General features: G+C 71.0%; 50 protein-coding genes and 4 pseudogenes (2 of these 54 only partly in view). 23 read left to right on the top strand and 31 right to left on the bottom strand.

Annotated features, from left to right (window positions below; all coding sequences use genetic code 11):
* Positions 1–187, bottom strand: the 5' portion of a protein-coding gene (locus O1G22_RS02735; protein WP_270079787.1) for a hypothetical protein. The gene continues 656 nt to the left of window position 1, outside the view; the window shows 187 of its 843 coding nt (coding positions 1–187); its start codon is at positions 185–187; the stop codon falls past the left edge of the window.
* A 242-nt stretch (positions 188–429) separates the two neighbouring features.
* On the opposite strand from O1G22_RS02735, the gene O1G22_RS02730 reads away from it, so the two are divergent.
* Genes O1G22_RS02730 through O1G22_RS02720 form a run of 3 tightly spaced genes read left to right on the top strand, consistent with a single transcriptional unit; the run spans position 430 to position 3,262 of the window.
* Positions 430–1,137 (top strand): CBS domain-containing protein, encoded by a 708-nt coding sequence (locus O1G22_RS02730; RefSeq protein ID WP_270079786.1) that lies wholly within the window; start codon positions 430–432, stop codon positions 1,135–1,137.
* Between the two features lie 32 nt (positions 1,138–1,169).
* Complete coding sequence (locus O1G22_RS02725) at positions 1,170–1,811, top strand: phosphoribosyltransferase (protein WP_270086303.1); 642 nt, start codon at positions 1,170–1,172, stop codon at positions 1,809–1,811.
* Positions 1,812–1,849: 38 nt separating this feature from the next.
* Positions 1,850–3,262 carry an RtcB family protein gene (locus O1G22_RS02720; protein WP_270079785.1) on the top strand — a complete coding sequence of 471 codons (1,413 nt, stop codon included), beginning with the start codon at positions 1,850–1,852 and terminating at the stop codon, positions 3,260–3,262.
* Between the two features lie 30 nt (positions 3,263–3,292).
* On the opposite strand, the gene O1G22_RS02715 is transcribed toward O1G22_RS02720, so the two are convergent.
* From O1G22_RS02715 to O1G22_RS02690, 6 genes and pseudogenes are all read right to left on the bottom strand, one after another.
* Complete coding sequence (locus O1G22_RS02715; RefSeq protein ID WP_270079784.1) at positions 3,293–3,751, bottom strand: archease; 459 nt, start codon at positions 3,749–3,751, stop codon at positions 3,293–3,295.
* Positions 3,752–3,907: 156 nt separating this feature from the next.
* Entirely contained in the window at positions 3,908–4,693 is a 786-nt protein-coding gene (gene nagB / locus O1G22_RS02710) for a glucosamine-6-phosphate deaminase (RefSeq protein ID WP_270081731.1), read from the bottom strand.
* A gap of 111 nt (positions 4,694–4,804) precedes the next feature.
* A pseudogene (locus tag O1G22_RS02705) lies at positions 4,805–5,586 on the bottom strand (family 4 glycosyl hydrolase); the annotation flags it as partial.
* Positions 5,583–6,368 carry a DeoR/GlpR family DNA-binding transcription regulator gene (locus O1G22_RS02700; protein ID WP_270079783.1) on the bottom strand — a complete coding sequence of 262 codons (786 nt, stop codon included), beginning with the start codon at positions 6,366–6,368 and terminating at the stop codon, positions 5,583–5,585. The pseudogene O1G22_RS02705 and the gene O1G22_RS02700, both read right to left, overlap by 4 nt.
* 359 nt (positions 6,369–6,727) lie before the next feature.
* Positions 6,728–7,648, bottom strand: coding sequence for an RNA polymerase sigma-70 factor (locus O1G22_RS02695; protein ID WP_270079782.1), 921 nt, complete (start codon positions 7,646–7,648; stop codon positions 6,728–6,730).
* On the bottom strand, positions 7,645–8,850 hold the full coding sequence (locus tag O1G22_RS02690; protein WP_270079781.1) for an NAD(P)/FAD-dependent oxidoreductase: 1,206 nt from the start codon (positions 8,848–8,850) through the stop codon (positions 7,645–7,647). Before O1G22_RS02690 ends, O1G22_RS02695 begins: the two co-directional genes overlap by 4 nt.
* Before the next feature lie 231 nt (positions 8,851–9,081).
* Between O1G22_RS02690 and O1G22_RS02685 the strand changes: the two genes are divergently transcribed.
* A complete protein-coding gene (locus O1G22_RS02685; protein ID WP_270079780.1) occupies positions 9,082–10,539 on the top strand; it encodes an aldehyde dehydrogenase family protein in 1,458 nt (485 codons plus the stop codon).
* Between the two features lie 25 nt (positions 10,540–10,564).
* Positions 10,565–11,680, top strand: coding sequence for an NAD(P)-dependent alcohol dehydrogenase (locus O1G22_RS02680; RefSeq protein ID WP_270079779.1), 1,116 nt, complete (start codon positions 10,565–10,567; stop codon positions 11,678–11,680).
* Between the two features lie 125 nt (positions 11,681–11,805).
* Here O1G22_RS02680 and O1G22_RS02675 read toward each other — a convergent pair whose 3' ends face one another.
* From O1G22_RS02675 to O1G22_RS02655, 5 genes are read right to left on the bottom strand one after another with little or no spacing between them, the layout of a single operon-like run.
* Positions 11,806–13,545 carry an RICIN domain-containing protein gene (locus O1G22_RS02675; protein WP_270079778.1) on the bottom strand — a complete coding sequence of 580 codons (1,740 nt, stop codon included), beginning with the start codon at positions 13,543–13,545 and terminating at the stop codon, positions 11,806–11,808.
* Between the two features lie 40 nt (positions 13,546–13,585).
* On the bottom strand, positions 13,586–14,395 hold the full coding sequence (locus tag O1G22_RS02670) for a carbohydrate ABC transporter permease (protein ID WP_270079777.1): 810 nt from the start codon (positions 14,393–14,395) through the stop codon (positions 13,586–13,588).
* Positions 14,392–15,363 (bottom strand): carbohydrate ABC transporter permease, encoded by a 972-nt coding sequence (locus O1G22_RS02665; protein ID WP_270079776.1) that lies wholly within the window; start codon positions 15,361–15,363, stop codon positions 14,392–14,394. The genes O1G22_RS02670 and O1G22_RS02665 overlap by 4 nt, the downstream gene beginning before the upstream one ends.
* Before the next feature lie 9 nt (positions 15,364–15,372).
* Complete coding sequence (locus O1G22_RS02660) at positions 15,373–16,617, bottom strand: sugar ABC transporter substrate-binding protein (protein WP_270079775.1); 1,245 nt, start codon at positions 16,615–16,617, stop codon at positions 15,373–15,375.
* A gap of 34 nt (positions 16,618–16,651) precedes the next feature.
* A complete protein-coding gene (locus O1G22_RS02655) occupies positions 16,652–18,604 on the bottom strand; it encodes a glycoside hydrolase family 127 protein (protein ID WP_270079774.1) in 1,953 nt (650 codons plus the stop codon).
* Positions 18,605–18,803: 199 nt separating this feature from the next.
* Here O1G22_RS02655 and O1G22_RS02650 point away from each other — a divergent pair, with 199 nt between their 5' ends.
* Complete coding sequence (locus tag O1G22_RS02650; protein ID WP_270079773.1) at positions 18,804–19,844, top strand: LacI family DNA-binding transcriptional regulator; 1,041 nt, start codon at positions 18,804–18,806, stop codon at positions 19,842–19,844.
* Between the two features lie 84 nt (positions 19,845–19,928).
* Here the strand turns inward: O1G22_RS02650 and O1G22_RS02645 are convergent, their stop codons facing one another.
* From O1G22_RS02645 to O1G22_RS02635, 3 genes are all read right to left on the bottom strand, one after another.
* Positions 19,929–21,242, bottom strand: a complete 1,314-nt coding sequence (locus O1G22_RS02645; RefSeq protein WP_270079772.1) for an MFS transporter — start codon at positions 21,240–21,242, stop codon at positions 19,929–19,931.
* A 71-nt stretch (positions 21,243–21,313) separates the two neighbouring features.
* The gene (locus tag O1G22_RS02640) at positions 21,314–22,222 is read right to left on the bottom strand and encodes an enoyl-CoA hydratase/isomerase family protein (protein WP_270079771.1); all 909 of its coding nucleotides are present in this window, start codon (positions 22,220–22,222) and stop codon (positions 21,314–21,316) included.
* Positions 22,223–22,343: 121 nt separating this feature from the next.
* The gene (locus O1G22_RS02635; RefSeq protein WP_270079770.1) at positions 22,344–23,585 is read right to left on the bottom strand and encodes a CaiB/BaiF CoA transferase family protein; all 1,242 of its coding nucleotides are present in this window, start codon (positions 23,583–23,585) and stop codon (positions 22,344–22,346) included.
* A 186-nt stretch (positions 23,586–23,771) separates the two neighbouring features.
* On the opposite strand from O1G22_RS02635, the gene O1G22_RS02630 reads away from it, so the two are divergent.
* A complete protein-coding gene (locus tag O1G22_RS02630; RefSeq protein ID WP_270079769.1) occupies positions 23,772–24,479 on the top strand; it encodes a FadR/GntR family transcriptional regulator in 708 nt (235 codons plus the stop codon).
* A 21-nt stretch (positions 24,480–24,500) separates the two neighbouring features.
* On the opposite strand, the gene O1G22_RS02625 is transcribed toward O1G22_RS02630, so the two are convergent.
* Entirely contained in the window at positions 24,501–25,025 is a 525-nt protein-coding gene (locus O1G22_RS02625; protein ID WP_270079768.1) for a P-loop nucleotide/nucleoside kinase family protein, read from the bottom strand.
* 76 nt (positions 25,026–25,101) lie between these two features.
* Here O1G22_RS02625 and O1G22_RS02620 point away from each other — a divergent pair.
* From O1G22_RS02620 to O1G22_RS02605, 4 genes and pseudogenes are all read left to right on the top strand, one after another.
* Positions 25,102–25,507: pseudogene (locus O1G22_RS02620) on the top strand (nitroreductase family protein); the annotation flags it as partial.
* Positions 25,508–25,903: 396 nt separating this feature from the next.
* Positions 25,904–26,461 (top strand): nitroreductase family protein, encoded by a 558-nt coding sequence (locus tag O1G22_RS02615; protein ID WP_270079767.1) that lies wholly within the window; start codon positions 25,904–25,906, stop codon positions 26,459–26,461.
* 131 nt (positions 26,462–26,592) lie between these two features.
* Positions 26,593–27,660, top strand: a complete 1,068-nt coding sequence (locus O1G22_RS02610) for a PI-PLC domain-containing protein (protein WP_270079766.1) — start codon at positions 26,593–26,595, stop codon at positions 27,658–27,660.
* On the top strand, positions 27,653–30,316 hold the full coding sequence (locus O1G22_RS02605; RefSeq protein WP_270079765.1) for a lectin: 2,664 nt from the start codon (positions 27,653–27,655) through the stop codon (positions 30,314–30,316). The genes O1G22_RS02610 and O1G22_RS02605 overlap by 8 nt, the downstream gene beginning before the upstream one ends.
* Before the next feature lie 9 nt (positions 30,317–30,325).
* Here O1G22_RS02605 and O1G22_RS02600 read toward each other — a convergent pair whose 3' ends face one another.
* The gene (locus O1G22_RS02600) at positions 30,326–31,849 is read right to left on the bottom strand and encodes an MFS transporter (RefSeq protein WP_270079764.1); all 1,524 of its coding nucleotides are present in this window, start codon (positions 31,847–31,849) and stop codon (positions 30,326–30,328) included.
* A 276-nt stretch (positions 31,850–32,125) separates the two neighbouring features.
* Between O1G22_RS02600 and O1G22_RS02595 the strand changes: the two genes are divergently transcribed.
* The gene (locus tag O1G22_RS02595; protein ID WP_270079763.1) at positions 32,126–32,620 is read left to right on the top strand and encodes a MarR family winged helix-turn-helix transcriptional regulator; all 495 of its coding nucleotides are present in this window, start codon (positions 32,126–32,128) and stop codon (positions 32,618–32,620) included.
* 91 nt (positions 32,621–32,711) lie between these two features.
* Here O1G22_RS02595 and O1G22_RS02590 read toward each other — a convergent pair whose 3' ends face one another.
* Positions 32,712–34,139: a M14 family zinc carboxypeptidase gene (locus O1G22_RS02590; RefSeq protein WP_270079762.1), complete on the bottom strand. Its 1,428-nt coding sequence runs from the start codon at positions 34,137–34,139 to the stop codon at positions 32,712–32,714.
* 186 nt (positions 34,140–34,325) lie between these two features.
* On the opposite strand from O1G22_RS02590, the gene O1G22_RS02585 reads away from it, so the two are divergent.
* Complete coding sequence (locus O1G22_RS02585; RefSeq protein WP_270079761.1) at positions 34,326–35,480, top strand: permease; 1,155 nt, start codon at positions 34,326–34,328, stop codon at positions 35,478–35,480.
* Here O1G22_RS02585 and O1G22_RS02580 read toward each other — a convergent pair.
* The 4 genes and pseudogenes from O1G22_RS02580 to O1G22_RS02555 form a co-directional block, all read right to left on the bottom strand.
* Positions 35,477–35,734, bottom strand: a pseudogene (locus O1G22_RS02580) (YceI family protein); the annotation flags it as partial. The gene O1G22_RS02585 and the pseudogene O1G22_RS02580 overlap by 4 nt on opposite strands.
* 109 nt (positions 35,735–35,843) lie before the next feature.
* On the bottom strand, positions 35,844–36,008 hold the full coding sequence (locus O1G22_RS02575; RefSeq protein WP_270079760.1) for an aromatic-ring hydroxylase C-terminal domain-containing protein: 165 nt from the start codon (positions 36,006–36,008) through the stop codon (positions 35,844–35,846).
* 94 nt (positions 36,009–36,102) lie between these two features.
* Positions 36,103–36,787: pseudogene (locus O1G22_RS44730) on the bottom strand (FAD-dependent monooxygenase); the annotation flags it as partial.
* Between the two features lie 878 nt (positions 36,788–37,665).
* Complete coding sequence (locus tag O1G22_RS02555; protein WP_270079758.1) at positions 37,666–38,436, bottom strand: maleylpyruvate isomerase N-terminal domain-containing protein; 771 nt, start codon at positions 38,434–38,436, stop codon at positions 37,666–37,668.
* Between the two features lie 191 nt (positions 38,437–38,627).
* Between O1G22_RS02555 and O1G22_RS02550 the strand changes: the two genes are divergently transcribed.
* From O1G22_RS02550 to O1G22_RS02535, 4 genes are all read left to right on the top strand, one after another.
* A complete protein-coding gene (locus tag O1G22_RS02550; RefSeq protein WP_270079757.1) occupies positions 38,628–39,494 on the top strand; it encodes a polysaccharide deacetylase family protein in 867 nt (288 codons plus the stop codon).
* A gap of 120 nt (positions 39,495–39,614) precedes the next feature.
* Complete coding sequence (locus tag O1G22_RS02545; protein WP_270079756.1) at positions 39,615–40,034, top strand: YciI family protein; 420 nt, start codon at positions 39,615–39,617, stop codon at positions 40,032–40,034.
* Between the two features lie 5 nt (positions 40,035–40,039).
* Entirely contained in the window at positions 40,040–41,185 is a 1,146-nt protein-coding gene (locus O1G22_RS02540; protein ID WP_270086302.1) for an RNA polymerase sigma factor, read from the top strand.
* A gap of 345 nt (positions 41,186–41,530) precedes the next feature.
* The gene (locus O1G22_RS02535) at positions 41,531–42,415 is read left to right on the top strand and encodes a pirin family protein (protein ID WP_270079755.1); all 885 of its coding nucleotides are present in this window, start codon (positions 41,531–41,533) and stop codon (positions 42,413–42,415) included.
* A gap of 9 nt (positions 42,416–42,424) precedes the next feature.
* Here the strand turns inward: O1G22_RS02535 and O1G22_RS02530 are convergent, their stop codons facing one another.
* On the bottom strand, positions 42,425–42,646 hold the full coding sequence (locus O1G22_RS02530) for a hypothetical protein (protein ID WP_270079754.1): 222 nt from the start codon (positions 42,644–42,646) through the stop codon (positions 42,425–42,427).
* 248 nt (positions 42,647–42,894) lie between these two features.
* Between O1G22_RS02530 and O1G22_RS02525 the strand changes: the two genes are divergently transcribed.
* The 5 genes from O1G22_RS02525 to O1G22_RS02505 all read left to right on the top strand — a co-directional run bounded on the left by O1G22_RS02525 (position 42,895) and on the right by O1G22_RS02505 (position 47,403).
* The gene (locus O1G22_RS02525; protein ID WP_270079753.1) at positions 42,895–44,244 is read left to right on the top strand and encodes a hypothetical protein; all 1,350 of its coding nucleotides are present in this window, start codon (positions 42,895–42,897) and stop codon (positions 44,242–44,244) included.
* A 319-nt stretch (positions 44,245–44,563) separates the two neighbouring features.
* Complete coding sequence (locus O1G22_RS02520) at positions 44,564–45,310, top strand: phosphotransferase family protein (RefSeq protein ID WP_270079752.1); 747 nt, start codon at positions 44,564–44,566, stop codon at positions 45,308–45,310.
* 198 nt (positions 45,311–45,508) lie between these two features.
* A complete protein-coding gene (locus tag O1G22_RS02515; RefSeq protein WP_270086301.1) occupies positions 45,509–46,126 on the top strand; it encodes a DsbA family protein in 618 nt (205 codons plus the stop codon).
* 42 nt (positions 46,127–46,168) lie between these two features.
* Entirely contained in the window at positions 46,169–46,975 is an 807-nt protein-coding gene (locus tag O1G22_RS02510; RefSeq protein WP_270079751.1) for an MBL fold metallo-hydrolase, read from the top strand.
* A gap of 5 nt (positions 46,976–46,980) precedes the next feature.
* A complete protein-coding gene (locus O1G22_RS02505; protein WP_270079750.1) occupies positions 46,981–47,403 on the top strand; it encodes a nuclear transport factor 2 family protein in 423 nt (140 codons plus the stop codon).
* 113 nt (positions 47,404–47,516) lie between these two features.
* On the opposite strand, the gene O1G22_RS02500 is transcribed toward O1G22_RS02505, so the two are convergent.
* The 6 genes from O1G22_RS02500 to O1G22_RS02480 form a co-directional block, all read right to left on the bottom strand.
* Positions 47,517–48,293 carry a helix-turn-helix domain-containing protein gene (locus O1G22_RS02500; RefSeq protein WP_270079749.1) on the bottom strand — a complete coding sequence of 259 codons (777 nt, stop codon included), beginning with the start codon at positions 48,291–48,293 and terminating at the stop codon, positions 47,517–47,519.
* 104 nt (positions 48,294–48,397) lie between these two features.
* Positions 48,398–49,000 carry a TetR/AcrR family transcriptional regulator gene (locus tag O1G22_RS02495; RefSeq protein ID WP_270079748.1) on the bottom strand — a complete coding sequence of 201 codons (603 nt, stop codon included), beginning with the start codon at positions 48,998–49,000 and terminating at the stop codon, positions 48,398–48,400.
* A gap of 129 nt (positions 49,001–49,129) precedes the next feature.
* Positions 49,130–49,822, bottom strand: a complete 693-nt coding sequence (locus O1G22_RS02490; RefSeq protein WP_270079747.1) for an alpha/beta fold hydrolase — start codon at positions 49,820–49,822, stop codon at positions 49,130–49,132.
* Between the two features lie 110 nt (positions 49,823–49,932).
* Positions 49,933–50,193, bottom strand: a complete 261-nt coding sequence (locus O1G22_RS44725) for a helicase associated domain-containing protein (RefSeq protein WP_428986312.1) — start codon at positions 50,191–50,193, stop codon at positions 49,933–49,935.
* A gap of 426 nt (positions 50,194–50,619) precedes the next feature.
* Positions 50,620–50,928, bottom strand: a complete 309-nt coding sequence (locus O1G22_RS44720) for a DEAD/DEAH box helicase family protein (protein WP_428986311.1) — start codon at positions 50,926–50,928, stop codon at positions 50,620–50,622.
* A 437-nt stretch (positions 50,929–51,365) separates the two neighbouring features.
* On the bottom strand, positions 51,366–52,313 hold the full coding sequence (locus O1G22_RS02480; protein ID WP_270086300.1) for an alpha/beta fold hydrolase: 948 nt from the start codon (positions 52,311–52,313) through the stop codon (positions 51,366–51,368).
* 192 nt (positions 52,314–52,505) lie between these two features.
* Here O1G22_RS02480 and O1G22_RS02475 point away from each other — a divergent pair, with 192 nt between their 5' ends.
* Positions 52,506–53,795, top strand: coding sequence for a serine hydrolase domain-containing protein (locus O1G22_RS02475; RefSeq protein WP_270079746.1), 1,290 nt, complete (start codon positions 52,506–52,508; stop codon positions 53,793–53,795).
* 1,269 nt (positions 53,796–55,064) lie between these two features.
* On the opposite strand, the gene O1G22_RS02470 is transcribed toward O1G22_RS02475, so the two are convergent.
* Together O1G22_RS02470 and O1G22_RS02465 are read right to left on the bottom strand one after the other, a co-directional pair.
* Positions 55,065–56,045, bottom strand: a complete 981-nt coding sequence (locus O1G22_RS02470) for a phosphotransferase enzyme family protein (RefSeq protein ID WP_270079745.1) — start codon at positions 56,043–56,045, stop codon at positions 55,065–55,067.
* A gap of 169 nt (positions 56,046–56,214) precedes the next feature.
* Positions 56,215–56,387, bottom strand: the end of a protein-coding gene (locus O1G22_RS02465; RefSeq protein ID WP_270079744.1) for a response regulator transcription factor. It continues 496 nt past the right edge of the window; only the last 173 of its 669 coding nucleotides appear in the window; its start codon lies off the right edge, out of view; it ends in the stop codon at positions 56,215–56,217.

Below are 56,387 nucleotides of genomic sequence, written 5' to 3'. Positions count from 1 at the left end.
CGTCGTCGAACGCGGCCCGCTCGGCGGAGGCCTGCCGGAAGACCGGCTGGGCGTGGTGCGGGATCTCGTACTCCAAGGGGGCCAGCCGCCCGAAGTACATGCGCGGATCCGGCCGGTCGTAGATGTCGTCGAACCGGGACTTGCCGCCCGCCACGTCCTCCGTACCGCCGGAGCCGGACCCGGCCATGCCGTACTCCTCCCGGAACGCAGGTGTACTGCCACCAGTGTCGCCCCCTGCGCCCAGGCTGTCTGCCGCACCGCGCCGCCGGCCGCGTGTGCGGGACGAGGAACGTCCGGCCACCGTGATCATGCGCCGGCAGCGGCTCTCGATGACGGCGGACCACCGCGGCCGGGACGCCGGAGGGGCATGTCCGGTGTCGTGAGGTGTCGCGCGGGTACTCGGACGGGACACCGGAGGGAGGTGCCGTCATGTCCGTCCGGCTGTTCGACCGGCAGGAGGTGTTCCGGCTCGTGGAGCAGGACATGGCCCAGCTCGTCGAGGTGCTCCCGAGCGAGCCGTACGAGCAGGCCCACCTGCCGGGCGCGCTGCGTATCGGGCTGCGTGAGCTGGACACGCGGGCGCGTGACTGGCTCGATCCCGGGCGGCCGGTCGTCGTGTACTGCGCCGACGCCCTGTGCGATCTGAGTCCCCGCGCCGCCGCCCGGCTGCGGCAGCTCGGCTTTCGGCAGGTGTACGACTACGCGCCCGGCAAGGCCGACTGGCTGGCGGCCGGACTGCCGCGCGAGGGCTGGGCGGCGGACACCGCCTTCGCCGGAGATGTGGCCGACCACACCGCGCCCCTGTGCACCGTCGACCAGCCCCTCGACGACGCCGTGGACATGCTGGACGAGACCGGACACCGGTTCGCCGCGGTGGTCGACGCCGAACAGGTGGTCGTGGGCCTGCTGGACCGCGAGGACGCCGAGGCCGGTGGCGGCGGCGTGGTCGGGGACGTCCTGCGGCCGGGGCCGACGACCGTGCGGGCCGACGCGCCCCTCGGCCCGCTCCTGGCCCGGATGGTCCGGTCCGGCACCGAGGCGGTGCCCGTCACGGACCCGGAAGGACGGCTCATCGGGCTGCTGGAGCGCGAGCGCCTCGAACAAGCCGTCGTACGACCGCACACCACGGCCGGGTGAGCAACCCGGCGACGGCCTGGAAGGAGCAGGGCATGCGGTTCCGTGATCGTGTCCATGCCGGGCACGAGCTGGCCGAGCGGCTGCGCATCCGGCAGGAGGCGGGGGCGCTGACCCACCCGGTCGTGCTGGCCCTGCCACGCGGCGGGGTGACGGTGGCCCGCGAGGTGGCGCGGGCGCTGGAGGCACCGCTGGACGTGCTGGTCGCGCGCAAGATCGGCGCGCCGTTCCAGGAGGAGCTGGGCGTCGGGGCGCTCGCGGGGGACGATCCTCCGCTGTTCGACGAGCGAACCCTGGACCATCTCGGGCTGAGCGAGGCGGACCTGGACGAGGTGGTGGAGCGGGAGCGGGCGGAGCTGCGCCGCCGGGAGGAGCGCTACCGGCAGGGCCGTCCCGCGCCCGAGCTGCGGGACCGTACCGTGATCGTGGTGGACGACGGGGTGGCCACCGGAGCCACCGCGCGTGCGGCGCTGCGCTGGCTGCGCCGGCAGTCCCCGGAGCGGGTGGTGCTGGCGGCGCCGGTGTGCTCGCCGGAGGCGGCCGACCTGCTGCGCGGCGAGGCCGACGAGGTGATCTTCCTGCACCGGCCGGCCGTGTTCCTGGCCGTGGGGGAGTGGTACGACGCATTCGAGCAGCTGACGGACGACGACGTGCTCGCCGCGCTGCACGGGCAGTGACCCCGTGCGCGCCGGAGCGGGCCAGGGCGGAGACCGCGATGGAGTTGGTCGAGGAACGTTCCTTCCGCTATCGCATCGAGCCGCACGGCGGCATGCGGGTGCCCGGGATCGTGTTCGCCTCCCGGGAACTGCTCGCGGACGCGGAGCAGTCCCTGGAGCAGGTCGTGCACGTGGCCGCGCTGCCCGGCATCGTGGCCGCCTCCTACGCCATGCCGGACATCCACTGGGGGTACGGGTTCCCCATCGGCGGAGTCGCGGCGACCGACGTGGACGCCGGCGGAGTGGTCTCGCCGGGCGGTGTCGGCTTCGACATCTCGTGCGGGGTGCGGCTGCTGGCCGCCGACTGCGACGCCGACGCGTTCCGGCCGGTGCTGACCGCCGTGATGGACGGCCTGGACCGGGCGATCCCGCGCGGGGCCGGTCCAGGTGGAGTCTGGCGCCCGGACGGCCCCGGCGAGCTGGAGCGACTGCTGGCCGGGGGCTCCCGGTACGCCGTGGAACAGGGCCATGGCGAGGAACGCGACCTGCTGCGCTGCGAGGACGGCGGCGCGGTCGCCGACGCGGATGTGACACAGGTCGGACAGCGGGCCCGGGAACGCGGCCTCGGCCAGGTCGGCAGCCTCGGCTCCGCCAACCATTTCCTGGAGGTGCAGCAGGTCACCGAGGTGTACGACGGCCCGGCCGCGGACGCCTTCGGGATCGGGCCGGGTCAGATCTGCGTGATGATCCACTGCGGCTCCCGCGGACTCGGGCACCAGATCTGCACCGACCATGTGCGGTTCATGGACCAGGCCATGGCCCGCTACGGCATCACCGTGCCCGACCGGCAGCTCGCCTGTACGCCGGTGGACTCGCCCGAGGGGCGGGCGTACCTCGGGGCGATGGCCGCGGCCGCCAACTACGGCCGGGCGAACCGCCAGTTGCTGTCCGACGCGGCCCGCACCGTCTTCCGGCGCACCGCGAGCGCGCGGCTGTCCCTGGTGTACGACGTCTCCCACAACCTCGCCAAGATCGAGACCCATCCGGTGGACGGGGGGCGGCGGCGGTTGTGCGTGCACCGCAAGGGCGCCACCCGGGCCTTCCCGCCCGGACACCCCGAACTACCCGAAGACATCCGCGAGTTCGGGCAGCCGGTGCTGATCCCCGGCACGCTCGGCACGGCGTCGTACGTGCTGGCCGGTGTGCCCGCGGGCGACGCCTTCCACTCGACCTGCCACGGCGCGGGCCGCACCATGAGCCGGCACCAGGCCGCACGCACCGTCACCGGCAGTGAGCTCCGGGCGCGGCTGCGTGAGGCCGGGATCGCGGCGCGCCCGAAGTCCTGGCGCGGCCTGACGGAGGAGACCCCGGAGGCGTACAAGGACGTCGACGCCGTGGTCACCGCGAGCGAGGGAGCGGGACTGTGCCGGAAGGTCGCCCGGCTGGTGCCGCTGGGAGTGGTCAAGGGATGATGCCGGCCGTCCCCGGGTGTCCCTGTGCGGTCACACGTCCACGATCACCGCGCAGGTCCATCCGTACGCGTCCGGGCCGATGTGCAGGTCCTGCCAGGAGACACCCTTGGGTGCGGCCCCGACGACGGTGACATCGCCGAGGCCGGCGAGCGACAGCCGTGCCTCCACCGCGCCGTCGTCGGTGGCCTCCACTTCCACGTCGACCGGCACCCGGCCCGCGACCTCAAGCCGGTAGACGACCTCGTTCAGCAGCGCGACCAGCAGATCCTCGTCGCCGCCGGGAGCGAGTCGGACCCGTTCCACGGCGGTCGGGTGCACATCCGACACATCGGCGAAGGTCTCCACCAGGGCACGTACGGCCTCGGTGAGACAGTGCTCACGGGTCGTGCCCCAGGCGTGCAGGCGCGTGTCGGCGGTGTGCGGCAGCACACAGTGTCCGTCCTCGCCCTCGCGCCGGGCCCGCAGCTCGTCACCGATGTCACCGACCATGACCATCGCACCTCCGCACGACGTCCAGGGGCCACCCGGCCGTGTGCCCGAGCGGCGCCCTACGGCGACCGGGTGCCCGTCGGGGACCCCTCCAGGCCAGTATCCGCCCCGGCCCGCTCCGCCGCCGCCGCAGACGGCCCTGCCTGCCGGGGCACGTCAGATCCCCTGCCAGTCCGGTTTGTGGGTGTAGGTGTGGCGGAAGTAGTCGGCGAGCTTGAGCTTGGTGGCGGCGGCCTCGTCCACGACGACGGTGGCGTGCCGGTGCAGCTGGAGTGCGGAGGCCGGGCAGAGGGCCGCGAGGGGGCCCTCGACGGTGGCGGCGACCGCGTCGGCCTTGCCCTCGCCGGTGGCGAGCAGTACCAGGTGGCGGGCTTCCAGGATGGTGCCGATGCCCTGGGTGACGACGTGGTGGGGGACCTGTTCGATGTCGCCGTCGAAGAAGCGGGCGTTGTCGATGCGGGTCTGCTCGGTGAGGGTCTTGATCCGGGTGCGCGAGGTGAGTGAGGAGCACGGCTCGTTGAAGCCGATGTGCCCGTCGGTGCCGATGCCCAGCAGCTGGAGGTCCACCCCGCCGGCCTCGGCCAGGGCGCGGTCGTAGGCCTCGCACGCGGCCTGGATGTCCTGGGCGGTGCCGTCGGGGCCGAGGAAGGCGTCCAGGGTGATGCCGAGCGGCTGGAGCACCTCGCGGTGCAGCACCGAGCGGTAGGACTCGGGGTGCTCGGCGGGCAGCCCCACGTACTCGTCGAGCTGGGCGATCCGGGCCCGCGAGGTGTCCACGGCGCCGGCGCGCACCTTCGCGGCCAGTGCCTGGTAGACGGGCAGCGGGGTGGAGCCGGTGGCCACGCCGAGCAGGGCGTCGGGCTTGCGCCGCAGCAGCTGGGCCATGGCCTCGGCGATCAGCTCGCCGCCCGCCGCGGCGTCCGGAACGATGACAACTTCCACGCTGGGCCTGCCGTTCTGAAAAGGGTGGGAGGGGACATCCGCGGGTGGGGTCGGGCGGGGGTGCCGGGCGCCGTCGCCCCGTACCCCGTACGGCTGGCTCCGCCCGCCCGCGAACACGGCCGCGACCTCCGGGGTGCGCTGGATGTCCCCGTCCAGCAGCCGGCGGCCGACCGTGACCGAATCGACGAGGGATGGAGGGCGAACGCCTTGAGCGCATCGGCGCGGTCGCCGGTGACGGCCGCGCTGATCGTGAGCCGCTCGACCGCCTTGACCTGCTGCATCAGCCCGGCCTGATGCAGCTCGGTCTGGGTGATGGTGAGGGGGTGCACATCATTGGCATCGACGGTGACCGGGACGTCCACCACGGCGTCCTCGGGGCAGGCGGACACGGTCGTGCCGCTGCGCATGTCGAGGATCATCGCCGCGCGTTCGTTGCGGCTGATCGCGGCGATCATCCCGGCGGGGTCGGTGAAGGTGATGACGTACGCGCCGGGCGCGAGTCTGCGCACGCGGTGCGCGATGTCGAGCATCACGGGGATCGTGGGCAGGCCGTAGGCGAGACCGCCCGGCCCGGTCGTCTCCTGGCCGAGGACGTTCAGGTCGAGGGCGACCCGTTCGTCGCAGGTGCGGCCCGCGAGCGCGCCCACCCGGACGGCGGCGAACACGAAGTCGCTGCCTTCCAGGGCGTCGTCGAGGGTCGTGGTGACGGTCACGGTCGGGGCGTCGGGCCGGCCGTCGGCGAACCGGGCGAGCACCTCGGCCATCGCCTTGAGGCGGGCGGGATCGGTGTCGTACAGCCAGACGTCGAAGATGCGGGCGGTGCCCTGGGCGCTGAGCAGGGCCTGGCAGACGTAGGGGACGCGGAATCCGCCGCCGAGGACGGTCAACTTCATGTGACCATCACCTCTCCACCCGCTGCTCGGCAGAGCTGGAGTGTGTCGGGATCGGCACCGCTGGTGGTGATCAGGACGTCGATGTCCGACAGCGAGCACACGCGCAGCGAGCCGCTGCCCGGGAACTTGCTCTCGGCCGCGACCAGGACGACCCGTCCGGCCGTTTCGATCATGGCCTGCTTCAGGGGTGCCTCGACCGCCATGTTGTCCACCACGTGACCGCTCGGGCGGACCCCGGTGCAGCTGAGGAAGAGCAGGTCGGCGCTGACCTGACGCAGTGCATGTTCGGTCAGGGAGCCGACCAGGGACTGATAGTTGCGGCGCAGCACGCCGCCCAGCATCACCAGCCGTACGGCGTCGTCGTGACGGAGTTCGTCGAGTACGGCCAGGCTGCTGGTGATGACCGTGACGGGGCGCCCGCGCAGCCGCCGGGCGATCGCCCGGGGTGTGGTTCCGATGTCCAGGACGACCACGCTGTTGTCCTCGACGAGCTTCACGGCCTCCTCCGCCATGGCCTCCTTCAACGCCCGGTCGCGCATTGCGACGACGTCGAAGGGGGCCTCTTCCTCCGGCTCCTGCGCCGTGGCGTCCACGGTGGCGCGCGGGGCCAGCGCGGCACCGCCGTAGGTGCGCACGAGTTCGCCGTTGCGGTCCAGCTCGATCAGGTCCCGGCGGATGGTGGACTCGCTGACCTGGAGCCGCTCGGCGAGTTCGCGCACCGAGGCGACCCCCCTCGTGCGGAGGGATTCCACGATCTGCGCGTGGCGCTTGCGTGAAGTCACGCAGCGAACATAGCACCGGATGACTGACATCAGTCATCTTGGGCTGGGGAAATCTGGTCGTTACTGACCGACTCTCGTCATTGCTCGGAGGTGGTGCTCATAGTTGAGCACCTCACGTGCCGGCACCAGTCGGAGGCGATGTCCGTGGTCGATGTGCTCTTCGCCGGCGAAGTCTTCCGTGATCTCGTGTTCGCGGGCATCCCGCACCTGCCCACCCCCGGCAGCGGGGATTCATCGATGGCATCGATGTGCCTCCATCCGTTCCCCGGCCGCAGCCCACGGCCCGGGGAGATGATCGAGCCACGCCGCCCGCCCGGACGGACGGGCGGAACGTCCGTGAACCACCCGTAAGCCGGGCGTCACCGCGTCCCGATGTCGTACGTCGTGCCCTCGGTGACCGCCTGGAGTTTGTCCGGGTTGGCCACGTTGTGGATGGCGGTGATACGGCCGCCGGCGTCGAAGTCGAAGGTGACGGTGGCGATCACGCGGTCCGGCCCGCGGAAGACCATGCCCGGACCGCCGTTGATCTCCAGGAGGTCGGCCTTCATGTCGGCGGGCTCGACGCCCTGGTAGGTCACGGTGCCGATGGCCGCGAACCAGCCCGCCACCGTGGCTGCGCCCACCACGGGACGCAGGGCCTGGCGGACCTTGCCGCCGCCGTCGGTCCACAGGGTGACGTCGGGGGACAGCAGTTCCATCAGGGCGTTGACGTCCCCGCCGGTCGAGGCGGCGAGGAACCGCTCGGTGGCCGCGCGCTGCCGCGTCCGGTCCGCGGCGAAGCGCGGCCGCCGGGCCCGCACATGCTCCCGTGCGCGGTGCGCCGCCTGCCGCACCGCGGCCTCGGAACGCTCCACCGCCTCGGCGATCTCGGCGTGGCTGAAGTCGAAGACCTCCTTCAGCACGAACACCGCGCGCTCCAGCGGACTGAGCGTCTCCAGCACCACCAGCATGGCCATCGACACCGACTCGGCGTCCGTGACGACCTCGGAAGCGTCCCCGCCGGTCAGGATGGGCTCCGGCAGCCACGGCCCCACATAGGTCTCCCGTTTGTGCCGGGTGGACCGCAGCCGCTCCAGCGCCAGGTTCGAGACGATGCGCGTCAGATACGCCTTGGGGTCGGCCACCTGCGAGCGGTCGGCGGCCGACCACTTGATCCAGGCGTCCTGGACCGCGTCCTCGGCGTCGGCGGCGCTGCCGAGGACGCGGTAGGCCACGGAGAACAGCAGTCGCCGGTGCTCATGGAAGACCTGCTGGCCGGGCCGGGCGGACTGGCCGGTCACTTGGCCCTCCGGACCCGGGTGAAGCGGCCCCCGCGGGGCCAGAACGCGCCCGAGGCAGGCATCTTCTTCATACGGCCGTACGTCGGCCAAGGGGAAGCGGTCACCGTCTCCTTGTACCTGACCGCCATGGCGCCGGTCAGGCAGATCCGGCGAGGGCTGTCGTCGGGGTGTGTGAACTGCACCACGGCGTCGCCGCGTCCCAGGCTCACCGGCGTGTGGTAGTAGCCGAAGCGGAACGGCTTGGGCCGCCTGCCCCTGAGCACCCGGTCGATCGACAGCGCGGCGTGCACCCCGGTCGGCATGCCGCCCTGGCAGGTGCCGTGCATGACGCCGTAGCCCTGGCTGATCGCGGCCGCGTCGCCGATGGCGTACACCTCGGGGTGGGACACCGACCGCAGGCTCGCGTCGGTGACGATGCGCCCGCGCTCGTCGACGGTCAGCCCCGCGGCGGCCGCCAGCGGCGACACGCGCGTGCCGCTCGTCCACAGCACGGCATCGGCGGCGATGCTCTGCCCGTCCGCCAGTTCGACCGTGTCGGGCAGCACCTTCACCACCTCGGCCCCGGAGCGCACCTGGACGCCCAGCCGGTCGAGCGCGGCCCGCAGATACGCCTTGGCCCTGGTGTTCATCGTCGCGCCGGGCTCGGTCCGGCCCAGCAGCACGACGTTCAGCTCCGGGCGCCGCTCGGCGATCTCCGCGGCCGACTCGATGCCGGTCAGCCCGCTGCCGACGACCACCACCGTGCCGCTGTCGAGCCCGGCCAGACGGCCGGCGAGCAGTTCGGCGTCCGGTGCGCCGCTCAGGGTGTAGGCGTGCTCCTCGGCGCCCGGCACCGCCGGCGTGTCGGCGACCCCGCCCAGCCCGTACACCAGCGTGTCGTAGTGCAGCTCGCGGTCGTCGTCGATCCGCACGGTCCGCGCGTCCGCGTCCACCGCCGTCACCCAGCCGCGCACGAACCGCGCGCCCGTCCCCTCCAGCAGCTCCGGAATGCTCAGCTCGGCCAGTCGCTGCCCGGTCGCCGTCATGTGCAGCCGCATCCGCTCGGTGAACCGCTCCTGCGCGTTCACCACGGTCACCGCCATGCCCGGCCGCCGCTGCACGCGGGCCGCGAGCTGGACGGCGGCGGCCAGGCCGGCGTATCCCGCCCCCAGGATCACCACGCGGTGCGCGGCCGCCATGCCGGTCTCCTGCTGTGCGTACATCGTTGCGTCCTCCTCGGCTCGCTTGCTGACGCCCACCAGATGGGAGCAGAGGGGCCGGCTGTGACATGAGGTGGATGTGACGCGCGACACAGTCCGGACGGGGTCCGCGTACGGCGGTGTCTGTGTACCGACCACGCGTCCATTGACAGGAAACCTGTCTGTAATCAGACTGCGGATCAACAGGAATCCTGTTTGTTGAGACTTTAGCGATCAACGCTGGGGAGTGGGCCAATGACGACCACCTTCGACACCGACCCCGGACAGCTGTTCATCGGCGGCCACTGGCGCGAGGCCGCCGACGGCGCCCGTATGGAGGTCATCGACCCGTCCACCGGCCAGGTGATCACGACCGTCGCGGAGGCGGCCGCCGGTGACGTCGACGCCGCCGTACGCGCGGCCAGGAACGCCTTCGACTCCGGACCCTGGCCCCGGATGAGCGGCCGCGAACGCGGGCGCGTGCTGTACCGCGTCGCGGAACTGATCCGTGAGCACGCCGAGGAGATCGCGGCTCTGGAGAGCCGGGACGTCGGCAAGCCGATCTCCCTGTGCAGCGCGGTCGACGTCACGAACGCGGCCAACGACTACGAGTACTACGCCTTCCTCGCCCAGAGCCAGGACGGTGCCACCCGTGACACCCCGCTCCATGCCTTCGCCTACACCCGCCGCGAGCCGCTCGGCGTTGTCGCGGCCATCACGCCCTTCAACTTCCCGCTGATCCTCGCCGGTTCGAAGCTCGCCCCGGCCCTCGCGGCCGGCAACACCGTCGTGCACAAGCCCGCCGAGGAGACCCCGCTCAGCGCCCTGCGGATGGCCGCCCTGCTGACGGAGGCCGGCGTCCCCGACGGTGTCGTCAACGTCGTCACCGGCACGGGCCCGGTCGCCGGCGAGGCCCTGCTGCGCAACCCCGGGATCGACAAGGTCGCCTTCACCGGCTCCACCGCCGTCGGCCGGCATGTGGCGAGCGTGGCCGGTGAGGGACTCAAGACCGTCATGATGGAACTGGGCGGCAACGCCGCACACATCGTCTTCGAGGACGCCGACCTGGAGAAGGCCGTCGGCGCGATCATCAAGGCGTTCGTCTTCAACACCGGCCAGTTCTGCATGGCCGGCCCCCGGCTGCTGGTCGCCCGCCCGGTGTACGACACCCTCGTCGGCATCCTCGCCGGGGCGGTCGCACAGGTGCCGGTCGGTGATCCGCGCGATCCGGGGACCGTCGTCGGGCCGATGGCGGGGGCGAAGCACCTGAAGAAGGTCGAGGAGTACGTCGAACTGGCCCGCACGGAGGGGGCCCGGGTGGTCGTCGGCGGCGAGCGGCTCGACCTGAACGGCGGCTACTACTACCGGCCCACGGTGATCACCGGCCTGGCCGACGACTCCCGGGTCGTCCAGGAGGAGATCTTCGGCCCCGTCCTCACGGTCCAGCCCTTCGACTCCGAGGACGAGGCGGTCGCCCTCGCCAACTCCACGCCGTACGGCCTCGCCTCGGGCATCCAGACCACCGACCTCGCCCGCGCCCACCGCGTCGCCGGGCGGCTGCAGGCCGGCATCGTCTGGATCAACGACTGGGCCATGCTCGACCCCGCGGTCCCCTTCGGCGGCGTCAAGGACTCCGGCTTCGGCCGGGAGTACGGCCCCGAGGCCCTCGCCGCCTACACCAAGGTCAAGTCCGTCGTCGTCTCGCTCGACTGAGCGCCCGCGCAAAGGAGTTCACCGTATGACACGCAGGACCACCCCCACGCGCGCCGCCGTGGTCGAATCCGGCCGAGCGCCCTTCACCCTCTGCGACGTCGAGCTCGACGGCCCGGGGCCGGGCGAGGCTCTCGTCCGCATGGCCGCCACCGGCCTGTGCCACACCGATCTCGGCGTGGCGAGCGGCGGCCTGCCGTTCCCGCTGCCCGGCGTCCTCGGACATGAGGGAGCCGGTGTCGTCGAAGCCGTCGGCCCGGACGTGACGGACGTCGCGCCCGGCGACCACGTCGTGCTGTCCTTCACCTCCTGCGGCGGCTGCCGCAACTGCCGCGAAGGACACCCGGCGTACTGCGCCACCTGGCTGCCGCTGAACCTCATCGGCGGCCGGCGCGCCGACGGCACCAGCACCATCAGCCGCGACGGCACCCCGCTCGGCGGGCACTTCTTCGGCCAGTCCTCCTTCGCCGCACACGCGGTGGTGGACCGGCGCAGCCTGGTGAAGGTCGACCCCGAGGTGCCGCTCACGTCCATCGCCCCGCTCGGCTGCGGTGTGCAGACCGGGGTCGGTGCCGTATGGAACGTCCTCAAGCCCCGGGCGGGCAGCACGCTCGTCGTCCTCGGTGCCGGAGCCGTGGGCCTGTCCGCGGTCATGGCCGCCGCGCTCACCCCGGCCGCCCGGATCATCGCCGTCGACCGGTTCGCCGAACGCCTCGCCCTTGCCGAGGAGTTGGGCGCCACACACACCGTCGACGCGACCCAGGCCGACCTGGGCGACGCACTCGCCCTGCTGACCGGCGGACAGGGAGCCGACGCCGTCGTCGAGACCACGGGCAACGTCGCCGTGCTGCGCCAGGGCGCCGACGCGCTGGCCGCCCGCGGCACCCTGGTGGTCGTCGGCGCCCCGCCCTTCGGCACCGAAGTCGCCCTGGACGTCAACGGCCTGCTGCCGGGCAAGCGGATCGTGGGGCTCACCCTGGGGGACAGCGAGACCCAGACCCTCATCCCCGCCCTGGTCCAGCTGGTCAAGGAGGGACGGCTGCCGCTGCACCGTCTGATCAGCACCTATCCGTTCGCGGACATCGACCGGGCGGCGCGCGACATGAGCGCGGGCAAGACGATCAAGCCCGTGCTCACCTTCTGAACACACCTTCCGGCGTGACGCCGGGCCACGCGCACATGCCGCACAGCCTGTGTCCCTGGCCGCCGACATCGGCCAGGGACACAGGTGTCTCATGCAGTGCCGAGTGCCCTCGGCGGGGGCGGACCTCAGCGTGGGGTCAGCTTCCACAGGTGGTCGGCGGTGCCGTTGTCGGACCACTGCAGGACCTGAGCGCCGGAGGAGGTGCTCATCTGGTCCACGCCCAGCAGGAGGCCGCTGTTGTAGTCGGCGATCTTGTCGTAGCCGTCGCGGGTCGGGATGACCTGCCAGAGGTGGTCGGCGGTGCCGTTGTCACCCCAGATCAGGGCGGGACCCCCGTCGCTGGTGCTCATGTTCTGGATGCCGAGCAGCAGACCGCTCTTCTGGTTGACGATCTTGTACAGGCCCGAACCCGCCGCCACCAGGCTCCAGTTCTGGTCCGTGCCGGTGGTGGACGTGGCCTGGACGACCGAGGTTCCCTGAGCGGTGCCGCCGTTCAGGGTGTCCAGCGCGAGACCGCTGTTCTTGTTGGTGATCTGGTAGCGCCCGGCCAGGGAGGTGGAGGTACCGGTGGGGGTGATCACCAGGTGGTAGCCGTCCGAGGCGTTCATGGTCACCGGTACGGTGATGGAGCCGCCGGAGACGGTGTAGTCGGCGTCGGAGATGGTGATCGGCCCGGGGGAGGCGGTCGTACGGCCGGTGTTCGGCGTGTACTCCAGCTTCACATGGACGGTGCCGCCGAAGGCCGACAGCGAGGACAGGCCGTTGACGGTCACCGCGCAGGAGCCCGTGCAGCCGCCCGCGACGACGCTGATCTGGTTGCGCGAGCCGTTGAGGGAGGCGATGCCGTCGATCCCGGTCTGCGCCGGGGGCGTGGTGACGAGCATGTTCCCCGACATGTCGCCGTACCACTTGTACAGCCAGTACGCGCCGTTGGGTGAGCCGCCGGTGTCGGTGAGGGTGTCGCCGAGGGTGCCGTAGTGGTTCCAGAAGGCGAGCTCGGCGTCGTGCACACCGGCCCGCTCGAACTTGGCGATGTAGCCGACGAGCGGTCCGGGCACGCCGACCTCGCTGGGGGTGCCGTACTCCTCGATGGCGATCGGGCGCGGGCTGATGCCGAGGCTCGACTCCAGCGAGCGGTACGCGGCCACGTGCGCGGCGATGCCGGAGCTGCCCTGCAGCTCGTGCCAGCTGATGATGTCGGGGACGGTGCCGTTCGCCTTGGCGTCGGTGAGGAACTGCGACATCCAGGACTGGTTCCAGGCCGAGTAGCTCGGGCCCTGGATCGGGGTGCCGGCGTCCTTCGACCGCACCTCCTTGTACGTGCGCGTCCAGCCGGTGTCGAAGGAGCCCGCGTTGGTGGTGTCCCACGTCCAGTCGGGCTCGTTCCACAGCTCGTACGCGGCGATGTTGCCGGCGCCCGAGGACCGCACGGAGGCGACCTGCTTGTCGACGGCGGACAGCCAGTCGCTCCAGCTCACCCACTTGTACGGGAAGTTGGGGTACCAGTCCGGCATCCGTACGACGACCTTGGCGCCGGCGCGGGCCGCCTTCGGCGCGACGGCCAACGCGTCACCGGCCGGTTTGGGCTCGCCGTTGGGCAGTTGGGAGCCGCCCGGCGCCATCTGCACGAAGGTGTTCGGCTTGAGCGGGGTGACCAGGCTGTCGGCAGGTGTGGTGTCGTCGGCGAGGCCGTAGAGGCTGCCGGTGGCGACATGGGTGACCGGGCGGAGTGTCTGGCCGGCGTCGACCACCAGGGTGGTGGCGGAGGTGGGCGCCGCCTGGGCCGGGGCACCGGCGGCGAGCGCGGTGCCGGCGGCCAGGGCGCAGACACCCAGGAGAGAGGTGAGGGGTCTTGTGCGGCTCATGGAGGGGGTTCTCCTCGACGGAGGGGATGGGGGAGGTGGCTCAGTCCTTGACCGCGCCGGCGGTGACACCCGCGGCCACATAGCGCTGTGCGAGGACCAGCAGGACTGCCGCGGGGATGGAGGCGACGACGGCGGTGGCCATGATCGCGTTCCACTCCTGGTTGTTGTTGCCGATGTACTTGTAGATGCCGAGGGTGATCGGCCTCAGATCGCCGCCGCCGTCCAGGGTGTTGGCGAAGACGAAGTCGGACCAGGCCCACAGGAAGCTGAAGAGCGAGACGGTGACGAGCGCGTTGCGGCTCACCGGCAGGACGATCGACCAGAACGTGCGGAAGGTGCCCGCGCCGTCGATGCGCGAGGCGGCGATCAGCTCGCCCGGGATGCCCGACATGAACGCCGTGAAGATCATGACACCGAAGGGCACGGCGATGGTGGAGTCGGCGATGATCAGCCCCCACCAGGAGTTCAGCAGACCGAGGTCGAGGAAGATGCCGTAGAAGCCCATCGCCATGACGATGCCGGGGACCATCTGGGCGATCAGCAGGGCCAGGCCGAGCGCTCCGCCGCCGCGCGGACGCAGCTTGGCCAGGGAGTAGCCGGCCGGTGCGGCCAGTACCAGAGTCAGCGCCACCGTACCGAGGCCGATGAGCAGGCTGGTGCCGAGGTAGGGCAACTGGTCGTCCAGGACCGAGCGGTAGCCCTCGAAGGTCGGGTGCAGCGGGAACAGGTCGGGCGGGCTCTTGCGCATGTCCTGCTGCGGGGTGAGGGACACGTTCAGCATCCAGTACACCGGGAACAGCATCAGCGCCGTCAGCACGAGGCCGATCAGGGTGTAGCGCCGTGACCTCATGCTTCCTGCCTCCTCTGGACGCGGATGTACAGCAGGCCGAAGACGAGGGCGATGAGGATGAGGAGGTTGCCGACCGCGGCGCCCGGTCCGAACTTGGGCAGCAGCGTGCCGAAGCCCAGCTGGTACGACCAGGTGGCCAGGGTGGAGGAGGAGTCGCCCGGGCCTCCCTTGGTCATGATCCAGATCAGGTCGAACACCTTGAGGGTGTAGACGAGACCGAGCAGCAGGGTGATCGCCGACACCGGCCGCAGCAGCGGGAAGGTGATCCGGCGGAACACCTGCCAGGCGCTCGCCCCGTCCAGGGAGGCCGCCTCGTACAGCTCGGCGGGGATGTTCTGCAGCCCGCTGTACAGGATGACCAGGTTGAACGGGATGCCGATCCAGATGTTGGCGATGATCACCGAGGGCAGCGCCCAGTCCGGCGAGGTGAGCCAGCCCACCGGATCGACCCCGAAGAAGTGCAGGAAGTAGTTCACCACGCCGGACTCGCTGTTGAACATCCACGACCAGGTGGACGCCGACACGATCAGCGGCAGCAGCCACGGGATGAGGAACAGGGCCCGCAGCACCGCCGAGAGCCGGAAGTGCCGGTTGAAGAAGACCGCGAGGGCGAGACCGATGACGTACTGGAAGGCGATGGACACGAAGGTGAAGACCATCGTGTGGCGCAGCGCCGGACCGAAGGTCGGGTCGTCGAGGACCTTCTGGAAGTTGTCCCAGCCGGAGAAGGGCGCGTCGCCGGCCACGAAGGAGCGGACGGTGTAGTCGCGCAGGCTCAGATCGAGGTTGCGGTAGAGGGGATAAAGGTAGAAGGCGGCGAGGTAGGCGATCAGCGGGGCGACGAAGGCGAGCGCGGTGAGCCGGCTCCGGCGCCGCAGCCTGCGCTGCGCCGCCGGCCGGCCGGACCCGCTCACCTCCGCCACCGCCGGTGTCCGCCGGCGCGGCCGGTCGACACGGGCGAGGGTCATGGTCCGGCCTCAGTTCTTCCCTGCGCTCGCCTGGGCGGTGTCCAGGGCCGCCTGCGGGCTCTTGCCCCCGGAGAGCGCCGACTGGACCGCGGTCCACATCGGCTGGGAGATGGTCGGGTACTTGGTGCCCAGCCCGCCGCTGGTGCGGCCGCGCGCCGCGGCCACCGCGTCCACCCACGGCTTCAGCTTCGGGTTCTGCTTCACCTGCGTGGCCTGCACCGCGGCCGTCGGCGCCACGTACATCAGCGTGGTGTCCGTCGGCAGCAGACTGGCGTCACTGGTCAGACACTCGACGATCTTCTTGCTGACGTCGTAGCGTGCGGTGTCCTTCTGCACGGGGACGGTGACGAACTCGCCGCCGGTCGGCACGGGCGCCGAACCCCCGTTCTGCGCCGGGACGTTGATGATCCCGTAGTCGAAGCCCGCCTTGTCCGCGTTGCCGAGCTGCCAGGTGCCGTTCTCACCGAACGCGTAGGTGCCGGTGGCGAACTCCTGCCAGCTGGTCGTCTGCGTGTTCTGCAGGACGTCCTTGGGCGCGTACCCCGCGTCCACCCACTGCTTCCACAGCGACAGCGCGGCCACACCCTGCGCGGAATTCAGCTTGGTGAGGTCGCCGCCCGCGCCCCAGAACCAGGGCAGGAACTGGAAGCTGCCCTCCTCGGTGTTGATCGCGGAGAAGGTGATGCCCTTCTTCCCGGCCGCCTTGACCTTCTTCAGCGCGACGGTGAGGGAGGCCCAGTCCTTGATCGAGGCCGGGTCGACGCCCGCTGCGGACAGGACCTTCTTGTTGTAGTAGAGGGCGAGCGTGTTGGCGCCGATGGGCACGCCGTACGCGGAGCCGTCGATGGTGCCGGCGCCGATGATGTTCTTCTGGATCGACTTCGTGTCGAGGCCGAGATCGCTGGTCTTGGTGAGGATCCCCGCCTCCACCAGCGTCGAGACGACCGGGTTGTCGACCAGCATCACGTCCGGCGCGTTGCCCTGCTGGGCGGCCAGCAGGGCCTTGTTGCCGAGGTCGGTGGTGTCGTACGCGGTGCGCTTGACCTTCACCCCGGCCTTCGTCCCGCAGTCGGAGACGAGCTTGCCCCACGGCGAGGAGGCGTCGAACTGCGGATACGGGTCCCAGAAGGTGTACGTCCCCGAGGAGGCGTGGCCGGCGCCCGAGGAGCCGGAGCCGCCACCGCAGGCGGTCAGGGAGGCGAGCGCGCCGACGGCGGTGAGCGCGGCGAGGAGGGTGCGGCGGGTGGGTATCACGGGGCTGACCTCGATGTTCGTCAGGAGGGAGGAGTCAGGAGGTGGGCAGCCAGACGCGCATGCTGCCGTCTTCGCGGTTGGCCCAGGCGTAGTAGGGGATGGCGGTCAACTCGACGGGCTCGCTGTCGGGCGAACCCGGTGTGGGGTCTGCGGGGGACGTGCCCTGCGGGAGGTACGGGGTGTACGGCCACCAGCCCGCGTCCCGGATCCGCTGCCTGCGGCCCGCGGCCACGACCGTGGTGACACCGCCGAGCAGGTCCGGGCGGTGCTTCACGCCGAGGGGTCCCGTGGTGTCCACGACGATGTCGTCCAGGCCGCCACCGGGGTGGTCGGCCTGCTCCAGGCAGTACACGAGCGGGCCGCGTTCGATGGCCACGCAGCCGCGTACGGCGTCCACCCGGGGGTCCGCCGCGGTGAGGCGGGGCTCCAGCCCGAGCTCCAGGACCACCCGGTCACCGACGGCCCAGGTCCGCTCCAGCCGCAGCCAGCCATCGGTCACCGGACCGTCGTACGACTCCTCGCCGCACCGCACGCGTACGTCACGGCACCACTGCGGGATGCGCAGGGACAGCGTCCAGGGGCCCTCGTCCGGGGTCTCCTCGACGGTGAGGGCGATCGTGCCGTTCCAGGGGTACTCGGTCGCGCAGCCGACGGTGATGCCGTCCCCGCGGTAGCGGCCGGTGACGTACTGGTGGATCTGGAGGCCGCCGTCGTCGGTGCTGGCCAGGTAGTGCTCCAGCGAGGCCAGCAGCCGCATCACGTTGGGCGGGCAACAGGCGCAGCGGAACCAGCGGGTGCGGCGGGCGGACTGGTCGCCGCCGGGGTCGGTGTGGCCGTCGCGGACCTGGAGCGGGTTGACGTACAGCCAGCGCTCGCCGTCCAGCGACACTCCGGCCAGGAAGCCGTTGTACAGGGTGCGTTCGATCAGGTCGCTGTAGCGGGCCTCGCCGGTGAGCAGGGCCATGCGCCAGCTCCACTGGACGGAGGCGATGGCGGCGCAGGTCTCGCAGTAGGCGCGCTCGTTGGGCAGTTCGTACGGGTCGCCGAAGTCCTCCTTGTCGTGGTGGGCGCCGAGCCCGCCGGTGACATGGGTCTTGGTGGTGGTCATGGCCTGCCACAACCGCTCGGCGGCGGTGCGCAGTTCATCGTCCCCGGCCTCGGTGGCGAGGTCGGCGGCAGCGGCCAGCAGATACAACTGGCGTACGGCGTGGCCCTCCACGTTCGTCGCCTCCCTGAGCGGGACGCGGTCCTGGCAGTAGGCGTCGCCGCCGAGCAGGCCGTGGCCGTGGCGGTCCACGAAGTAGGCGGCCAGGTCGAGATAGCGCCGCTCGCCGGTCTCCCGGTACAGCTCGGCGAGCGCGGTCTCGATCTCGGGGTGGCCGTCGATGCCGTCGAGGGGTTTGCCGCTGCCGGCCGGTCCGAAGACGGAGTCGATGTGGTCGGCGAACCGCACGGCCACGTCCAGGAGTTCGGTGCGGCCGGTGGCGCGGTGGTGCGCGACGGCGGCCTGGATGAGGTGCCCCGCGCAGTACAGCTCGTGCCCCCAGCGCAGGTCCTGGTACCGCTCGCCCCCCTTGACCAGCTGGAACCAGGTGTTGAGGTATCCGTCGGGCTGCTGGGCGGCGGCGACGAGCCGGGTGATGCGGTCGACGTGCGCTTCCAGCTCCTCGTCGGCCTCCTGGGCGAGCTGCCAGGCCGCGGCCTCCAGCCACTTGTAGACGTCCGTGTCGACGAAGGGGTACGCCCCCTGGAACTCGCCCTCGGCGGTGCCGGCCGCGAGCCGCAGGTTGTGCAGATTGCCCGCGGACTCCAGCAGGCCGGGGCCCTGCGGGATGGAGGTACGGGCGTTGACCTCGCGCCGGGCGTGCCAGAAGCCCGCGTCGATGCCGGCGGCGGCGGGACGCAGCGCGGCACGGGCGCCCGGACCGAGTCGGACCGGACCCACGGCAGCGGCGGGGGCGGGCGGGACGGAGCGTGTGCGGGGCATGGCTCTCCGAGGGGAAGCGGGGTGTGAGCAACGGGAAAGCAAGTGGGCAATCGTTTTCCTGAGCGAGAAGTAGAGGGCAGCGACACTCTTCGGTCAAGAGGTGCGGCAAGAGATTTTCCGTGTCGTGCAGGGGTTGGCGTAGACCTCCCGTGCCTGTCACGATGGGCGGCGTCGCCGTCGTCAAGGAAAAGGTTTGCTCGTGACCGCTCCCGCTGGTGCTCCAGGCTCTCCGTCCACCGGCCGGGCCCGGCTCGCCGACGTCGCCGCGCTCGCCGGCGTCAGTGTGGGCACGGCCTCCAAGGCGCTCAGCGGCGCCGGCCGGATGCGCCCGGAGACCCGCCAGCGCGTGCTGGACGCGGTGGAGGCCCTCGGCTTCCGCCCCAACCAGCACGCCCAGAGCCTGCACACCGGCCGCAGCTGGACCGTCGGCCTGATGACCACCGACGGCATCGGCCGCTTCAGCACCCCGGTCCTCCTCGGCGCCGAGGACGCCCTCGGCGCCGGCAAGATCTCGGTCCTGCTGTGCGACACGCGCGGCGACGCCATCCGCGAACAGCACCACCTGCGCAACCTCATGGACCGCCGGGTCGACGGCATCATCGTCACCGGCCGCCGCACCGACCCGCGCCCGCCGCTGACCGGCATCACCGGCCTGGAGTCGATACCGGTGGTCTACGCGCTCTCGCCCTCCACCGACCCCGGTGACATGTCCGTCGTCACGGACGACAAGGGCGGCGCCGAGCTGGCCGTGGAGCACCTGCTGTCCACCGGACGCACCCGCATCGCCCACGTCACCGGCCCCGAGCACCACGCGGCCGCCCGCGACCGGGCCCGCCACGCCGTGGCGCACCTGGGGGAGGCCGGCCTGGAGCTGTCCACCGGACGTGTCCACTTCGGCGAGTGGAGCGAGGCATGGGGCCGCCGCGCCGCCGACGCGGTGCTGCGCACGACCCCCGGCACGGACGCCTTCTTCTGCGGCAACGACCAGATCGCCCGCGGTGTCACCGACGCGCTGCGGGAGCGGGGCGTCGGCGTCCCCGAGGACATCGCGGTCGTCGGCTACGACAACTGGGACACCATGGCCCTGGCCAGCCGTCCCCCGCTCACCACGATCGACATGAACATCGCGGAGATCGGGCGGATCGCGGCCCTGCGCCTGCTCGAAGCGATCGACGCGGGGGAGGCGTCGCCGGGGGTGCGGACAGTGCCGTGCCGGCTCGTGGTCCGCGAGTCCACCTGATGAGGTCTCCGTACGCCGGACAGGCGTGGGTCCCGTTCCCGCCGGCCCGGCAGGAACGGGACCCACGCCTGTCCGGCGCCGCCGTCAGGAGGGAAGCGGCTGGTCCCGGGTCTCGGGAGCCAGCCGGACCAGGCCCATCCCGATGACGAAGACGACGGCGGTGAGGGTGAGCGGGACGGTGAGCGAGCCGGTGGCGTGGATGCCGTAGCCGATGAGGAAGGTGCCGGCCGCGGCCACCCAGCGGGAGAAGGTCGTGGTGAGCGCGAATGCGGTGGCGCGCATCCGGGTCGGGTACTGCTCGGGCAGCCAGATCGTGAAGACCGCGAAGCTCGCCCCGCCGAGGCCCAGTACCGGAAGGAAGATGAAGGTCAGCGCGATCGAGTGCAGGGGATAGGCGACACCGTAGGCGCCGACCGTGCCCACGATCATCAGCGCGAACAGGACGGCCAGGGCGCCGCGCCGGCCGAGCCGCCCGGCCAGGCGCGGTACGGCGAAGCAGCCGAGGATGGTGAAAGCGGCGACCGTCATCGAGGAGACGCCGGCCAGCCGGACGGCGGCGGTGTGGCCGTAACCGGCGTACGCGGAGAGGTTGTTCATGGCGGTGGGGACGTAGGTCGAGCCGGCCCACAGGCCGATCACGCACACCACGAGGAGCAGCAGATTGCCGATCGTGCGGGAGCGGTACGGGGGCGTGAGCACCTCGACGACCGGCTGCCAGAAGGAGCGCTGGAGCCGGGCGTCGGCGTTCTCCTGCCAGCGCTCGGGCTCGGGGGTGGTGCGGCGGATGAGGAAGACCGCGAGGGCCGGGATGCCGCCGAGGAGGAACATGCCGCGCCAGCCGAGTTCGGGTCCGGCCAGGAGGTAGACGGCGGAGACGGCGAGCACGCCGAAGTACGCGGCGGAGTGCATCAGCCCGCCGAAGCGTTCCCGCACGCGTTCGGGCATGACCTCGGACAGCAGGGTGCCGGCCATCGCCCATTCACCGCCGACGCCGACCGCGGCGAGGAAGCGGTAGGCGTTCCATTCCCAGAGATTGGAGGCGATGCCGGCCAGCGCGGTGAAGACCGCGTACATCAGAATCGAGGCCATCATCGCGGGTTTGCGGCCGAAGCGGTCCGCGATCGGGCCCCAGATCGCGGAGCAGCCCCAGCCGAGCAGGAAGAGAGCGGCGCTGATCTGGCCGTACCAGCCGATGTTCTCGGGCGTGGCGGCGATGCCGGCGCGGGGGAGGAGGGTGTCCATGGTGGGGGCGAGGACCAGCCCGAAGATGGTCCAGTTGAACCCGTCCATGGCCCAGCCGCCGAACGAACCCCAGAAGGCGTGGCGTTGGGCTTTGGTGAGGCGTTCTCTGCGGTCGGGAGCGCCGGTGGACACGGTGGTGCGTTCGTTGATCGTCACAGGGACCTCGATTCGGCTCTGGGGAGAGTGACGATGGGGACGGTGGTGCGGGGACGTGTGTCGGCTGGGGGTCAGCCTGCGCTGCTGACGGCGGAGAGGAAAGAGCCGAGACTCAGGCGCATGCTGTCGTAGTCGGCGGCCGGACCGGGGGCGAGCCGGTGCAGGCGTTCGCGGGTGGGGGCGATGACGGCGTCGACGGCGCGCTTGGCGGCCCGGATCGCGGTCGGCGGGTGCCGGGTGATCGCGGCGACCAGATCGGCGGTGGCCGCATCGAGGTCCGTGGCCGGGACGCTGGCGGTGGCCAGGCCGAGCCGTACCGCTTCCGTGCCGTCCACCAGCCGTCCGGTCAGCAGGAGATCGCGGGCCGTGGCGGGGCCGGTGAGCAGGGCGAGGCGGGCGGCGAAGGCGGGAGGTACGAGGATGCCCCAGCGGGCGATCGGCATCCCGAGGGCGGCGTCGTCGGCGACGATCCGCAGATCGCAGGCACAGGCCAGCTGGCACCCAGCCCCGACGGCCGAGCCGCGGACCTGGGCGACGACCGGGACGGGGAGGCGTTCGACGGCCCTCAGCGCGCTTTCCATGGCCGCGAAGCTCGCGTCGATCCCGGCGGGTTCGGCGGACAGCCATTCCCGCATGTCCGACCCGGCGCTGAAGGTGGCCGAGCCGCGCCCGGCGACGACGACGGCGCCCAGCTCCGCGTCCTCGGCGAGGGCCTCGAAGACTCCGGCCAGGGCGTGCCAGTCGCGAGTGGCGAGGGCGTTGGCCCGGCGGCCGGTGCCGACCCGCACGGTGACGATCGCGCCGTCGCGCCGGACACTGATCGCGCCGTCGGCCCGGGTGCCGGGGGTGGTGCCGTGGTGGCGGTCCGCCGGTGTGTCGTGGCCGCGCGAGCGCGATGGGTATGTGCCCTCGGCGTCCTGGTGAGGTTCGCGTGGTGTGGCCGAGTCCGGTACGAGGCCGGCTGTCCGGTGGCCGGTCATCGGATGGCCCCGGTCGCGTGCAGGTGGCTGTGTGAGTGCGATGTGTGTGCGCTCGTGCCGCCTTGGTGAGGTGCGCGGGGTGTGCCCGAGTCGGGCACGGCGTCGAGTGCGTGGTGGCCGGTCATCGGACGGCCCCTGCCGTGTGCAGGTCGGCCGTCTCCTGCGGCGTGTACCCCGCTTCGGCGAGGACCTCGTCGGTGTGCTGGCCGAGCAAGGGCGGCGCGCTGTGGAAACGGGCCGGGGTGTGGCCCAGTTTCAGCGGGGAACCTACGGTGCGCAGCCGCCCGGCGGTCGGGTGGTCCAGCTCCACGACCATGTTCCGGGCCCGCGCCTGAGGGCTGCTCAGCGCGTCTGCCACCGTGGCGATCGGGGCGCAGGGCACGCCGGCCGCGTCCAGCAGCGCGGCCCATTCGGCGCTGCCGCACCGCGCCAGCCGCGCTTCCAGCAGGGGGATCAGCTCGTCCCGGTGGCGCACCCGGTCGGGGTTGCCCGCGAACCGCGGATCGGCGGCGAGATCCGGTACGCCGAGAACCTCGGTGAGGCGCTGGAAGAGCTTGTCGTTACCGGCGGCGATCATGAGATGGCCGTCGGCGGTGGGCAGGGCCTGGTAGGGGACGATGGTGGGGTGGGCGGAGCCGTGCGGGCCCGGTGCGGAGCCGCTGGCGAACCAGCCGCCGGCCACATAGGTGAGCCAGGCGAGCTGACCGTCCAGCAGCGAGACGTCGACGTGCTGGCCCCGGCCGGTGGACTCACGGGCGTGCAGGGCGGCGAGGATGCCGATGGCCGCCCACATCCCGGCGCCGATGTCGGCCGTGGCGACGCCGGGGCGCAGAGGCGGACCGCCGGCCTCGCCGGTGATGCTCATCATGCCGCTCTGGGCCTGGGCGATGGCGTCGTACCCGGGCCGGGACGCCCATGGCCCGGTCTGCCCGTAGCCGGAGATGGACGCGTACACCAGACGAGGGTTGCGGGCGGCCAGGGCGTCGTATCCCAGGCCGAGCCGGTCGGCGGTGCCGGGCCGGAAGTTCTCCACGACCACGTCGGCGCGGTCGGCCAGCCGGAGCACGAACTCCCGGCCCTGCTCGGTCTTGAGGTCCACGCTGATGCCGCGCTTGTTGCGGTTGGCGGCGAGGAAGTAGGCGGACTGGTCTCCCTGGTACGGCGGTGCCCACTGACGGGTGTCGTCGCCGTCCTTGGTGTCCTCGACCTTGATGACGTCGGCCCCGAGGTCGGCCAGGACCATCGTGGCCACGGGGCCCGACAGGATGCGGGACAGGTCGAGGACGCGGATTCCGGCGAGGGCGGCGGGGGAGTCGGGATCCGGTGCGGCGGAGTCGGGGACGGTGTGCGGCGCTGCGGTCATGCCTGCACGGGCCTTTCTCTGGGCGAACAGCTGTGGGCGGTCAGCTGGGCGGCGGCGTGGCGGGGAAATTGGATGGACCACTGGACCACTGGACCGGTGGGCTAGAGTGTTGAGCGGCGCCGACCGGCTGTCAAGGGTCGGTGCTTGAAACAGGGACAACTCCGCACGGGGAAGGGATCTGCGTCCGTGAGCGAGTCGCTGCGTCCACTGGCACGGCCCCGCCTGTACGAGCAGGTGGTGGAGCGCCTACGGGAGTACGTCACGGCGGAGGGGCTCAAGGCCGGCGACCGGCTACCGCCCGAACGGGACCTGGCGGACCGCCTGGGGGTGAGCCGTACCTCGGTACGGCAGGCGATCGTGGCCCTGGAGGTACAGGGACTGGTCGAGGTCCGCCATGGAGGCGGCACCTATCTGCTGCGCGACCGGCTCAACGCCGAGCCGCTGGAGACGATGATCGACCGGCGCCGGCGGCTGCCGGACGTCCTGGACGCCCGCGACGCCCTGGAGACCAAGCTCGCCGCCCTCGCCGCGCTGCGCCGCACCGAGGAGGACCTTGTCGCGATCGACGCCGCGCTGACCGCGATGGCGGACGCCGTCGACCGCGGAGAGCTCGCCGTCGACGAGGACCAGCGCTTCCACGCCGCCGTCACCGCTGCCGCGCACAGCACGCTGCTCGCCGACTTCATGGCGGAGATCTCCCTCTCCATCGCCGAGAGCCGCACCGAGTCCCTGCGCCAGCCGGGCCGCCCCGCTCGCTCCCTCGAACAGCACCGCCAGGTCGCCGAGGCGATCCGCGCGGGCGACTCCGAGGAGGCGGCGCGCGCCATGCACACGCACATCGACACGGTCGGCCGGGTCAAGCTGCTCGACTGGCAGAGCGACCGCGAGGACTGACGGGACCGCAGCACCGGACGGTCACGCGAATGACGGCCACCGATCGGCAGCCCACTCCAGCCACCCCGCCCACCCGGGCGGCGGACCCGCGACCGCACGCCCGTCGAGTTCCCGGGTGTCGGGCTCCTCGAACTGCGTCCTCCAGCGCAGCAGGTCCGCCTCGTTGATCGGGAAGGTCTGCTCCGGGGTGGTGGACTGGCGATGGGCGATCCGCGCGCGTTGGGTCGCCACGTCCACGGGCACGTAGACGAGCCGGAAAGAGGCGCCCACGGATTCCGCCAACCAGCGGATCGCGGCGCGCTCGTCACGGGACCAGCAGCCGAAGTCCAGGACCACGCTGGTGCCGAGCCGCAGCACCTCCATGGCGACCGAGAGCAGCCGTCCTTCCAGCACATCGCGCTTACCGTCCGCCTCCGGCGTGCCGAACAGCGGAATCATCCACTCGTCAGGCGTCAGCCGCAGCGCCCTGTGCTCCACGGCCAGCCGCCGGGCCCTCGTGGTCTTCCCGGCCCCGGGCAGGCCGACCATCAGAAACAGCGTGGTCACACCTGGATCGTTCAGGGAAACCAGCTGAAGAACAACTGCTTTCCCCGCTGAAGACCGAGTGACAGGACGAGAACGCGTGGATGTGTACGAGGCCGTGGCCAGTCGCCGGGCCGTGCGGGCGTTCAGCGATGAACCGGTGGCCAGGGAGATACTCGAACGCGTGCTGTCCGCGGCGACGCGTGCTCCCCAGCGGTACGCGATGCCGGGCATCGAGCGCGACGACCTCGACCGGCCCAGGAAGATCGCCGCTTTGAACTCGTAGGCGTTCGGGGCGCCGGTCTTGCAGACAGTCATGCTGTTGCTGAGGGCGGAAGGGCTGCACAGCTGCCCGCAGGTGATGTGGACGATGTACCGCAAGACGGTCAGCGAGACGGTCGGAGCCGATGACAGGCTCGCGCTGTTCTGCGGAGTCGCGATGGGATTCGAGAAGGGAGGCGTGGCACGGCTGCGGGACCGGGCGGGCGGACCTGGCGGAAACGGTCGACGGGCTGAAGGCGACCAGTTCCCTCTCCGGCGCCAAGTCCACCTTCGTCGGGCTCGACTCCGGCCATCCGCTGGGGCTGACACTGCAGAACGTGAGCCTGGACGCCACCGCGTACACGGCGTCGTACGCGACGATCGGCCTGTACGACAGCGACATCACGCCCTCCGGGACGGGCGTCACCACCAGCTCGGTCAGCGGCAGCGGTTCCGTCCCGAGCTGCTCCTTCCCCGCCTATCCCGCGCTGTGACCCGATGAAAGGGAGGTGGCCGTCGTCACTGCTCGACTCTGGCGACGACCATGGAAGCGAGCCCCGACCACCGCCGAGGCCCTGCTGTGAGCATGCCGAACCGCTTGCCACGGAATACACCCGTACGGCGCCCGGTTGGACCACGGCATGCGACATGATCAGGAACCGCCCGGCCTCCATCCCCTGCTGGCGGGACGGTTCAGCCCCTCCCGGTTCGATCCTTCGGCCACCGTCGACGACCGCTCCCTGGGCCTGCTGCTGGAAGCCGCGCGGTGGGCACCGTCCGCCGGGAACTCCCAGCCATGGGGCTTCTTCACGAGCCGGCCCGGTGAGCCGGAGCACGAGCGGGTCGTGCCCCACCTCGCGCCCAGCTCGGCCCGGTGGGCGGCCGACGCGGGCCTGCTCGTCGTCACGCTGACGCGCCGTCACGTCGGCGACACGGAGCTGCTGTACTCCGAGTTCGCGGACTACGACCTCGGCCAGGCCATCGCCCACATGACCGTCCAGGCCCAGGCGATGGGACTGGCCGTCCATCAGTTCCGTGCCTTCGATCTGGAAGGCCTCACCAAAGAGCTGCGTCCGAACCCGGGTTGGGCGATCGTCTCCATGATCGCGGTGGGCAAGGCGGCAGGAGAGGCGCCGTTGGGCCGTGACCGGCGCAGCGTTGCCGATCTGCTGTCCGCTCCCTGGTCGCCGTCGGAGTAGTGCCGTCGCGTCACACCCGTAACGGTTCCGGGATGTTGGGAAAGCGGTTACCGGGGCGTAGCGAATGGACGCCCGTCCCCTCTAGGCTCTGCGCGACCACCGGGCACTGCGTGAGAGGGATTGGCATGCACATGATTCGCGTTCGTCGAAGAGTGCGGGCCGCGTTGCCGGCCGTCTCGGCTCTGCTGCTCGCCCTGACAACGATGCCGTCCGCCCACGCCGACGGCCTCGGCGGAGCGACGCTGGCCGAGATGTCCGGCACCGGCATCCACAACACGTACAACGACAAGCCGGCGTACACCTACCTCGCCGATGCCCTGGACACCGGCACCTCCCTGGTGGAACTGGACACCTGGGCCAACGTGTTCACCGGCAAGTGGAACGTGAGCCACAGCAACCCGCTGGGCAGCGACAACAACTGCGTCCAGGCGAGCACGCCCGCCGACCTCTACACCGGCGACCGCAACCAGAACCTGGACAGCTGCCTCGACGACATCCGGATCTGGCTGCAGGCCCACCCCTCCAGTCACCCGGTCATGGTCAAGATCGAGATGAAGAACGGGTTCGACAACACCCTCGGCATGAACCCGGCCTCGTTCGACACCTACGTCAAGGCCCACCTCGGCAGCGTCCTCTACACCCCCGCCGACCTGCTCACCAAGAGCGACGGCACCCGCTACCCGGACCTCGACACCGCCGCCCGCGCGAACAACTGGGCCGGATACACCGCCCTGAGCGGCAAGGCGATCGTGGAGATCATCCCCGGCACCTTCGAGCAGGCCGTCGACCCCGCCTCCACCTGGGTGGACGTCGTCTACGCCCAGCACCTGAAGGACCTGAACGCCGCCGGGACCATCGACCGGGCGGCCGTCTTCCCGAGCGTGCTCGGCGCACAGGCGGTGGACCCGCGCAGCCGCTACAGCGACACCGGCCTGCGTCCGTGGTTCGTGGTGTTCGACGCGGACGCCGCCGCCTGGGTCGGCGACGGCGACACCCAGTGGTACGACACCCACCACTATCTGACGGTCGTCACCGACGCCTACGACGTGCCGCCCGTCCTCAGCTCCTCCGCACCGTCCCTGCCCGACGCGCAGGCCCGTGTCGCCCAACTCGCCGCCGACGGCGCCTCCTACGTCTCCACCGACTGGATCACCACCCCGGCGAACGGCGTACTCGGCGAGGTGCAGGGCCGTGGCTGACACCCTGCGCTCCCGCACCCTGCTGCGGATACTGGCGGCCGGCGCGATGGCACTCGCCTTCGCCCTGCCCGGCCAACTCGCCCCGTCGGCACGGGCCGCGGCGGCCGTGACCGACCCCGTGCCACTGGTGAACCCGTACATCGGCACCGGCGCGAACAACGACTTCAGCGCCGGGAACACGTTCCCCGGCGCCGATGTCCCGCACGGCATGATCCAGTGGTCCCCGGACACCACCTCGCGTCCCAAGGGCGGCGGATACAACTACGCGGACACGGCCGTCTCCGGCTTCAGCCTCACCCATGTCTCCGGCGTCGGCTGCGACGCGGCCGGGGACCTGCCCATCCTGCCCGTGGTCGGCTCGATCGGCTCCGACCCGGGCTCCACGACGGAGTCGTTCTCCCACGCGAACGAGACGGTGTCACCCGGCTCCTACTCCGTCGCCCTCGGCAACAGCACCGGCGTCGCGCTCACCACGACCACGCACGCGGGCATCGGCCAGTTCACCTTCCCCGCCACCACGCAGGCCGGCCTGCTGCTGAAACTGAACGGCACCCAGACCCCGTACGCCTCCTCGACGCTGAACGTGATCGGCGGCGACACGGTGACCGGCTCGGTGACCAGCACCGGCTTCTGCGAGGCCACCAACCCCTTCACCGTCTACTTCGCGATCACCTTCGACCACCCCTTCACCGCCGGCGGCTACAGCGGCGGCGAGTACCTCACCTTCGACACCACCAGCAGCCGCACCGTCGAGGCCCGGGTCGGCATTTCCTACACGTCGGCGGCCGAGGCCGCCGCCAACCGGGACGCCGAGGTCACCGGCAAGACCTTCGCCGACGTCAAGTCCGCCGCGACGGCGGCATGGCGCGACGAGCTGTCGAAGATCACGGTCAGCGGCGGCACCAGCGACCAGCAGCGCGTCTTCTACACCGCCCTCTACCACGCCTCGCTCTTCCCCAGCGTGGTCAGCGACGCCGACGGCTCCTACCGCGGCTACGACGGCGCCGTGCACACCGTGACCGCCGGCCACGGCGCCCAGTACACCGACTTCTCCAACTGGGACACCTACCGTTCCCAGGCGCAGCTCACGGCGCTCCTCGACCCGTCGGCCGCCTCCGACATGGCGCAGTCGATCGTCAACGACTACCAGCAGGGTGGCACGCTCACCAAGTGGGGCATGGCCACCGGCGAGACACACATCATGGTCGGCGACCCGGCCGTGCCCGTGCTGGCCGACTACTACGCCTTCGGTGCACGGAACTTCGACACCGCCGCGGCCCTCGCCGCCATGATCAAGGAGCAGACGACCGACACCGACGTCACCCCCGGTGTGACGTACCTGGACTCCTTCGGCTACCTGCCCACCAACTCGCTGTACGGCTGCTGCCACGAGTACGCCACCACCTCCACCCAACTTGAGTACGACACGGACGACTTCGCCCTGTCGGTCTTCGCGGGCGAACTCGGCGACAGCGCGAACCAGAAGAAGTTCCGGGACCGGGCCCAGGACTGGCAGAACATCTTCAACACCTCCTCCGGCTACATCCAGCCACGGCACTCCAACGGCCGCTGGATGGACGGCTTCAACGCCAAGCTGATCACCGGCACCTCGGCCAACGACTTCGCCGAGGGCGACGCCTTCACCTACACCCCGATGATCCCGTTCAACCTCGCCAAGCTGGCGTCGCTGGAGGGCGGCACCTCGTCCCTGGCGTCGTACCTGGACAGCGTCCTCAGCGGCTACCAGGGCCTGGGCAGCGTCATCGGCACCCAGTCCAACATGGGCAACGAGCCCAGCATCGGGCTGCCGTGGGAGTACGACTGGGTCGGCGAGCCGTACAAGACGCAGTCCACGGTGCGTGCCGTCCAGGACCAGCTGTGGGCCGACACCGCCGGCGGCGAGCCCGGCAACGACGACCTCGGCGAGATGAGCGCCTGGTACGTCTGGTCGGCGCTCGGCCTCTACCCGGAGACACCGGGCACCGCCGACCTGGCCATCGGCAGCCCCCTGTTCACCTCGGCCGTCGTCACCGCGGGCGGGCACACCCTGACCGTCAACGCCCCTGCGGCGTCCGACGGTTCACCGTATGTCCAGGCCTTGACCCTCAACGGCGCCGCCTGGAACAAGGCCTACGTGCCTGCCTCGTATCTCGGCTCGTCCGCCGAGCTGGACTTCACCCTCTCCTCGACCGCCGCCACCCAGTGGGCCTCGGACGCCTCGGCCGCACCGCCGTCCTACGACGGCACGCCGGGCACGGGAGTGGCCCAGCCCAGCGGCCCGCTCACCGAGACCGCGACGGGCAAGTGCGCCGACGACGCCGGCGCCGCCACCTCGAACGGTACGGCCATCCAGACCCACGCCTGCAACGGCACCAACGCACAGACCTGGAAGGTCGTCCCCGACGGCACCCTGCAGGTGCTGAACGACTGCATGGACGTCACCGGCGGCGCGACCACCTCGGGCACGAAGATCCAACTCCACACCTGCAACGGCACCCAGGCCCAGCAGTGGCGGCCCGACAGCACCGGCGAACTGGTCAACCCGGTCTCCGGCCTCTGCCTCACCGACACCAGTAACGGCGCGACCGACAAGACCCAGCTGACCCTCGGCTCCTGCACGGGCAGCGTCGGCCAGCGCTGGACCCTGCCGTCGTAGCGGGCCGGCTCAGGTCTGCCGGGAGTGCACGGGGCTGTTGGCGACCTCGTCGGGGCACTTCCGGCATGGTCTGCGCAGATGCCGGTCGCGCCGCCAGTCGAACGACGCGAGGGCCAGGGACGCCGCCATGGCGACGAGGGCGGCGCTCAGCGCGGTGCCGAGCGCGCCTCGGTAGTCGCTGGTCCTGCCGAGCGTGACGTAGAAGAGTCCGGGCAGCGTGGCGGTGCCCAGCGCGGCGCCGAGCCGCTGCCCGGTCTGCAGGGCGCCGCCGGCGGCCCCGGCCATACGGACCGGGACGTCGCGCAGGGTCATGGTGATGTTGGGGGAGACCACGAAGCCGCTGCCGGTGCCGCCGAGGAACAGCAGGGGAGCGGCGGCCCAGGGCGCCGTGTCCAAAGGCACGTAGCGCAGCAGCAGCGCGGTGCCGCCCAGGCCGGCGATCACGCTGACCAGGCCGCAGACGGTGAGTGTGCGGCCGAAGCGCTCCACGAGCCGGCCCGCGATCACGGCGGCACTCGCCGAGCCCAGGGCGAAGGGCGTGACGGCCAGCCCGGAGCGGAGCGGGGAGTAGCCCAGACCGTGCTGGTAGAAGAGCGCGAAGACCAGCCAGACACCGCTGAACCCGATGAAGTACAGGGTGCCGACTCCGGTGCCGACGGCGTAGCCGCGCACGGTGGTGAACAGCCGCGGGTCGAGCAGCGGCTGGCCGCCCCGGGCGACGAGACGGTGCTGTCGGCGGGTGAAGACGGCGAGGAGCACGGCGCCGGCGGGAAACAGCCACCACAGCCGGCCGATGCCCCCGGATTCCGCCTGGACCAGTGGGAACATGAGCGCCAGGACCCCGAGGCCGAGAAGCAGAATGCCGGGCGCGTCCACCCGGCCGCGCGGGTGCCCGGAGCGGGTGACGTGGGGCAGCAGGCGGCGGCCCAGGAGGACGGCGACGATGCCGATGGGGACGTTGACGTAGAAGATCCAGCGCCAGCCCTGGGCGCCGGAGGCCAGGGCGAGGATGGCGCCGCCGGTGAGGGGGCCGACGGCGGAGGAGATGCCGACGGTGGCGCCGAAGAAGCCGAAGGCGCGGCCGCGTTCGGCGCCGCGGAACAGCTGCTGGATCAGTGCGGAGTTCTGCGGGGCCATGAATCCGGCCGCCAGTCCCTGGGCGAGCCGGGCCACGACCAGCAGCGTGATGTCGGGGGCCGCTCCGCAGGCCGCGCTGAAGACCACGAAGCCGCTGAGGGCGAGCAGAAAGATACGGCGCCGGTCCAGCGCGTCACCGAGGCGGCCGGCGGTGACGAGGGCGAGGGCGAAGGTGAGGGCGTAGCCGGAGACCACCCACTGCACCTCGGCGGCGGAGGCGCGCAGGTCACGCTGGATGGTGGGCAGGGCGACCGCCACGATCGTCACGTCGAGCAGGCTCATGAAGCCGGCCACCAGGGTCACCCACAGGGCCCGCCATCGCTGCGGGTCCGGCTCGTATCCGGCCTCCTGGGGGACCTGGTCACGGCCGCCCGCCGCCGGCGTCGACGCAGTCACGTGGGCTCCTCTCACCCGGTGCGCACCCGGATGGACCGCGTTCCCCACCAGCCCACAGGCACACCCCACAGCCTGCAACCGGAAACTCTCCGCGGAGAAGGCCCCGACCGCGGGAGAAGCGTTCCGTCACACTCTGTGGCTCCCGCCGCGCGCGGTGTGAAAAGTTTGTCCGAGTCGAGCCCCGCCGCGGCCGCTCCACCTGTGAGCATGGCGCGGGCCGCCGTGCGGCATGATCGAGCGCAAGCTGTGCGGGTACGAGGAGAGGGGCGCGAAGCCGTGCGGGAACAGGCGGAGATCTCGACGCCGCAGGAGGCCGCGAACAACGCGCTGGTGCTGGCGTTCGGGCGGTTGCAGGGTGCCGCGAACCGGTTGGGGTACATCCTGGGCCGGTCCCTGGAGCAGGAGTGCGGTATCAGCCACCTCATGTACGAGGTGCTGCTGATTCTGGGGCGCGCCGGTGAGCCGGGGCTGTCGATGCGGGCCGTCGCGCAGGAGCAGGTGCTGACCACGGGTGGCGCGACGCGCTTGGTGGACCGGATGGAGGCGGCAGGACTTGTCGAGCGGGCCGAGGACCCCGGTGACCGGCGCGGCCGACTGGTACGGCTGACCCGGAAGGGCGCGCAGACCACCGTGGCCGCTTCCCGTGTGCACGTGGAGAATATCCGCCGTTACTTCCTGGAGCCGCTTCCGCCGGAGGACCGCGACCGGTTCGCCGAGGACTTGCGGATCCTCAGTCACGCGGCACGGGACGAGCTGCCCCGTCTGCCCTGACGGCATGCTCGGCGGCATACAGGGCGTGCCCCTTCCCGGTGCGACGGTGGGAGGGACACGCCCATGATGGGTGCCGCCGGGGCGCGGGGTGTCAGTTACCGCCGGCGGACGTGGTCGTGTACGGGGACGTGGCGTGCTGGGCGGCGTACAGGAGGGCAGGTTCGATCTTCGGCCAGAAGTAGCTGTCCTGGCAGGAGTACGCCGGAGTGAAGCCGTCGCAGCCGACGCCGTCGCTGTCGCCGATCTCGATGGTGAAGCTGGCCAGACCGAGCTTGTCGTAGGTCCAGTCGTCGGTCCCGCCGGAGGCGTTGTACAGGATCTCGCCCGCCTGGCCGTACTGATAGCCGGTCAGCGAGGCCATGTGGGCGGCGAGCGCGCGCAGTGCGGTGTCGTTGCCGGTGTGCACGGTGGCCTTGTACTCCCAGGGGAAGAGCACCATGCTGGCGTCGCTGTGCATGGTGATCATCATGCCCTTGGCGTTCGTCGGCGCTGGGGCGGTGTCGCTGGTGCCGGTGCGCACCGCGGGGAACAGCTCGCGGAAGAGGTTCTCCAGCGCGGTGTTCTCCACCTCGGAGTCGCTCGCGGGACCGCCGTAGGTCTGGTCGCAGGGCGCGCTGGAGGTGCCGGCGGTGTCCCAGTGGGTGCCGGCGTTGCGGTTCAGGTCGACGCCGATCTGGCTGTAGGCGCTCACCCCGCACCGGGAGCCGTGCGAGTCGTCGCCGTTCTTGCGCTGCAGGACGGGGTTGTCGCCGCCGGCCGCGACCATGTCGACACCGTCGGGGTTGGCGTCCGGCACGACCCACATCTCGGTGGTGTTCATCAACTGGGTGATCGCCGAGTCCTTGCCGTAGCCGTTGGTCAGCGCGTCGATCCAGCGGTACGACATCTCACCGGTCGTCAGTTCGCGGGCGTGGATCTGGCTCATCAGGAAGAACCGGGGCTTGGCCGAGTTCGGGCTGAGCGCGCAGTCGCCCGCCTGGATCTTGGTGATGCATATCGCCTTGAGGTCGCGGCCGCCCCGGCCCTGCTTCTTGAGCCACGACTGCCCGTACGTCACCACCTTGGCGAGATCGGGGTGTTGGGACGCGGCGCTGTCCATGTGGGAGTACTGGGCGGTGACCGTGTGGTAGCCACCGTCGTAGGTGTCGCCGACGGCGTGCGGCGCCACGGTGGCGGAGGGGACCGCCTCGGTCAGGGTGGTGGCGATCGCCGGGGTGAAGCCGAGCCGTCGCAGTCCGGCGGCGGTCGACGCGTTACCGGCGACGAAGAGGCTGTCGCCCTGCCGTTTCTCCAGCAGGTCGTATCCGGAGTCGACGAGGCGTTCGGCGTCGGCGCGCGGATTGCGTGTGGGCACGCGGTAGATGACGACCGTACGCTGCCCGCCGTGGGCGCGGCCGGTGGTGGTGGCGCGGCCCGCTGTGGCGTCCTTGCCGGTGCCGGCCTGCGCGACCTGCGGCAGCAGGGCAGCGGCGGCGATGAGGGCACCGGCGGTCAGGCCCGCCAGGCGTTTGTATGCCATGGAGGTGACCTTTCGTGGGGGATGGACCCTCCTCAATATGGCATGTCCATGGTGAGAATGGCATGGGGCGTACGGTACGGACCGTGCGACGAGGCCCTGCCGAGCCGGGCGTTGCCCGTGCAGGCACCCCCGGCCGCGGGCGTGTCCGCCTGCCGTACGCCGCACCGCGGAGGGAAGACTTCACAGATGCACGCCGTACTGCACGCACTGTCGATCACGGGGTCCATGACCTGGGAGATCACCTGGGCCCTGATCCTGGGATTCGCCCTGTCCGCCGTCGTCCAGGCCGTGGTCCGCACATCGACCGTCGTTTCCCTGCTCGGCGACGACCGGCCCCGCACCCTGGCCCTCTCCGCCGGTCTGGGCGTGGCGTCCTCGTCCTGCTCCTACGCCGCCGTGGCGCTGGCGCGGTCACTGTTCCGCAAGGGTGCCAACTTCACGGCCGCGATGGCCTTCGAGATCGCCTCGACCAACCTCGTCGTCGAACTCGGTGTCATCCTGGCGCTGCTGATGGGCTGGCAGTTCACCGTCGCCGAGTTCGTCGGCGGCCCGATCATGATCATCGCGCTGGCTGTCCTGTTCCGGCTGTTCCTGCGCTCGGGGCTCCTGCGCCAGGCCCGTGAACAGGCGGAGCGGGGCCGTGCCGGGTCGATGGAGGGCCACGCCGCGATGGACATGTCCGTGCGGCGCGACGGCTCCTTCGCCCGGCGCCTGTTCTCCCGCGAGGGTTTCACCGCCACCAGTCACGTGTTCGTCATGGAGTGGGCGGCGATCCTGCGCGACCTGGTCGTCGGTCTGCTCATCGCCGGCGCCGTAGCCGCCTGGGTCCCGGACTCGTTCTGGCGGACCTTCTTCTTCGACGGGCACCCGCTCGCCGCCAGGCTGTGGGGCCCCCTCGTCGGCCCGCTGGTGGCGATCGCCTCGTTCGTGTGCTCCATCGGCAACGTGCCGCTGGCGGTGGTGCTGTGGAAGGGAGGGATCAGCTTCGGCGGGGTGGTGGCGTTCATCTTCGCCGACCTGCTGATCCTGCCGATCCTGAACATCTACCGGAAGTACTACGGAGCGAGGATGGCCGCCTTCCTCCTCGGCACCTTCTACCTCGCGATGGCCATCGCCGGATACATCGTGGAGTTCGCCTTCGGCGGACTCGGCCTGATCCCCGACCAGGCCGACGCGAAGGTCCCCATGGAAGGCATCCGCTGGAACTACACCACCTGGCTCAACATCGCCTTCCTCATCCTCGCCGCCGTACTCCTGGTGCGGTTCCTGCGGACCGGCGGGCCGTCCATGCTGCGCATGATGGGCGGTTCACCCGACACCGGCCGGCACCACGGTGCCTAGTCCGGAGGTGGGGGCGTGTCGTGGGTCCGGTACATCGCCTGTACGTCCGGTTCCAGCCCTCTGCTGCCGCCCGGGCAGGCGAAGCGCGTGCTCGCGACGCCGAGGCACGGGAAGCGTTCGACGTCGAGGAAGTCCGCCGAACGCAGGTGGTTGTCACGGGCGTTGTTGCCCGTGGTGATGCTCGACGCGTCGATGCGGACGTGGACCCGGGACCGGGTCAGGTCCTGTTCGATCCGGATGCCGCCGTCGAAGCGCGCCCCGCCTCGGCCGAGGCGTCCCTGGGCCGCCGACGCCGGCGCCGGAGCAGTGCGAGGGCCATGATGTTCACTTTCGGCGCCATACGAGAGAGTCGCTCCCGCTCGCTCAGGCGTGTCCGAGGATCCGTCGCAGGGCGTCCGTCAGCAGTGCCGTGGCGTCCGGAGCCGCCGACGCGTGCCGGAAGGCGACGAAGCGGTCGGGCCGTACCAGCAGGGCACCCGCGTCGGACACCTCGCTCAGCCGCGCCCAGTCGCCGTAAGGTCCTCGCACTCCTGCCCGAGGCCGACGACCACGGTGGCGATGGCGATCGGCTGTGCCTCGGCCGCGCGCAGCCAGCCGTCGCCGATGCCGGTCAGCAGGGTTGACGGTGCGCGGTGTACCGGGCCAGGACCGCCTCGAAGACGATGTTGATGCTGCCCGCGACGCCCATCCGGCCGCCCCTCGGCAGGCCCGCGTCCTTGGCGACCTTCGAGCGCCCGCCGTCCGCGCCCATGAGGTACGTGGCGCGGATCTCGTACGTGCCCCCGCGCAGCCGGTCGCGGACGGCGGCCGTGACACCGTCGGCGTCCTTGGCGTGGGAGAGGTACTCGGTCTGGAAGCGCAGCCGGGTGCCGCGGGCCACGGCGGCGTCGACGAGGACCGGCTCCATGAGGTGCTGGGGCATGTCGCACATGCGGGTCGGGCTCGCCAGCTCGTGCGCGGCCTGGACGAGCGGGTCGTTGCCCCAGGACCGCACCCGGCCCAGTTCCCCGCCGGCCAGGCTGGTGCAGAAGGTCGTGTCGCCCATCAGGTGCCCCTGGGGCGGCCTGGGCGATGACGTCCTGTTCGACGCCGAGGTCGCGCAGCACCTCCATCGTGCGCTGGTTGGTGATGTGCGCCCGAGGCGTGTCGGCGAGGCTCGCATAGCGGGTCACGACGATGTCGGGAACGCCGTAGGTGCTCAGAGCGAGGGCGGCCGAGGCACCGGCGGGGCCGCTGCCTACGATCAGGACGTCGGTCTCCACGGCGGTGGGCACGGGCGCTCCTGAGAGAGAACGGGCTTCAGACATTCACGATCATGGCGGGGTGCGCCGGGGTCCGGCTGTCTCATTTCGCGACAACTTGTCCTCTCCTTGCCTCCACTCCCGGCGCGCGAGCGGTTTCTGACGCGGCGTCCTCTGCCGGACGGCGTGCCGGACGAGGTCGTCGCCGCATGGCGCCGCGCGCGGTGCTTCGGGGTCCCGCACGATCTCAAGGAGACGGCCGCCCGGCCCGCACAGCCGGCCGAGCCGACCCCGCTCGACGCCGCCCGTCCCGTACCGGAGCGGATCGCCCCCGCCCTCGGGACCGGCCGGACGCCCCTGCTCCTGCTCCTCACCGACCGCCGGTTGCGCGTGCTGTGCACGGGGCGGCAGCACCCCCGGCCTCGAACCCTGCTCCGGCCTTTCGGAACACCGGGTCGGCGACAACTGCGTGGCGCTCGCCCTGTGCACCTGGCGCCGGGCCGAGGTGCACGGTCCCGAGCGCTTCCTCGACCGGTGGCAGGACGTGTCCGCGGTCATCGTGCCGTGCTCGCGCCGGACACCGGGCCGATGCTCCGCACGGTGACCGTCGTGACGGGACTGTACGACGGCTGCCCGCAGGTAGGCCCGCCGCACCCCGGCGCGGCGCTCGCAGAAGCCACCGCCACCGTGCTGGAGGCTGCGCGCAACGGGCGCACGCCTTCGGAGCCTTGCGGTCGGCGGCGTCGTAGCTGGGGCACGGGCCGGGTTGCGGGCATCCGGTCCGGCCGCCCGCTCGACGACGGGGCGTCGGCGCGTGGCGCAGTCACGGCGCGCCGGGCCGCGGCAGCGCCTCATCCCGCCCGTGGGCACGACGTGGGGCTGCCGCGCCATAACCGGGTACTGGCCAAACTCGCCCTCACCGCCGTGGCCACGTGCGTCGGGCGCTAGTAGCCGCCCAAGAGGGTCCGTACCTGGCGCAGGGTCTCCGGGCCGGCGGCACTGTGCCAGCGTGTCGGGTCGGCGGGGCGGCGGCCCCAGAGCAGCAGGACGCGCACGGCGGCGTCGCTCTCGATGGTGGCGGGGCCCTCGGGGGTGGCGAGGCGGATGGTGCCGCCGTCCGTGTCGGCGCTCACCACGACATCGTCCGTGCCCGGTGTGCGCAGACGGCACTCGATCCGCCCGTCGGGTCCGAGATCCAGGCCGGTGCGGCCACGCTCCAGCAGGGGGCGGCCGACCGAGACCACGCTGTGCTCCGTCATCCACGGCTCGTTGAGCGCCTGCACCGCGGTCCGGTCGTCGCCGGTCAGGTCCCAGCGATGCAGGATGAGTTCCTCGCGCATGTGCTCTGCGAAGAAGGGGGCCGTCACGGTCCGCCCGGTCCACATGATCTCCGTGTCCGGGGACAGATGGCGTGCGGCGGCCGCGGCGACCTCGGTGAGTTTTTCGCAGTTGTTCAGGAACGCCGGCCAGAGGTCCGAGTCGGGCATCCGCCGATAGGGCTGCTCACGTTCGAACCCCCTGGTCGGCACCGGTGTGCCTTCAAGAAACGCCTGCAGAACGCGGGCCAACTCCTCGGCGTTGCCCGTCTGGTGGATCAGGACGTCCCGGACCGTCCAGGCTTCGCACCATGTGCCGTCGTCGGGCCGCCGGGCCTGTGCGGCACGCATGAAGGGGACCAGCTCCGGCAGGGTTTCCTCGACCCGGGATGGAATCATGCGCCATGGGTAGCCCGCCCGGTCGCCGGTGAAACCATTCGGATCGTAGGCTCATCAGCCCCGTGGCAAACGGCTCGGTACCGTGTAGTGAATTCACACCTGGCTATTGATCTTTTCTTCGCTTGGCGGGGTTATCTTCATCGGTAGATCATGGTCGTATCTCAGCTGAGGTCGGTACGGTGAAGCGGAACATGGATCGGGGCAGGTGGTACCGGTCGGTGGCGGGGACGGTCCTGGCAGCCCTGGCAGTAGGCGGGTGCAGCGCCGGCGGCGGCAGTGGAACCGGTCATGCCGGCCTCGCCTCGAAGCCCCCCGCGCCCAGCGACACCGCCGGCACCAGAGCCGGCGCTCCTGTCGTCGGGGCCGCGGCCTGGCACAAGTGGGGCCTGACGCCGCTGCCGGCAGCCCCGCAGCCACCGGCCGACAAGCCGGTGAAACTCTCCGCCACCGGCACCGTCCCGGTCTTCACCCACATAGTGACCACGCAGAAGGTCGTCTTCATCACCGTGGACGACGGTCAGGAGAAGGACCCCAAGTTCATCGAGATGATGCGGGACCTGAGGGTCCCGATCACGATGTTCCTGATGAACGACGTCATCAAGTCCGACTACGGGTACTTCAAGCGATTGCAGGAGCTGGGCAACCGCATCCAGAACCACACCCTGCATCACCCCGTCATGAGCACCATCCCGCTGGCCCGCCAGAAGGAAGAGGTGTGCGGCGACCAGAAGATCCTCACCAAGGAGTACGGCACCGCGCCGCTGCTCTTCCGTCCGCCCTACGGCGCGTACAACGCCGACACCAAGATCGCGGTCGGTGAGTGCGGGCCCCGCGCGATCGTGTGGTGGCGGGAGTCCATGCAGATCCGCAACATGCAGTACCAGGCGCCGGACAAGAAGCTGCGTCCCGGCGACATCATCCTGGCGCATTTCCGCGGGCCCAGTGAACTCAAGGGCGCCACGATGACGCAGATGTTCGGCAACCTGCTCCGGCGCATCCAGGAGCAGGGCTTCGCCGTGGCGCGCCTGGAGGACTACATCCAGCCACCGGCCGGCTGAACCCCGCCCCGAAGGAGGCCAGAAAAAAACTTCGGCGGCGATGTCGAGAACTCGTCACCGGCTCCGTCCCCGAGGTGAACGCGACCACAATGGGTCGCACCAGCACCGAGGAGAGACACGATGGCCAAGTACCTGCTGCTCAAGCACTACCGCGGCGCTCCGGCTCCGGTGAACAACGTGCCGATGGACCAGTGGACGCCGGAGGAGGTCTCGGCCCACATCCAGTACATGAACGACTTCGCGGCCCGGCTGGAGAAGACCGGTGAGTTCGTCGACGGTCAGGCGCTCGCCCCCGAGGGGGCGTGGGTCCGGTACGACGGTGAGGGGCGCCCGCCGGTCACCGACGGCCCGTTCGCCGAGACCAAGGACCTCATCGCCGGCTGGATGGTGATCGACGTCGACAGCTACGAGCGCGCCGTCGAGCTGGCCGGGGAGCTGTCGGCCGCCCCCGGGGCGGGCGGGAAGCCGATCCACGAGTGGCTGGAGGTGCGCCCGTTCCTGGCCGCGCAGCCCACCGTCACGGAGTGCCATTTCAAGTGACGCAGATGGACGAGGCCCTGCTCAGGAGCCTCACGCCGGGCGTGCTCGCCATCCTCGTCCGCCGCGGAGCCGACTTCGCGGCGGCCGAGGACGCCGTACAGGACGCGCTGGTCGAGGCGGTCCGCGTCTGGCCGGCCGAGCCACCACGGGACCCGAAGGGCTGGCTGGTCACCGTGGCCTGGCGCCGGTTCCTCGACGCGAGGCGGGCGGACGCCGCCCGCCGCCGGCGTGAGGACCTCGTGGACGAGGAGCCGGCGCCCGGGCCCGCGGCCGACGTGGACGACACGCTCCAGCTCTACTTCCTGTGCGCCCACCCGTCACTGACGCCGTCGTCCGCGGTAGCGCTCACCCTGCGCGCCGTCGGAGGGCTCACCACCCGCCAGATCGCCCAGGCCTACCTGGTGCCGGAGGCGACCATGGCCCAGCGCATCAGCCGGGCCAAGCGCACCGTCTCCGGCGTCCGGTTCGATCAGCCGGGCGACGTGGCCACCGTGCTGCGCGTCCTCTACCTGGTCTTCAACGAGGGCTACTCCGGCGATGTCGACCTCGCCGCCGAGGCCATTCGGCTCACCCGGCAGCTCGCGGCCGTGATCGACCACCCCGAGGTGGCGGGGCTGCTCGCGCTCATGCTGCTCCACCACGCCCGACGCGCCGCCCGGACCGCGCCCGACGGCAGCCTGGTGCCGCTCGCCGAGCAGGACCGGAGCCGATGGGACACCGCGTCGATCGCCGAGGGCGTCGAGATCCTGCAGGCGGCCCTCGCCCGCGACCGGCTGGGCGAGTTCCAGGCCCAGGCCGCCATCGCCGCACTCCACGCCGACGCGCCCACCGCGGAGGAGACCGACTGGGTGCAGATCGTCGAGTGGTACGACGAGCTCGCGCGCCTGACCGACAGCCCGGTCGTCCGGCTCAACCGCGCAGTCGCCGTCGGCGAGGCCGACGGAGCGCGCGCCGGTCTGGCGGCGCTCGCGGAGCTGGACTCGGCACTGCCCCGCCACACCGCGGTGGCGGCGTACCTCCACGAGCGCGACGGCGACCTCGCGACGGCGGCACGGCTGTACGCCGAGGCGGCCCAAAAGGCACCCAACCTCGCCGAGCGCGCCCACCTGACACGCCAGGCCGCCCGCCTCAATTCCCGTCGGCGTCGCTGACCGAGGGGTCTATGGCGTGGAACCGTCCCGGCGACCGCGGGCGCGCTGACGGTACCCGGTCCGGCGGTCGGCTCCCGGGCCGGGCCTCGGGATGCCGGGCCGGCGCCCGGCGGGTGGCGGCGAGGTCCTTCGGTGGCACCGTCAGCCACAGCTGGGTGCGTGGAGGCAGCCCGAGCCGCCCGCGGCCGGAGCCGGGTGCCGGCTCAGCCGCGCGGCCTGTTCGGGGGTGAGGGTGTCCTGCTTGGTGAGGACACCCAGCTCCGGACCCACCGCGGCCCTGGCCGCGGGGCAAGATCGCCCTGCGCGTCACCTGATCCCTCCTCCACCCCTCTTCCTGGAGCAGCCATGACAGCACCGTCGGCGGTTCAGCGGACCCTGACCCGCATCACCGACAAGCGGCACCTGGGCCCGGACGCGCAGGTCGACGACAAGGCGATCGTCTTCGTGCCGGCCGACCCGGCCCTGACCGATCCCTTCCTCGCCCTGGTCGAGGACTGGTTCTCCACCCCAGGCTTCGAGTGGCATCCCCACCGGGGCCTGGAGACCGTCACGACGGTCGTCGACGGCGTCCTCGAACACGGTGACAATCTCGGCCACGCGGGAGCCCTGCAGGCCGGCGAGGTGCAGTGGATGACCGCCGGCCGCGGCATCATCCACCGCGAGCTCGCCTACCGCGACGAGCACGCGCACGTGCTGCAGATGTGGCTCAACCTGCCTGCCGAGAAGAAGATGACGCCCTCGCGGTACCAGGACCTGACCGCGGCCGTCATGCCGCGCCTGCGTGCGCCGGGCGTGCGCATCGACGTCCATGCCGGCACCGTCGACGGCGTCACCGGTGCCGCCCGCACCCATCACCCGGTCCAGGGCATCGTCGCCACGCTCGACCCCGATGCCTCCTACGAACTCCAAGTCCCGCCCGGACACCGGCTGTTCGCGCACGTCATGGATGGCCGTCCGCTGGTCGGCGGCCGCGAACTGCGGGCCGGACAGACCGGCTGGTCCGACCCCGTCACCGGTGCCACGGCCAGCACCCTGCAGCTCGCGGCCGTCGACCCCGACGAACCCGCTCGCGTCATGGTCTACAGCGGCACACCGCTGCGCGAACCCGTCGCCCTCGGCGGCCCGTTCGTGATGAACACCCAAGTGGAGATCACCAGGGCTTTCACCGACTTCCACGCCGGGGCCTTCGGCGCGGTGCCCCGCACGGCGCGCCTCGCCTACGACCGGTGACCGGCGCCGCTACGGCGCAACAGACGTGCGCAGCGGGCGCAGAGCCTCGGCGACCCGGACGCGTTCGTCGAGCATCGCCGTTGCGGAGACGGCCATGATGTCGTTCGGCACCAGGCCGTCTTCCTCGCCGAGGAATTGGTGGACGAAGGGATCGCCACCGACTCGAAGACGGGCGTCATCTTCAGGGTTCTTCAGCTCGGCGTTGAAACCGGAGTTGTACTCCGGCATCACGAGGGCGGGGTGGGTGGCCGGGCTCAACAGGCTGGCGGGAGAGCGGCGTCCCGGGTGCGGTTCGCGGCTGAGGCCGGAGGCCGTGCCCCGGGCGGTGTACTGCTCGCTTATGTGTCGGTCCAGGCAGTGGCGCCGAGTACGTCGGCTTCGGCGGCCGCGGTGCCGGAAGAGGGCCTGGCGCCACCGGAGGGAAAAGGCCCCAATTGCGGCGCAGTTCGCCTAGTTTCGCTCACTTCTAGACAACACCGGTGGTCGATCTGTCGGGTGTGCTACTGCTGACGGCACGGCCGGAGCGTGTCACCGGCGATCCGGTCCGCCGGGCCCCCACCGCGACGGGTGGTGGCCACGGTGGCGGCCGTCACGGACAAGGTCGGGAGCGCAGCCAGGAGCGCTACGAGCAGATCGTGGCCGAACTGCGGGACGTCGTAGAGCAGCAGACCAAGGGGCAATTCCTCATCGGGGACCGGGTCTTGGAGATAGAGCCCATGCAACTACTGGGGGGGACGGCACGGGGCGGCTCCCGGCGAGGAACTGCTGACGGTGCGCCAGGCGCTCTTCATGCCGGCGGAGGGGTCGAGCTGGTCGACTGCTTCGTCCCCGACGGTCTGAACCTGTGCGACAGCCGGCTGCCCGGCCTCGTGCTGGACGGTTCCTGCTTCGGGCACCCTGCGGGTTCGCACGACCCACCGGTCGACGCCGCACGCTTCACCGCGCCGGCGATGACGCTGCGCGGAGCGGTTGCCAACGCCGACACACCTTCCGGCGCGGTCCGGTTCCTCGGCGCCCACCTCGGTCTGCTGGATTGCGACGGGGCGCGGCTGGAGAACACCTCCGGTCCCGCCCTGCACGCCGATGGTCTGCGGGTCGACCGAGCCGTGTTCCTCCGGGCCGGGTTCCGGGCAACCGGCGCCGGACACTCCGTGCTCGCCTTGAACGGCGTGTCGGTCGGTTCGCTGTGGTTGGACACCAGCGGGGTGACTCGGTCGGGTCAGGCCGCAGGGGCCCTGGTCGGCATCGAAGGGCTGACCTACGCGGACCTGCCGGCGCCGGTCGGGTTGTCCCGGTGGCTGGAGCTGTTGCGTGACCACACGCCCGGCTATTCCGCTCAGCCGTACCAGCAGTTGGCCGCCGTCCACCGGGCGGCCGGTCACGACAGCGAGGTGCGGGACATTCTCATGGCGCAGCGGCGGGACCAGATCGACCGCGGCGGGCTTCGGCGGCGTGACCGGGCCTGGGCCCGATTCACCGGGCTGGCCCTCGGCTTCGGTTATCAACCCTGGCGAGCGCTGCTGCTGTTGTTCGCCGTCCTCGCCGGCTCGGTCGCGCTGGCGGTCGTCCTCGGCGGGCCGGGCGGCGGCCTGGAGCACACCGCCCGCGCGAGCACACCCACGACGCCCTGCACCGTCGTGGAACGGGTCGGCGTGGGTTTGGATCTGGGTCTGCCGGTGGTCAAGACGGGGGCGGGGGACCTGTACGCCCCCACCGGCACCCGTGCAGGGCAGACCCTCACCGTCGCGGGCTGGCTGCTGCAGTTGGCCGCGTGGGCGTCGGCCACCCTGTTCATCGCCGGCTTCACCGGCGCCGTGCGCAAGACCTGACGATTCGCCGGGATGAAGATACGCCCGAATTCAAGATCGGTCCGGCGATCGTGAGGCGGGATTCGAACCTGCGACCTCCGCCACGCAGGCAGCGGCGCTCTCCCCGCTTAGTTACTGTCCCGACCGGATTCTGGAGGAAGAAATCCGAACCTTCGCACCGGGTAGTGGCGTGAGGACTCCTGACAAAAGTGGTGGACTTGACCTGGCCAGAGGTCGGTGTCGTGAACGAGGCGGTCGGGTAGCGGGACACGGTCAGCCGCGTAATCGCACGCGATAAACCCGGCGACGTCGGCGGTCATCCCCGGGATACTGGTCGCCCATGGATGAGGTCAAGGTCGTGGTCGCCCATTCCGAGCGCGCGACTCTGCGCGTCGGTGACGTGTTCTTGAAGGTGGACGCCGATCAGGCGCGCATCGACGTCGAGGTCGAGGCGATGGCCCTGGCGCCGGTCCCGACCCCGGAGGTCCTGTGGCGCAAGCCACCCGTGCTTGCGATCGCCGCAGTCCCGGGGACGACGCTCGGGCGCCTCGGCGGGCCGTCGACCGGGTCGCCGGCGGCGTGGGCCGCGGCGGGCGCCGCCATCCGGAAGCTGCACGACGCGCCGCTGCCGCCCCGGCCGGGCCAGGCCGGGCGGAGCATCGTCGCGCTGGCGGCGGAACTCGACGACGAGTGCGAGTGGCTCGTGACGAACGGCGTCCTGCCCGCCGACCTGGTCACCCGCAACCGCCAGGTCGCCGAGGCCGCGCTCCGGCCGTGGACTCCGGCGTTCACGCACGGCGACCTGCAGATCGCGCACGTCTTCGTCGACGGCGACGAGGTCACGGGCATCATCGACTGGTCCGAGGCGGGCCAGGGTGATGCCCTGTACGACCTCGCCACCTTCACGCTCGGACACGAGGAGCACCTCGACGACGTCATCGCCGGCTATGGCACCGACGTCGACCTCGACGTGATCCACGCGTGGTGGTCGTTGCGAAGCCTGCTGATAGTTCGCTGGCTGATCGAGCACGGCTTCGACCCCTTCGCGCCGGGCTGTGAGGTCGACGTGCTGAGATCCCGGATGTGAGGCTGCGCGGGCCCGACTGCCACGTCTGGCGTCACTATCTCTTCGGGCGGCCAGGGGCGGGTTCGAAAAAGGCACTGAAGCGAAGACGACGATGTGGCAGCCGTCACACGATCGGGGAAATATCTGACGAGTCAGTTACTGTTGCCTCAGGTGAATCGCCCGCACACGGCGGGCGTCGCACTCCTGCCGAGGTCCCCGATGAAGCTCGTCTACGTCTTCGACGCCTACTGCGGCTGGTCGCACGGGTTCTCCGACACCCTGCGTGAGGTCGTCTCCCGTCACCCCGAGCTGCCCGTGGAGGTGGTCTCCGGCGGGCTGTTCACCGGCCCGCGTCGGGTACCGATCCGCGAGTTCGGCTACGTCCAGGGGGCCAACGGCACGATCGCCGAGCTGACCGGCGCCGAGTTCGGGGACGCGTACGAGCGGCTGATCGCCGACGGCTCCTTCGTGATGGACTCCGAGGCCGCCGCGCGCGGGGTCGCCGCCCTGCGCCAGGCCGCTCCGGCCCGAGCGGCGGAACTGACGGCCGCGCTCCAGCAGGCCTTCTATGCCGACGGCCTGAGTCTCTCCGACCCGGCGACCTACCGGAAGGTCGCCGAGGAGACCGGACTGGACGCCGACGCCGTGGCCGCCGCGTTCGACGGGGCCGAGGCGCAGGACGCGGCCGAGGCCGACTTCCGCCGGTCCGCCGAGCTGGGTGTCACCGGCTTCCCCATCCTCCTGGCCGTCGACAGCGACGGTGTCACCGCCCTGGCCCGGGGCCGGGCCACCGCCGACGAAGTGGACCAGCGGCTTGCCGCCCTCCGCACCTCCTGAGCTCCTCCGTCCCCAACCACCCCTCCCCGCAAGGAGTCATCGATGAGCGCCCTCTCCTTCAAGGTCCTCGACCTGGACTTCCCCGCCGGCTCCAAGAACAAGACGGCGACCCTGGTCATGGGTGAGCAGGAGGCGCTGCTGGTCGACGCCGGCTTCACCCGCGCCGACGGCCACCGGCTGGCCGCCGAGATCCTCGACTCGGGCAAGAAGCTCACCACCGTCTTCGTCAGCCACGGCGACCCCGACTTCTACTTCGGCGCCGAAGTCCTCGCCGACGCCTTCCCCGAGGCGAAGTTCGTCGCCACCCCGATCGTCATCGAGCACATCAAGCACTCCTACGAGGGCAAGCTCAAGGCCTGGGCGGCGCTCGGCCCGAACCTGCCCACCCGCCTGGTCGACCTCGAACCGCTGAGCGGCGATCTCACCCTCGAAGGCCACACCTTCACGCTCAGGGGCGGCCCGGCCGAACTCCCCGACCGCCACTACCTGTGGCAGGCCGAGCAGCGTGTGATCCTCGGTGGCGTGCTGCTCTTCCAGCGGGAGCACGTCTGGGTCGCCGACACGCCCACCCCCGAGGACCGCTCCGCCTGGGTGAAGCTTCTGGACGAGATGGCCGCGCTGGAGCCGGAACTGGTGGTCCCCGGCCACCGCCTGCCCGACACCCCCGCCGATGCGTCCGCGATCACCGCCACCCGCGACTACCTTCTCGCGTTCGAGGAGGAACTCGGCAAGGCCACCGACGGTGCCGCCTTGACCGAGGCGCTCGTCAAGCGCTACCCGGACAACGGGATGTTGATCGCCGCGCAGATCGGCGCGAAGGTCGCCAAGGGCGAGATGAAGTGGGGCTGACCGGCATGGCGCACGACAGCACCGACTTCGCCACCTCCACGGCCCCCGCCGACGTCGTACGGCGCCAGTACCTCGCCTCGGCGGCCGGCGACCTGGCGGCACTGCGGGCCACCCTCGCCCCGGACGTGGAGTGGACCGAGATGGCCGGCTTCCCGCTGGCCGGCACCTACCGCACTCCCGACGGTGTGACGTCCCACGTGATGGAGAAGCTCGGCCAGGACTGGGACGGCTGGACGGCCCACGACGACACCTACGTCGTCGATGGCGAGAACGTCGTCGTCCTCGCCCGCTACACCGCGACCAACAAGTCCACCGGCAAGCCGATCGACGTCCGCGTCGCGCACCACTTCGTCGTACGCGGCGGGCTCATCGTCCGCTTCGAACAGTTCGTGGATACCGCACTCGTCCGCGACGCCATGACGGACTGACTCCGGCGTACGACGCCGACCACCCACGTGCCGTGCACCGGGGCGCATGCCGCGGTGCACGGCTGCGCGTCCGAGGGTGTCCGCTGTAATGAACGGCACTGTCGCTCTCCGTCTCAGGGCCTCTGGTGGGCGCGGCGGAAGTCGCCCGGAGGGGTGCCGGCGTGCCGGATGAAGAACTTGCCGAAGTTGGTGGGTTCGGTAAAGCCCAGGCGGCGGGCGATGACCGCGACCGGTGTGTCGGTGTGCGCCAGCAGCCGCTGCGCCTCCAGGGCCACCCGTGCGTCGATGACCTGCTTGACGGGCCGGCCGGTGGCGGCCAGGCAGGCGCGGGTGAGGGTCTTGACCGTGTAGCCCAGGAGCCGTGCGTAGTCCTCGGCGCGGCGGGTCGTGGTGTAGGAGCGTTCGAGCTCGGCGCGGAACCGGGCGTAGATCTCGCCGCCCGCACCCTGGTCGCCCGTCTCGCCGTCCGGTTGCAGGCGGTCGATGTGCAGCAGCAGGGCGGCGAGGAGGAGCTGGAGGATCTCCCGCGACACCGCGTCGTGCGGCCGGGAGAACTCGGCCCGCAGCTGATCCAGCAGCGTGGACACGGCGGCCTGGTCAGGGCCGGTGCCGAGCTGCCCGCAGACAGGGCCGCCGTACCACGCGCGCATCAGCCGGTCGGTGCCGCCGAGGTGGGCCGGGAAGGATGGCGTGAACAGCAGATGCGGGCCGTTCATCGCACCTGGGCGACCGAAGCGCTGGACCTGGCCGGGGCGGATCCACAGCAGCGTTCCGGGGCGGCACGGATGGCTGACGAAGTCGACGGCGTGCTCGCCGCGCCCCTCGGTGATCAGGGTGACGGTGTGGAAGTCGACGCGGTGGACGTCACCCTGTGGCCAGAACGACCACACTCGGCTCTACCTCAGCGGCGCGGTCCTCGCGCTCGCCGGAGGCCTGATCAATCAACGCCAAGGTCACGTCGGTCCGCTGACAGAGCTCACACACCGACGTCCGCTCACCGGTCGTCCTGGTCGAGAAGCAGGCGCACGAAGTCGTTCAGCGGAGCGATGATGTCGAGGTCCTGATCGAGCAGCCACTGCAACTGGAGCCCGTTGAGGACGGCGTGGAAAAGAACCGCGGCGCTCTCGGGGCTGAGCCCCTTGCGCAGCCGACCGCGGGTCGTGTCGTCGTCGAACCCCTCGGCGAACTGTGCGCGGGCGCGTTCGTGGCGCTCGACGAAATAGGTGTGGGCGGGATGCTCCGGACGCGAGGCCGCGGCGGCGAGCTCGATCCACAGACGCATGAGCTCGGGCGCCTGCTGGTGGTGGCGGATGAGTTCGGCGAGGTACGGCGCGAGCTGTTCCGGGGTGCCGACCTTCGCCAGGCCCTGCCGCCACTCCTCGGTGTCCCGCTCGGCGAGCACCTCGGCGAGGAGATCCTCTTTGCTGCGGAAGTGATGGAGAAGGCCGGCGTGGGTGATGCCGGCTCGTTCCGCGATGTCCCGCAGGGAGGCTTTGGCATAGCCGTTCTCGGCGAAACTGTCGCGTGCCGCCCGTACGATCTCCGCCCTGCGAGCCGGTGTCTGGGCGTACGGCCCACGTGCTCCGGTCTGACCCACGGTGCGCTCACTCTCCCCGGCGTGGCCGTCCGGACAACGCTCTGATGACGAAGCCGGACGGCAGTCTTCCTGCTCATTCCGGCCTTGGCTTACCTTCTACGTCAACTGCCTTGACAAGCGGCTCGGGTGTCAGGGGGTTGCGGCGGGAGGTTCGCGGGTCGGTTCGAGGAAGCCCCGGACGATGGCATGGAACGCGTGCGGTGCTGTCATGGGCATCGAGTGGCCGGTGTGCGGGATCAGCGCCAGATGGGCTCCTGGGATGGCCGCGGCGGCCTGTCGGGCGTGGAGCAGAGTGGTGCGGTCGCGTTGTCCGCACAGGACGAGCGTGGGTGCGGTGATCCGTGGCAGCAGCGCGGAGATGTCGCTGATCTGCAGGGCGTCCAACAGGTCGTGCCATCCGGTGCGGTCGGGCAGGTCGGAGAGTATGCGGACCAGCCAGCCGGGACGGTGCCGTTCGATGCGCAGGCGCCGTGCTGAGGTGGCGCCCGGTGAGATCTCGGGGCCCCCGGAGAGGATGAGCCGGCCGACGAGGTCGGGGTGCTCGGCTGCGACCTGTGCCGCCACGATCGCGCCGAGGGAGTGCCCGCACAGGTGGGCCGGCCGCAACTGCCGGACGGTCTCGGTGACGGATTCGACTGCCGCGGTGATGCTGAACGGCCCTGGTGCGGAGCCGAATCCCGGCAGATCCGGGGCGACGACGTGAAAGGTGTCGGACAGTGCCGTGAGCTGCCGATGCCACATCCGCGCGCCCCAGCCGGCGCCGTGCACCAAGACCAATGCCGGGTGGTTCGGGTCGCCGGTCTGCAGCGCGTGCCTTGTCATGATCACACGATGACAGGCCGTCAGGCGTGAGAGCCAGTCTTTCCGCTCAAGGACCGCTTTCCGCTCAAGGAGCGGCGGATGCGTCCGGCCCGTGCACCGGACGGTGGGGTTCAGGTCCATCGCGTGCCGATGTCGCTGAGCTGCTGGATGCGTTCGGGTGTGAGGGTCGCGGCTCGGGAGCGCTGGTCGCTGATCCCTGCGCCGAGCCTGAATCGGGGCCTGGGCTCCTCTTCTTCGGCGGCGGGTTGGATGCCGAGGATGTGTTCGCACATCCACTGCTGATGGAAGCAGCGTTGCCATTCGACGGGCCAGGCGGGGCACCAGGAGGGGGCGATCTCTTCCAGCTGCTCGTACCGTTCGACCGACAGCACCCCGACCGACGAGGCAACGGGTCGGCCTTGGGCACGGCGCTGCTTGTCGTCCCGTGTGCGCCGGGCGTCGGCGATCCATTGCCCGAGCGGGAAACCGGTGAGGGAGACAGGCCACCCCTCGGTTCGTGTCCCGCTGCGGGTACCGCCCCGGCTCGACGGCGTTCAGCTTACGGGCGGCCGCCGGAAGCCCAGCGGCGAACGCCTCGGCCTCCTTCACCATGTGGTGGAAGACGAGGGTGCGGTGGAAGTCCTCCGCCGCCGCATTGACGAGCGCGGTCTGCAGGGCCGCGAGCCGTGCTTCGCGCACCTGGTCGGAGCGTCCTTCCACACCGAGGAGCTGGCCGGCCTGGAGGTGGGGGTCGATGACATCGACGCACACCACCTGGTACGGGGCGCAGATGTCCCGGTCGATGGCCGCCGACAGGGTCAGGGTGAAACACCGGCTGCCGAAGGGCCCGGTGGATCCGTCGTCCATGGAGGCCACGAGTTCCCCCGGCACCCCGGCTCCGCGGCCTCGGCTTCGTCGTCGGGCTGCCACAGGCGGGGCGTGGCCGTCATGTACAGCTGCCGCAGAGCGGGGATGCGGGTGTTGTCGTGCACGACCGCCCACGGCTTGCCGATCCGCCCCGAGGTCCGGTGCGCCTCGTCCACGACGATCAGGTCCCAGCCCGGAAGGCCGGCCGCGTGCGCCCGCTCCAGCGTGCCGAGTCCGAGCGAGGCGTACGTGGCGAACACCGTCACCTTCTCCAGCGGCCGTACCCAGGTTGTCAGCTCACCCGCATCGGTCGTGTTCGCGAACGACGCCTGGTCCCCCCCGCAGGGACGACACCCCGACAATCAGACGCCTGCGTCCGCCCTCACACCAGGCGGCCTCGGTCTGCGCGAGCAGGTCCAGCGAAGGGACTGGAAAGGAGCTGCGGGCAGGGCGGGTGCCGGCACCGTCGCCCCGGCCGGCACCTCCAGGGCACGCAGTACCGCGTCCACCGCCTCACGCTGATGCCGACGAACCTCCCGTACGGCCATATCCGGCGGCTTGAGCCGGCGTGCTGCGTCACTGTTTCGGCGAGCCCGGATGGTGATGGTGTGTGAGATACCGGTGATGCGAGCGGTACACGCGGTGCGATCGCTTCGCGCTGACACCAGTACGGGGAGCTACGGCCCGATACAGCGCGTCAGGAGTGGGCCTGGAGGAATTCGATGAGGGCGGCGTTGACCTCGTTCGGGCGTTCCTGCTGTGTCCAGTGTCCGCAGCCCGCCAGCTTGACCGGCTCGCGCCACAGACTGGGCATCAAGTGGGGGAGCTTCTCGATGAGTTCGGGTGTGCCGGGGAAGGCGGGGACGAGGTCGCGGTCGCCGTAGACGTACAGCGCGGGCCGGGTGATGACGGCATTGTGCCAGGCGGCGGTGAGTTCCCAGTTGCGGTCGAGGTTGCGGTACCAGTTGAGCGGCCCGGTGAAACCCTGGGAGAAGCTCTCGGTGAGGGCGTCGAGGTCGGCCTCGGTGAACCACTCGGGCAGTACGTCCGGGTCGGGCATGGTCTCCAGCCAGCCCTGGCCGGGGTTGACCAGCGGCTGCATGATCTCGCCGTCGGTCGCGGCGTCACCGGAGGCGGCGTAGAAGAACTTGCGCAAGGTGGTGCGCACGTCCTTCGCGAACTCGGCGTCGGCGGCGCCGGGGCGGTTGAAGTAGTTCCAGTAGAAGCGGCCGTCGAACCGCTTGTCCATGGTGGCCAGCGGCGGCTGCGTGCCCCGGAAGGGCGGCGGCACGCTCAGTCCGGCCACGCCGAGGACCATGTCCGGCCGCAGCAGCGCGGTGTGCCAGGCGACGGGCGCGCCCCAGTCGTGTCCGACGACGAACGCCTTGTCCTCGCCCAGGGCCCGGATGAGCGCGACGACATCGCCGACCAGGTGGAGGATGGTGTAGGCGCCGACGTCGTCGGGGTGGTCGCTGCGTCCGTAGCCGCGCTGGTCGGGGGCGACCACGCGGAAGCCCGCCTCCGCCAGCGGACCGAACTGCTGGTGCCAGGAGTGCCAGGACTCGGGGAAGCCGTGCAGCAGGACCACCAGGGGGCCGCTGCCCTGCTCGGCGATGTGCAGCTGGATGCCGTTCACGTCGATCATGCGATGCTCAACCATGAGCACGAGCCTACGCGCCGTGATCATCGGGTGGCGCCACCCGTCCGATGGCGACCTCCATGCCTTGCACAGGGCCGCAGCCCTTGCGTCGTGATCATCCGTACGGAGGATGTAAGGCCCCTACCTGACTCATGAGGATGTTCGAGTCATGTTCGGTCGTCTTGGAAGGGGCATCCCTTGCGCATCCCCCGGTTAGTCGGAACAGCCTTGAGCACCGCGCTGCTGCTGACGGTCGCGGCACCGGCCGCCTCCGCCGACACGAGACCCACCACCGCGCCGACCGCGCCGACCGTGCTGGACGGGGCGGCGCTCGGCCGCTCGCTCGCCGCCGTGCACGGCGCGGGCATGTACGGCATCTACTCCTCCGTACGCGACGGTTCCGACCGATGGACCGGCGCGTTCGGGGTCGCCGACAAGGACACGGGGCGCCCGGTGCGGCCGGGCATGCGGCAGCGGGTCGGCAGCATCAGCAAGACCTTCACCGCCGTAGCCGTGCTCCAGCAGGTCGAGCGCGGCCGGATCAGCCTCGACGCACCCATCAGCGACTACCTGCCGGATCTGATCCCCGGTGAACGCGGGCACGAGATCACCGTCCGCATGCTCCTGAACCACACCAGCGGCATCGGCGACTACGTCCTGGGTGCCTTTCCCTCGCTCGCGCAAGGGTCGACCGCCAGCCTGGACGAGGACCGCTTCCGCTCCATCGCGCCCGGGGAACTGGCCCGGCTCGGACTGGCCGCACCCGCCACCGGCAAGCCCGGCGAGAAGTGGTCGTACTCCAACACCAACTACGTGATCGCCGGACTGCTGCTCGCCAAGGTCACCGGCCAGGACCCGGAGGCGTACATCACCCGCCACGTCATCGCACGGGCCGGGCTGCAGCACACCTCCTACCCGCGCAGCCCGTACCTCCAGGGCCCGCACGCCCGCATGTACGAGAACTTCTACGGCCTGATCGACCCGCCGCGTGACTACAGCGTCTACGACATGTCCTGGGCCTACACGGCCGGTGCGGTCGTCTCCACCACCGACGACCTCAACCGGTTCTACCGCGCCCTGCTGGGCGGGAAGCTCGTCGGACCGGCCGCCCTCAAGCAGATGCTGACCACGGTCCCCGCGGGCGGCATGGTCTACGGCCTGGGCATCTACGCCCTCGACGTGCCCGGCTGCGGCCGCTTCTGGGGCCACGACGGCGCGGTCTTCGGCGCCGGCACCATCGCCCTCTCCAGCCCCGACGGCAGACGACAGGTCGCCGCGGGCTGGAACCTCATGAAGTACGAGCGCCTCAACTCCGACGGCACCGGCTTCGAACCGAGCCCGATCGACGAGGCCCTCGACCACTACGTCGTCACGGCCCTGTGCCCCTCGTCGACACCGGCCTCGACCCGCACGGCGACCACATCGCTCCGGCGGGCGCTGACCGGAACGGATCTCTCCCTGACGCCCTGGGCAGCAGTGCTGCACTGACGACAGCTCAGGAACCGTCGGTAATGCCTCAGCTCGGCCAGAGGCGGATGCATAGGCCCCCGGGTCCTGATCGGTCCGGGGCCTGTGCGTGTCACGGCATCGGCGTCTTCCAGATGCCGCGGCCGTGCGTCGCCACGTACACGTGGCTGCCGTCCGGGCTCGGCGACAGGTAGACCGCCGGCGAGGGTGCCGTCCTTGGTGATGAGCAGGGCGTTGGACGGGACGTTCGGGAAAGAGCCAGGGGCCGGGGGCGCTGCCGCTCAGGTCCGTCCAGGTGGCGCCGCCGTCCGTGGTCTCCCAGACGCGGCCGTAGCCGGCGCCCGGGCCATCGTTCCAGTGCCGCGAGAAGCCGTTGAACACCGCGTAGACCGACGTGCCGGACGCGTCGGACGGGTCGAATGGCGAGGTCGGCGATGTCCAGTCGTCGCCGGAGGCGCTGGCCCAGGTCCAGCTGGTCGCCGCTGCCGTCGGTCATCTTCCCCGCGCCCACCGAGTCGTACTGGAGGGTACGCAGGGTGCCGGACTCGTTGAGGTTGCGCCAGCCGGCCGTCGTCCGGGTGGTGGGCCGGGCGTAAGCGCTCCGTCGAGACGTACAGCTTGCTGCCGTCGGCCGCCTACGCGAACCCGGGGTTGCCGATCTCGGCCGGGTTGATCGTGCCGGTCGGGCTGGCCCGCCTTCAGGTGGTGCCCGCGTTTTTGGAGTAGTAGAAGCCGTTGCACGGCGGCGCCGCTGCGCCAGGAGCTTGGTGCGTCGCTGTCCGGCTGCTCCGCGATGTCGTTGGCGATGTCCGCGCAGCTGCTGGTGCCGCAGCTCACGCCGGTGATGCCGACGCCCGCGCAGGGGGCGAGGACCTTGGCCCAGGCGGCGGACCGGGGGCCGGTGGGCGGGTGGCGGAAGACGCCGTGCGAGGTGGCGGCGAGGACGTATCCGGCGGCCTTGTCGAACGTCAGCGTGTGGATGAAGGAGCTGTCGAGTTCCGTGTGTCCAGGCGTCGGCGTAGGCGCCGGGCTCGACCTGGCCGCTGGGTGAGAGCCTCGGGTCGTTGAGCGACGCGAAGGACTCCCTCAGTTCGTAGGACTCCACACCGGCCACGTCGTGGCGGCCGCTGCCGGTGTCCGCTCCATGAGCGGGGGCGGGTCCCGTCCCCGCTTGGACTGTCTCCGGTTCTTCGGCCGGGAGCCGCGGCCGCCCCTACGACCGCAGTGGATCTCCTGTGCCGAGCGCCGGAATCGTACTCCCGTTCAGGCCTTGCACCGTCACTGACCGGGTCACCACACGTCCTGAAGCGCGCTGATCAGTGCGGAGACCGCCGCCAGATCCGGCAGGCCACGCAGGGAAGCGACGACCTGGTCGCCGGCGAACTCGCGCTGCGCGGCGGTCACGGCCGGGTCGACGGCGCACTCGGCCTGTACGTGAATGTAGTTCAGGTCCGTTGCGAAAAGCATCGAGAAGGACTGCGGACCCGTGACGGTCGCCTTGCCTCCGGCGCGACGATAGGCACGCGCCAATCGCCGGGCGGCATCGGTGTTCACCTGGTTGCGGCCCGACCATATGTACAGGGCGCGGGCGAGTTCCCGCTCCGCCGAGACGGGCCCGGCGTTGTCCCAGTCGAGGAGGACCGGGCCGTCCGGGCCGACCAGGACGTTCTGCGGCTGAAGATCGAGATGTGACGTGACGAGATCGCCGGGGTCGGACGCCGTCACCCAGTGCGCCAGCTCTGCCGCGGCCCTATCGATGAACCGGCCCAGCGCGTCCGCCCACGGCAGGCCGGCCTGACGAACCTTCTGGTGCAGGTCCTTCCAGTCGGCCTCCTGAGGACAGCGCTCGTACCAGGAGTCCGGCATCTCGCTCGCGCCCTCTCCCGCTGTGTGGAGGAGCGCCATGGCCCTGCCGAACCAGTCCAGGATGTCCGGATCAGTCACATCCGCCTTGGTACCGTCGATCCAGTCGTAGAGCTTGACGTAGGACTCGCCCGACGAGGAGGTGAGGCGCGAGACATGTCCGCCGTGGCGATTGGGGATGAGCCGCGGTGATGCGATGCCCAGGTTCTCCGTGGCCTGCCGTAACGCGGCCTCCCGGCGAACCTGTTCCTCGTCGCAGCCGAAGAGGAGTTCTTTCATCGCCCATGAGGAGCCGTGGCCCGAGAGCTTCCAGATCTGCCCCAACGCGCCACGTGCGATGGGACTGATCGTCCAGGGCCCCGCACCGAGTGCGTAGGTCTCCGCTATGAAGTCGGCTGTGTCGCGCATTCAGGCACCTCTCCGGACGCTGCTGGCCGACGTCAACTATCGCATCGGTCGCGATGCGCCAACTCATCGCGGGAATCGGCGAATCCGCACCGCGCATGCACCTGCGGTCAGCAGCAACTCGTCAGCCGTGGGCCCGCATGCACCATGACGTCCCTGCTCCGGATACCGATCACTGCGGCGGATCGGCGATCCGATAGCCGATTGTCGGCGTCGTCGTGATCACCGGTGGGCTGCCGAGCTTGCGGCGGAGTCTGCCGATGGTCACGGCGACGGTGTTGGTGAACGGGTCGGCGTTCTCGTCCCACACCTGTTCCAGCAGCGCCTCCGCGCTGAGAGAAGCCG

Origin of the sequence: Streptomyces camelliae (genome assembly GCF_027625935.1) — a bacterium.
GTDB classification, from domain to species: Bacteria; Actinomycetota; Actinomycetes; order Streptomycetales; family Streptomycetaceae; genus Streptomyces; species Streptomyces camelliae.
Note: the sequence above shows the minus strand (reverse complement) of the source record. Positions and strands in the feature narration are given on the sequence as shown.

What these genes read in the sequence shown, in the direction of transcription:
- O1G22_RS02610 (WP_270079766.1), top strand. Translation starts at nt 26,593, where the DNA reads ATGATTCGCGTTCGTCGAAGAGTGCGGGCCGCGTTGCCGGCCGTCTCG.
- O1G22_RS02715 (WP_270079784.1), bottom strand. Translation starts at nt 3,751, where the DNA reads ATGGTCGGTGACATCGGTGACGAGCTGCGGGCCCGGCGCGAGGGCGAG.
- O1G22_RS02680 (WP_270079779.1), top strand. Translation starts at nt 10,565, where the DNA reads ATGACACGCAGGACCACCCCCACGCGCGCCGCCGTGGTCGAATCCGGC.
- O1G22_RS02550 (WP_270079757.1), top strand. Translation starts at nt 38,628, where the DNA reads ATGGATCGGGGCAGGTGGTACCGGTCGGTGGCGGGGACGGTCCTGGCA.
- O1G22_RS02725 (WP_270086303.1), top strand. Translation starts at nt 1,170, where the DNA reads ATGCGGTTCCGTGATCGTGTCCATGCCGGGCACGAGCTGGCCGAGCGG.
- O1G22_RS02635 (WP_270079770.1), bottom strand. Translation starts at nt 23,585, where the DNA reads ATGACCGCAGCGCCGCACACCGTCCCCGACTCCGCCGCACCGGATCCC.
- O1G22_RS02505 (WP_270079750.1), top strand. Translation starts at nt 46,981, where the DNA reads ATGGCGCACGACAGCACCGACTTCGCCACCTCCACGGCCCCCGCCGAC.
- O1G22_RS02555 (WP_270079758.1), bottom strand. Translation starts at nt 38,436, where the DNA reads ATGATTCCATCCCGGGTCGAGGAAACCCTGCCGGAGCTGGTCCCCTTC.
- O1G22_RS02655 (WP_270079774.1), bottom strand. Translation starts at nt 18,604, where the DNA reads ATGCCCCGCACACGCTCCGTCCCGCCCGCCCCCGCCGCTGCCGTGGGT.
- O1G22_RS02470 (WP_270079745.1), bottom strand. Translation starts at nt 56,045, where the DNA reads ATGCGCGACACAGCCGACTTCATAGCGGAGACCTACGCACTCGGTGCG.
- O1G22_RS02675 (WP_270079778.1), bottom strand. Translation starts at nt 13,545, where the DNA reads ATGAGCCGCACAAGACCCCTCACCTCTCTCCTGGGTGTCTGCGCCCTG.
- O1G22_RS02515 (WP_270086301.1), top strand. Translation starts at nt 45,509, where the DNA reads ATGAAGCTCGTCTACGTCTTCGACGCCTACTGCGGCTGGTCGCACGGG.
- O1G22_RS02585 (WP_270079761.1), top strand. Translation starts at nt 34,326, where the DNA reads ATGCACGCCGTACTGCACGCACTGTCGATCACGGGGTCCATGACCTGG.
- O1G22_RS02615 (WP_270079767.1), top strand. Translation starts at nt 25,904, where the DNA reads ATGCGACATGATCAGGAACCGCCCGGCCTCCATCCCCTGCTGGCGGGA.
- O1G22_RS02730 (WP_270079786.1), top strand. Translation starts at nt 430, where the DNA reads ATGTCCGTCCGGCTGTTCGACCGGCAGGAGGTGTTCCGGCTCGTGGAG.
- O1G22_RS02670 (WP_270079777.1), bottom strand. Translation starts at nt 14,395, where the DNA reads ATGAGGTCACGGCGCTACACCCTGATCGGCCTCGTGCTGACGGCGCTG.
- O1G22_RS02690 (WP_270079781.1), bottom strand. Translation starts at nt 8,850, where the DNA reads ATGTACGCACAGCAGGAGACCGGCATGGCGGCCGCGCACCGCGTGGTG.
- O1G22_RS02590 (WP_270079762.1), bottom strand. Translation starts at nt 34,139, where the DNA reads ATGGCATACAAACGCCTGGCGGGCCTGACCGCCGGTGCCCTCATCGCC.
- O1G22_RS02480 (WP_270086300.1), bottom strand. Translation starts at nt 52,313, where the DNA reads ATGATCGACGTGAACGGCATCCAGCTGCACATCGCCGAGCAGGGCAGC.
- O1G22_RS02510 (WP_270079751.1), top strand. Translation starts at nt 46,169, where the DNA reads ATGAGCGCCCTCTCCTTCAAGGTCCTCGACCTGGACTTCCCCGCCGGC.
- O1G22_RS02685 (WP_270079780.1), top strand. Translation starts at nt 9,082, where the DNA reads ATGACGACCACCTTCGACACCGACCCCGGACAGCTGTTCATCGGCGGC.
- O1G22_RS02535 (WP_270079755.1), top strand. Translation starts at nt 41,531, where the DNA reads ATGACAGCACCGTCGGCGGTTCAGCGGACCCTGACCCGCATCACCGAC.
- O1G22_RS02665 (WP_270079776.1), bottom strand. Translation starts at nt 15,363, where the DNA reads ATGACCCTCGCCCGTGTCGACCGGCCGCGCCGGCGGACACCGGCGGTG.
- O1G22_RS02545 (WP_270079756.1), top strand. Translation starts at nt 39,615, where the DNA reads ATGGCCAAGTACCTGCTGCTCAAGCACTACCGCGGCGCTCCGGCTCCG.
- O1G22_RS02720 (WP_270079785.1), top strand. Translation starts at nt 1,850, where the DNA reads ATGGAGTTGGTCGAGGAACGTTCCTTCCGCTATCGCATCGAGCCGCAC.
- O1G22_RS02640 (WP_270079771.1), bottom strand. Translation starts at nt 22,222, where the DNA reads ATGACCGGCCACCGGACAGCCGGCCTCGTACCGGACTCGGCCACACCA.
- O1G22_RS02540 (WP_270086302.1), top strand. Translation starts at nt 40,040, where the DNA reads ATGGACGAGGCCCTGCTCAGGAGCCTCACGCCGGGCGTGCTCGCCATC.
- O1G22_RS02520 (WP_270079752.1), top strand. Translation starts at nt 44,564, where the DNA reads ATGGATGAGGTCAAGGTCGTGGTCGCCCATTCCGAGCGCGCGACTCTG.
- O1G22_RS02490 (WP_270079747.1), bottom strand. Translation starts at nt 49,822, where the DNA reads ATGACAAGGCACGCGCTGCAGACCGGCGACCCGAACCACCCGGCATTG.